At 33.4% G+C, this 57,671-nt stretch carries 53 protein-coding genes and 1 other RNA gene (2 of these 54 cut by a window edge); 26 read left to right on the top strand and 28 right to left on the bottom strand.

What is annotated here, in order from left to right:
* Window positions 1-261: the beginning of an MJ1255/VC2487 family glycosyltransferase gene (locus J3U18_RS03730; RefSeq protein ID WP_220225676.1), read on the bottom strand. Its footprint begins 804 nt before the window's first position; only the first 261 of its 1,065 coding nucleotides appear in the window; the start codon lies at window positions 259-261; the stop codon falls past the left edge of the window.
* A gap of 238 nt (window positions 262-499) precedes the next feature.
* Here J3U18_RS03730 and J3U18_RS03725 point away from each other — a divergent pair, with 238 nt between their 5' ends.
* The 6 genes from J3U18_RS03725 (at window position 500) to J3U18_RS03700 (ending at window position 6,608) form a co-directional block, all read left to right on the top strand.
* On the top strand, window positions 500-868 hold the full coding sequence (locus tag J3U18_RS03725; protein WP_220225675.1) for a hypothetical protein: 369 nt from the start codon (window positions 500-502) through the stop codon (window positions 866-868).
* 119 nt (window positions 869-987) lie between these two features.
* Window positions 988-2,538 carry a multicopper oxidase family protein gene (locus J3U18_RS03720; RefSeq protein WP_267352965.1) on the top strand — a complete coding sequence of 517 codons (1,551 nt, stop codon included), beginning with the start codon at window positions 988-990 and terminating at the stop codon, window positions 2,536-2,538.
* Between the two features lie 132 nt (window positions 2,539-2,670).
* Window positions 2,671-3,015, top strand: coding sequence for a hypothetical protein (locus tag J3U18_RS03715; RefSeq protein WP_267352964.1), 345 nt, complete (start codon window positions 2,671-2,673; stop codon window positions 3,013-3,015).
* Window positions 3,016-3,100: 85 nt separating this feature from the next.
* A complete protein-coding gene (secA, locus tag J3U18_RS03710; RefSeq protein ID WP_267352963.1) occupies window positions 3,101-5,824 on the top strand; it encodes a preprotein translocase subunit SecA in 2,724 nt (907 codons plus the stop codon).
* 113 nt (window positions 5,825-5,937) lie between these two features.
* Window positions 5,938-6,342, top strand: a complete 405-nt coding sequence (mutT, locus tag J3U18_RS03705) for an 8-oxo-dGTP diphosphatase MutT (RefSeq protein WP_065563652.1) — start codon at window positions 5,938-5,940, stop codon at window positions 6,340-6,342.
* 41 nt (window positions 6,343-6,383) lie between these two features.
* Window positions 6,384-6,608 carry a DUF4177 domain-containing protein gene (locus J3U18_RS03700; protein ID WP_065563653.1) on the top strand — a complete coding sequence of 75 codons (225 nt, stop codon included), beginning with the start codon at window positions 6,384-6,386 and terminating at the stop codon, window positions 6,606-6,608.
* 50 nt (window positions 6,609-6,658) lie between these two features.
* On the opposite strand, the gene J3U18_RS03695 is transcribed toward J3U18_RS03700, so the two are convergent.
* Genes J3U18_RS03695 through J3U18_RS03675 form a run of 5 tightly spaced genes read right to left on the bottom strand, consistent with a single transcriptional unit; the run spans window position 6,659 to window position 8,556 of the window.
* Window positions 6,659-7,048, bottom strand: coding sequence for a DMT family transporter (locus tag J3U18_RS03695; protein WP_065563654.1), 390 nt, complete (start codon window positions 7,046-7,048; stop codon window positions 6,659-6,661).
* Window positions 7,048-7,404, bottom strand: coding sequence for an EamA family transporter (locus tag J3U18_RS03690; protein ID WP_065563655.1), 357 nt, complete (start codon window positions 7,402-7,404; stop codon window positions 7,048-7,050). Before J3U18_RS03690 ends, J3U18_RS03695 begins: the two co-directional genes overlap by 1 nt.
* The gene (gene zur / locus J3U18_RS03685) at window positions 7,392-7,826 is read right to left on the bottom strand and encodes a zinc uptake transcriptional repressor Zur (RefSeq protein WP_065734711.1); all 435 of its coding nucleotides are present in this window, start codon (window positions 7,824-7,826) and stop codon (window positions 7,392-7,394) included. The genes J3U18_RS03690 and zur overlap by 13 nt, the downstream gene beginning before the upstream one ends.
* A gap of 27 nt (window positions 7,827-7,853) precedes the next feature.
* Window positions 7,854-8,126 carry an RnfH family protein gene (locus tag J3U18_RS03680; protein WP_065563657.1) on the bottom strand — a complete coding sequence of 91 codons (273 nt, stop codon included), beginning with the start codon at window positions 8,124-8,126 and terminating at the stop codon, window positions 7,854-7,856.
* Between the two features lies 1 nt (window position 8,127).
* A complete protein-coding gene (locus J3U18_RS03675) occupies window positions 8,128-8,556 on the bottom strand; it encodes a type II toxin-antitoxin system RatA family toxin (RefSeq protein ID WP_065563658.1) in 429 nt (142 codons plus the stop codon).
* 68 nt (window positions 8,557-8,624) lie between these two features.
* On the opposite strand from J3U18_RS03675, the gene smpB reads away from it, so the two are divergent.
* Window positions 8,625-9,107 carry an SsrA-binding protein SmpB gene (gene smpB / locus J3U18_RS03670; protein WP_267352962.1) on the top strand — a complete coding sequence of 161 codons (483 nt, stop codon included), beginning with the start codon at window positions 8,625-8,627 and terminating at the stop codon, window positions 9,105-9,107.
* Between the two features lie 14 nt (window positions 9,108-9,121).
* Here smpB and J3U18_RS03665 read toward each other — a convergent pair whose 3' ends face one another.
* The 9 genes from J3U18_RS03665 to J3U18_RS03625 form a co-directional block, all read right to left on the bottom strand.
* Complete coding sequence (locus tag J3U18_RS03665) at window positions 9,122-10,120, bottom strand: LacI family DNA-binding transcriptional regulator (protein WP_267352961.1); 999 nt, start codon at window positions 10,118-10,120, stop codon at window positions 9,122-9,124.
* 14 nt (window positions 10,121-10,134) lie between these two features.
* A complete protein-coding gene (locus J3U18_RS03660; RefSeq protein ID WP_065563661.1) occupies window positions 10,135-11,253 on the bottom strand; it encodes a glycoside hydrolase family 172 protein in 1,119 nt (372 codons plus the stop codon).
* A gap of 58 nt (window positions 11,254-11,311) precedes the next feature.
* Window positions 11,312-12,556 carry an oligosaccharide MFS transporter gene (locus J3U18_RS03655; protein ID WP_065563662.1) on the bottom strand — a complete coding sequence of 415 codons (1,245 nt, stop codon included), beginning with the start codon at window positions 12,554-12,556 and terminating at the stop codon, window positions 11,312-11,314.
* A 323-nt stretch (window positions 12,557-12,879) separates the two neighbouring features.
* Complete coding sequence (locus J3U18_RS03650) at window positions 12,880-14,202, bottom strand: glycoside hydrolase family 28 protein (protein ID WP_267331829.1); 1,323 nt, start codon at window positions 14,200-14,202, stop codon at window positions 12,880-12,882.
* Between the two features lie 99 nt (window positions 14,203-14,301).
* The gene (locus J3U18_RS03645; RefSeq protein ID WP_220225666.1) at window positions 14,302-15,816 is read right to left on the bottom strand and encodes an MFS transporter; all 1,515 of its coding nucleotides are present in this window, start codon (window positions 15,814-15,816) and stop codon (window positions 14,302-14,304) included.
* A gap of 90 nt (window positions 15,817-15,906) precedes the next feature.
* Entirely contained in the window at window positions 15,907-17,406 is a 1,500-nt protein-coding gene (locus tag J3U18_RS03640; RefSeq protein ID WP_267352960.1) for a UxaA family hydrolase, read from the bottom strand.
* A gap of 13 nt (window positions 17,407-17,419) precedes the next feature.
* The gene (locus J3U18_RS03635; RefSeq protein WP_267352959.1) at window positions 17,420-18,883 is read right to left on the bottom strand and encodes a tagaturonate reductase; all 1,464 of its coding nucleotides are present in this window, start codon (window positions 18,881-18,883) and stop codon (window positions 17,420-17,422) included.
* 48 nt (window positions 18,884-18,931) lie between these two features.
* A complete protein-coding gene (uxaC, locus tag J3U18_RS03630; protein WP_065563666.1) occupies window positions 18,932-20,344 on the bottom strand; it encodes a glucuronate isomerase in 1,413 nt (470 codons plus the stop codon).
* A gap of 76 nt (window positions 20,345-20,420) precedes the next feature.
* Window positions 20,421-21,686, bottom strand: coding sequence for an MFS transporter (locus J3U18_RS03625; RefSeq protein WP_065734723.1), 1,266 nt, complete (start codon window positions 21,684-21,686; stop codon window positions 20,421-20,423).
* A gap of 243 nt (window positions 21,687-21,929) precedes the next feature.
* Here J3U18_RS03625 and exuR point away from each other — a divergent pair, with 243 nt between their 5' ends.
* Window positions 21,930-22,700: a transcriptional regulator ExuR gene (gene exuR / locus J3U18_RS03620; protein ID WP_267352958.1), complete on the top strand. Its 771-nt coding sequence runs from the start codon at window positions 21,930-21,932 to the stop codon at window positions 22,698-22,700.
* Window positions 22,701-22,788: 88 nt separating this feature from the next.
* On the opposite strand, the gene lolA is transcribed toward exuR, so the two are convergent.
* On the bottom strand, window positions 22,789-23,382 hold the full coding sequence (gene lolA, locus J3U18_RS03615) for an outer membrane lipoprotein chaperone LolA (RefSeq protein ID WP_220225662.1): 594 nt from the start codon (window positions 23,380-23,382) through the stop codon (window positions 22,789-22,791).
* Between the two features lie 168 nt (window positions 23,383-23,550).
* Here lolA and J3U18_RS03610 point away from each other — a divergent pair, with 168 nt between their 5' ends.
* The 5 genes from J3U18_RS03610 to J3U18_RS03590 all read left to right on the top strand — a co-directional run bounded on the left by J3U18_RS03610 (window position 23,551) and on the right by J3U18_RS03590 (window position 33,213).
* Window positions 23,551-24,885, top strand: a complete 1,335-nt coding sequence (locus tag J3U18_RS03610) for a replication-associated recombination protein A (protein ID WP_267352957.1) — start codon at window positions 23,551-23,553, stop codon at window positions 24,883-24,885.
* 579 nt (window positions 24,886-25,464) lie between these two features.
* Complete coding sequence (gene nrdA / locus J3U18_RS03605) at window positions 25,465-27,750, top strand: class 1a ribonucleoside-diphosphate reductase subunit alpha (protein ID WP_267352956.1); 2,286 nt, start codon at window positions 25,465-25,467, stop codon at window positions 27,748-27,750.
* Between the two features lie 117 nt (window positions 27,751-27,867).
* Window positions 27,868-28,998, top strand: coding sequence for a class Ia ribonucleoside-diphosphate reductase subunit beta (gene nrdB, locus J3U18_RS03600; protein WP_065734744.1), 1,131 nt, complete (start codon window positions 27,868-27,870; stop codon window positions 28,996-28,998).
* A gap of 587 nt (window positions 28,999-29,585) precedes the next feature.
* A complete protein-coding gene (glnD, locus tag J3U18_RS03595; RefSeq protein ID WP_267352955.1) occupies window positions 29,586-32,270 on the top strand; it encodes a bifunctional uridylyltransferase/uridylyl-removing protein GlnD in 2,685 nt (894 codons plus the stop codon).
* Between the two features lie 19 nt (window positions 32,271-32,289).
* A complete protein-coding gene (locus J3U18_RS03590) occupies window positions 32,290-33,213 on the top strand; it encodes an AEC family transporter (protein WP_267352954.1) in 924 nt (307 codons plus the stop codon).
* A gap of 23 nt (window positions 33,214-33,236) precedes the next feature.
* Here the strand turns inward: J3U18_RS03590 and J3U18_RS03585 are convergent, their stop codons facing one another.
* A complete protein-coding gene (locus tag J3U18_RS03585; RefSeq protein ID WP_267352953.1) occupies window positions 33,237-33,893 on the bottom strand; it encodes an HD domain-containing protein in 657 nt (218 codons plus the stop codon).
* Between the two features lie 337 nt (window positions 33,894-34,230).
* Between J3U18_RS03585 and mprF the strand changes: the two genes are divergently transcribed.
* The gene (mprF, locus tag J3U18_RS03580) at window positions 34,231-36,831 is read left to right on the top strand and encodes a bifunctional lysylphosphatidylglycerol flippase/synthetase MprF (protein WP_267352952.1); all 2,601 of its coding nucleotides are present in this window, start codon (window positions 34,231-34,233) and stop codon (window positions 36,829-36,831) included.
* Between the two features lie 4 nt (window positions 36,832-36,835).
* A complete protein-coding gene (locus J3U18_RS03575; RefSeq protein ID WP_267352951.1) occupies window positions 36,836-38,116 on the top strand; it encodes a virulence factor family protein in 1,281 nt (426 codons plus the stop codon).
* 54 nt (window positions 38,117-38,170) lie between these two features.
* Here J3U18_RS03575 and J3U18_RS03570 read toward each other — a convergent pair whose 3' ends face one another.
* Window positions 38,171-39,067 carry a DMT family transporter gene (locus tag J3U18_RS03570; RefSeq protein ID WP_065734731.1) on the bottom strand — a complete coding sequence of 299 codons (897 nt, stop codon included), beginning with the start codon at window positions 39,065-39,067 and terminating at the stop codon, window positions 38,171-38,173.
* Window positions 39,068-39,920: 853 nt separating this feature from the next.
* Here J3U18_RS03570 and ssrA point away from each other — a divergent pair.
* The 4 genes from ssrA (at window position 39,921) to J3U18_RS03550 (ending at window position 46,754) form a co-directional block, all read left to right on the top strand.
* Window positions 39,921-40,285, top strand: a transfer-messenger RNA (tmRNA) gene (ssrA, locus tag J3U18_RS03565).
* A 508-nt stretch (window positions 40,286-40,793) separates the two neighbouring features.
* Complete coding sequence (locus tag J3U18_RS03560; RefSeq protein WP_267352950.1) at window positions 40,794-43,898, top strand: type I restriction endonuclease subunit R; 3,105 nt, start codon at window positions 40,794-40,796, stop codon at window positions 43,896-43,898.
* Window positions 43,892-45,544, top strand: coding sequence for an HsdM family class I SAM-dependent methyltransferase (locus J3U18_RS03555; RefSeq protein ID WP_267352949.1), 1,653 nt, complete (start codon window positions 43,892-43,894; stop codon window positions 45,542-45,544). The genes J3U18_RS03560 and J3U18_RS03555 overlap by 7 nt, the downstream gene beginning before the upstream one ends.
* A complete protein-coding gene (locus J3U18_RS03550) occupies window positions 45,537-46,754 on the top strand; it encodes a restriction endonuclease subunit S (RefSeq protein WP_267352948.1) in 1,218 nt (405 codons plus the stop codon). The genes J3U18_RS03555 and J3U18_RS03550 overlap by 8 nt, the downstream gene beginning before the upstream one ends.
* 543 nt (window positions 46,755-47,297) lie before the next feature.
* Here J3U18_RS03550 and J3U18_RS03545 read toward each other — a convergent pair.
* Complete coding sequence (locus J3U18_RS03545) at window positions 47,298-48,035, bottom strand: carbonic anhydrase (protein ID WP_267352947.1); 738 nt, start codon at window positions 48,033-48,035, stop codon at window positions 47,298-47,300.
* Between the two features lie 234 nt (window positions 48,036-48,269).
* Between J3U18_RS03545 and J3U18_RS03540 the strand changes: the two genes are divergently transcribed.
* From J3U18_RS03540 to J3U18_RS03530, 3 genes are read left to right on the top strand one after another with little or no spacing between them, the layout of a single operon-like run.
* Complete coding sequence (locus tag J3U18_RS03540) at window positions 48,270-48,548, top strand: hypothetical protein (protein ID WP_267352946.1); 279 nt, start codon at window positions 48,270-48,272, stop codon at window positions 48,546-48,548.
* A gap of 6 nt (window positions 48,549-48,554) precedes the next feature.
* Window positions 48,555-49,091: a hypothetical protein gene (locus J3U18_RS03535; protein WP_267352945.1), complete on the top strand. Its 537-nt coding sequence runs from the start codon at window positions 48,555-48,557 to the stop codon at window positions 49,089-49,091.
* 23 nt (window positions 49,092-49,114) lie between these two features.
* Window positions 49,115-49,741 (top strand): hypothetical protein, encoded by a 627-nt coding sequence (locus J3U18_RS03530; protein ID WP_267352944.1) that lies wholly within the window; start codon window positions 49,115-49,117, stop codon window positions 49,739-49,741.
* Window positions 49,742-49,865: 124 nt separating this feature from the next.
* On the opposite strand, the gene J3U18_RS03525 is transcribed toward J3U18_RS03530, so the two are convergent.
* The 9 genes from J3U18_RS03525 to J3U18_RS03485 all read right to left on the bottom strand — a co-directional run bounded on the left by J3U18_RS03525 (window position 49,866) and on the right by J3U18_RS03485 (window position 54,750).
* Window positions 49,866-50,054, bottom strand: coding sequence for a hypothetical protein (locus tag J3U18_RS03525; RefSeq protein ID WP_267352943.1), 189 nt, complete (start codon window positions 50,052-50,054; stop codon window positions 49,866-49,868).
* Window positions 50,055-50,097: 43 nt separating this feature from the next.
* Window positions 50,098-50,952, bottom strand: a complete 855-nt coding sequence (locus tag J3U18_RS03520) for a hypothetical protein (RefSeq protein WP_267352942.1) — start codon at window positions 50,950-50,952, stop codon at window positions 50,098-50,100.
* A gap of 41 nt (window positions 50,953-50,993) precedes the next feature.
* On the bottom strand, window positions 50,994-51,329 hold the full coding sequence (locus J3U18_RS03515; protein WP_267352941.1) for a hypothetical protein: 336 nt from the start codon (window positions 51,327-51,329) through the stop codon (window positions 50,994-50,996).
* A gap of 62 nt (window positions 51,330-51,391) precedes the next feature.
* Entirely contained in the window at window positions 51,392-51,700 is a 309-nt protein-coding gene (locus J3U18_RS03510; RefSeq protein ID WP_267352940.1) for a hypothetical protein, read from the bottom strand.
* A 166-nt stretch (window positions 51,701-51,866) separates the two neighbouring features.
* Window positions 51,867-52,580, bottom strand: a complete 714-nt coding sequence (locus J3U18_RS03505) for a HEAT repeat domain-containing protein (RefSeq protein WP_267352939.1) — start codon at window positions 52,578-52,580, stop codon at window positions 51,867-51,869.
* A gap of 144 nt (window positions 52,581-52,724) precedes the next feature.
* Window positions 52,725-53,096 carry a DUF6334 family protein gene (locus J3U18_RS03500; RefSeq protein ID WP_267352938.1) on the bottom strand — a complete coding sequence of 124 codons (372 nt, stop codon included), beginning with the start codon at window positions 53,094-53,096 and terminating at the stop codon, window positions 52,725-52,727.
* 142 nt (window positions 53,097-53,238) lie between these two features.
* On the bottom strand, window positions 53,239-53,733 hold the full coding sequence (locus J3U18_RS03495; protein WP_267352937.1) for a hypothetical protein: 495 nt from the start codon (window positions 53,731-53,733) through the stop codon (window positions 53,239-53,241).
* A 4-nt stretch (window positions 53,734-53,737) separates the two neighbouring features.
* Window positions 53,738-54,109 carry a hypothetical protein gene (locus J3U18_RS03490; protein WP_267352936.1) on the bottom strand — a complete coding sequence of 124 codons (372 nt, stop codon included), beginning with the start codon at window positions 54,107-54,109 and terminating at the stop codon, window positions 53,738-53,740.
* A gap of 80 nt (window positions 54,110-54,189) precedes the next feature.
* Window positions 54,190-54,750 (bottom strand): hypothetical protein, encoded by a 561-nt coding sequence (locus J3U18_RS03485; protein ID WP_267352935.1) that lies wholly within the window; start codon window positions 54,748-54,750, stop codon window positions 54,190-54,192.
* 234 nt (window positions 54,751-54,984) lie between these two features.
* Here J3U18_RS03485 and J3U18_RS03480 point away from each other — a divergent pair, with 234 nt between their 5' ends.
* From J3U18_RS03480 to J3U18_RS03465, 4 genes are all read left to right on the top strand, one after another.
* Window positions 54,985-55,368 (top strand): hypothetical protein, encoded by a 384-nt coding sequence (locus tag J3U18_RS03480; RefSeq protein WP_267331843.1) that lies wholly within the window; start codon window positions 54,985-54,987, stop codon window positions 55,366-55,368.
* 209 nt (window positions 55,369-55,577) lie between these two features.
* Window positions 55,578-56,201, top strand: coding sequence for a hypothetical protein (locus J3U18_RS03475; RefSeq protein ID WP_267352934.1), 624 nt, complete (start codon window positions 55,578-55,580; stop codon window positions 56,199-56,201).
* A gap of 109 nt (window positions 56,202-56,310) precedes the next feature.
* Window positions 56,311-57,279 carry a hypothetical protein gene (locus tag J3U18_RS03470; RefSeq protein ID WP_267352933.1) on the top strand — a complete coding sequence of 323 codons (969 nt, stop codon included), beginning with the start codon at window positions 56,311-56,313 and terminating at the stop codon, window positions 57,277-57,279.
* Window positions 57,280-57,568: 289 nt separating this feature from the next.
* Window positions 57,569-57,671 carry the 5' end (the start) of a hypothetical protein gene (locus J3U18_RS03465; RefSeq protein ID WP_267352932.1) on the top strand. The gene runs 899 nt beyond the window's last position, so the window shows 103 of its 1,002 coding nt (coding positions 1-103); it begins with the start codon at window positions 57,569-57,571; its stop codon lies off the right edge, out of view.

Below are 57,671 nucleotides of genomic sequence, written 5' to 3'. Positions count from 1 at the left end.
ACGAACATCTTTAATTAACCTAAAGGCGCGAATTTTTTGGATAGTTTTTCGATAATTAATTTTTCCATTATGTGTTGCAAAAGATAGACCGCTAAATGTTCGATAATTGCCAAAGGCCTGCATATCAAAATAATCTTTAGGATCACGACCACTGAAAATGTAATCAACATCAGCACCAGCCTTTTTTAGAGCTTTCGCTAAAGTTCTACTACGACTGATGTGGCCATTTCCTGTTCCTTGAACTCCGTAAAGAATTTTCATATCGTTTTTAATCAGAATATTATTTTTATGCAAATATGATACCAGAACCATTTATATTTGGCTTATTTATTTTATGATTATAACAAATAAATGAGTAAGTGATATTTATCATTAAACGTTTGAACAGCTTTAATTCCTTGGTATTAAAATCAAATTTTTATATCAAGAGTTAAAACTGTATAAATTTGCTGCTATTTTTAGTAAAATGGATTCGAGGAGATTAATTGTGTGATGAATAATGTCGCAAATCGTTAACAAGAAGCAATTTTATATTTTAATTATATTGGCAATATTTTTGCTTTTTTCTTCTATTGGGCATTTTTCTCTAATTATATCTAAACCTTGTTCAGATCATCATTCACCAAATTTAATATCATCTCAGGTGAACGCAAATCTTAATTATGCAAATACAGATTTGCCGACTTCTAAATCAACAAAATCTTTTATTGGTAAATCGGTTAATCATTGTGCCACTTGCAGTACAATTATAACTAATTATATTGTTAATTTTGATTATCCGATTCATAGTGAACAATATCTACTTACTAAATTTATTCCTGAATATAAAGAATTTATTCCTGAGTTAAAGCCACCAAAATTTATCTAATTTACGCAGTTAAATATTAGTAATAAGTACTGGAAATCAATAACACAATCTCACTTTTTATAGTCTTGACGGTTGTATGCAGGTTATTGTTTAACGTAATAAATAATTATAGGAATACTATGAAACGCCGAAATTTTATAATGAATATTACCGCTGCTGTCGGTGGTTTAATTGCAACTAAAGCCATAGCCAAATTGGATAATTCACCAATGTCTGACATGGTTTGTGATGTTAAATCTGATAATTGTGATAAGGGGGACAACATGCACGATCATATGAATATGAATATGAAAATGAATAACAACATGCCACAAAAACTGTTATCGACTACAGCGCTACCACACGGTAAAAACTTACCCGAGTTAACTAATTTAAAAAATACCAGCACCCAAGCTGGCGTATTTGAAGCAACGCTACATTTAAAACCGGTTAAAATAGCCTTAACACCGGAAATTACCACCGAATTTTGGGCATATAATGGCATGATTCCTGGTCCGAAAATCGAAGTATTTGAAGGCGATCATGTTAAAATAACCGTTAAAAATGATCTCTCACAGCCAACAACCGTTCATTGGCATGGTTTGCTGATTCCTTCAGATCAAGACGGCAACCCGCAAGATGCTATTCCGGCAGGTGGCAGCAGAGTTTATGAATTTACCATTCCAGAAGGCACAGCCGGAACCTATTGGTATCACCCACATGGACATAATACCGTTGCAGAACAAGTCTTTCGTGGTTTAGCCGGTACCTTTATTGTGCGCACTAAAAATGATCCGCTTGCTTCGCTACCGGAGCAACATTGGTTCTTTTCTGACTTAAAATTAACTGAAAACGGCGAAATCGCCGAAAATTCCATGACCGACTGGATGAATGGTCGGGAAGGACAATTTGTGTTGATCAATGGCGCTTACCAACCCAATATAAAAGTAGAAGGTGCAACACGAGTCAGAATCTGGAATGCGTGTTCAGGCCGATATTTAAATCTATCAATACCGGATTGTGATGTCTTTTTAGTTGCTACCGACGGCGGTTTCATTACCGAGCCGCATCAACTCAATAAACCGTTATTACTTACTCCGGCAGAACGGGCTGAAGTGGTTATCGTTCCGAAAAAAACCGCCAGTCTTTATCTGCAAAACATCGGCTACGATCGTGGCAAAATGGGAAATGTACCGCCGGAACCAAACATCATTCTTTCACAGCTCCAGTTAACTCAAACGGCCAGTACAGTTCTACCAACGCATCTAAAACAAGTACCCATTTTAGGCAAAGCCGTCGCCAAAAAATCACTTGAATATACTGAAGTAATGGATAAAAGTGAGCCTCGAGGTGGTATGCTATTTTTAATTAATGGCAAACGGCATGATATGTCACGAATCGACTTGGAAAGTAAACTTCACGATGTTGAAGAGTGGACAATTGTTAATAACTCACATATGGATCACAATTTCCATATACATGGAGCGCAATTTATTGTGCAATCTCGTGAATTAAATGGCACTAAAACTACACCCGAGTTTGTTGCTTTGAAAGATACCACTAACTTACGCCCGCACGAAACGCTTGTTATTAAAATTCAACAAAATATGCCGGGACTACGTATGTATCACTGTCATATTGTAGAGCATGAAACGCTGGGTATGATGGGGCAATTAATGGTTAAAGAATAATGAAATAAATTACCCACTTTCAAAAAAAGATCGTGGGTATTTTTTAATAAATAACATAATAAAATTTAATACATTTACTAATAAATAATAATAGTTTTTCATTTTGGCAAAAAATGCTAAGATATTATAGTTATGACCTTGATTAACTACTGGCAACAAATTAGTAAACGCCTCATCATTAAAACAGCCCTATCGCACTTATTATTAGGTGTAATTGCTGCTGGGTTCGGTTTATATGAAGAAAATGCATTACCAGTTCAATCATCTTCCACACAGGTTGGTATTATTGCTATAACAGCAATAGTACAAGATCACCAAGCACCAATAAGAACAAAATCTCAAACTTCATCTTTGTTAAATGAAGAGCATTACGATAAGCAAATTATCTCACTCAATTATGATGAAGTTACTCCAAATACCGTTATTCGATTATCACCATATAATGGAATAAGAGCGGGTCCTCAAGCTACTGCTTAACGTGTTTTTATATCATTAAATTAATTTATTAAATAAGGTTTATTCCTTATTAGTCCCATTATAAAAAAAGAATAAGAGAACAGTTATGTTATTAAAATTATTAACAAAAGTATTCGGTAGCCGTAATGAACGCGTTTTAAGATCTATGCGTAAACGTGTTGAAAATATTAATGCTCTTGAACCATCTATGGAAGCGCTAACCGATGATGAACTTAAAGCAAAAACCAATGAATTTAAGCAGAAGATTGCAAATGGTACTAAGTTAGATGACATATTAGAAGAAGCTTTTGCAGTAGTTCGTGAAGCAAGTAAGCGTGTATTTGGTATGCGCCATTTTGATGTCCAACTCATTGGGGGCATGGTGCTTAATGAGCGCTGTATTGCCGAGATGCGTACTGGTGAAGGTAAAACATTAACAGCTACATTACCTGCCTATTTAAATGCATTAACCGGTAAAGGTGTACATGTTGTAACTGTAAATGATTATTTAGCTCAGCGTGATGCAGAAAATAACCGCCCTCTATTTGAATTTTTGGGCTTAACAGTCGGTATCAATTTACCTAACATGCCTCCAGAAATAAAACGTGATGCTTATAATGCTGATATCACTTATGGTACGAATAATGAATATGGATTTGATTATCTACGCGATAATATGGTGTTTAACAAAGAATCACGTGTTCAACGACCGTTACACTATGCTTTAGTCGATGAGGTTGACTCAATTTTAATAGATGAAGCAAGGACCCCATTAATCATCTCAGGTCAAGCTGAAGATAGTTCAGATAAATATATCAGTATTGATAAAATCATCCCTCATCTTATTAAACAAGAAAAAGAAGATTCAGAGCAATTTCAAGGAGACGGAGACTTCTCAATTGATGAAAAATCACGCCAAGTAAATCTTACTGAACGAGGTTTAATTAAAGTTGAAGAACTATTAATAAAACAAGGAATTATGAAAGGTGATGAATCACTTTATGCACCAAGTAATATTGTGTTGATGCACCATGTCAACGCAGCTCTTCGAGCTCATCATTTATTCCACCGTGACGTAGATTATATTGTTAGAGATAATGAAATCATTATCGTCGATGAACATACAGGCCGTACAATGGATGGTCGCCGTTGGTCGGATGGTTTACATCAAGCAGTAGAAGCTAAAGAACACGTAAAAATTCAAAATGAAAATCAAACGTTAGCTTCTATTACCTTCCAAAATTATTTCCGTTTATACGAAAAATTAGCTGGTATGACTGGTACTGCTGATACAGAAGCTTTCGAATTTAACCAAATTTATGGTTTAGATACCATTGTTATTCCAACTAACCGTCCAATGGTCAGAAAAGATTTACCAGACCTTGTCTATATGACAGAAAAAGAGAAAATTAATGCAATCGTTGCCGATGTGCAAGAGTGTATCAAACGTGGACAACCAGTCTTAGTAGGTACTGCTTCAATCGAAAAATCAGAACTTGTCTCTCATGCATTTAAAAAAGCAGGTATCAAACATAATGTACTTAATGCCAAATTCCATGCTCAAGAAGCTGAAATTATTGCTGATGCAGGTAGTAAAGGCGCTGTAACTATTGCAACAAATATGGCAGGTCGTGGTACCGATATTATGCTTGGTGGTAATTGGCAAAGTGAAGTTGCGAAATTAGAAAATCCAACTGATGACGATATCCAGAAAGCTAAACAAGCATGGCAAGTTAAACATGAAGAAGTCATTCAACTTGGTGGGCTTTATATTTTAGGTACTGAACGTCATGAATCTCGTCGTATTGATAACCAATTACGTGGACGTGCTGGCCGTCAAGGTGATCCAGGTGTTTCACGTTTTTACTTATCACTAGAAGATCCACTTATGCGTATTTTTGCATCAGAGCGTGTTGGTAACATGATGCGTAAATTGGGTATGAAAGAAGGTGAAGCAATCGAACATCCATGGATCACTAAAGCTATTGCTAATGCTCAGAAAAAAGTTGAAAGCCGCAATTTCGATATTCGTAAACAATTACTTGAATATGATGATGTTGCAAATGATCAACGTAAAGCTATATATAGCCAACGTAATGATTTATTAGATAACGTAGATATAAAAGAAACTATTGATTCTATACATGGGGATGTATTTACCACTGTTATTGATCAATATATCCCACCACAATCTATTGAAGAAATGTGGGATATTCCTGGACTTGAAGCAGCATTAAAAAGTGACTTTGATTTAGATTTACCTATTGCAAAATGGCTTGATGAAGAACAAAATCTTCATGAAGAAACCTTACGTGAACGTATTATACAACTTGCACAAAATAAATATCTTGAAAAAGAAAATATTGCGGGTTCTGAAGCCTTCAGACAGTTTGAAAAAAGTGTTATGTTGCAAACACTTGATACATTGTGGAAAGAACATTTAGCAGCAATGGATTACTTACGCCAAGGTATTCACTTACGAGGCTATGCACAGAAAGATCCTAAGCAAGAATATAAACGTGAATCTTTCAACATGTTTGCAAATATGCTAGATGCATTAAAATATGATGTAATTGGTATATTAAGCCGAGTACAAATTCGTTCACAAGAGGAAGTTGAAGAAGCTGAACGCCAACGCCAAGCTGAAGTCGAAAAATTAATGGCTAAGCAGCAAGCTAATCATGAATCAATCGGTGGCATGGGCAATGATGAACAATCAGCAAACTCACAACAACCTGTTGTACGTACTCAAGCAAAAGTTGGCCGTAACGATCCTTGTCCTTGTGGATCAGGTAAAAAATATAAACATTGTCATGGTGCTGTTAATTAAATCAAAAATTTAGTATGATCAATTATCATTGATGTTTAAATAACCAATTAAGGTAAAAAAACAAATGGGAAAGCAGTTGCTTTCCCAAACTTTAATCACATATAAATTGGATCATGAGAAAACATACTGAAATTGCTGTAGGTATCATTCGTTCGCAAGATTGCCAAATCTTTATCACCCAACGCGGTGAAGACTCTCATCTTGCTGGTTTTTGGGAATTTCCTGGGGGAAAAATCGAAGCCGGCGAAACACCTTATCAAACTTTAGAGCGTGAAATAGCAGAAGAAGTTGATATTCATATTCATCAATCACAATTTTTAAAAACTTTTGAACATAGTTATGATGATCGTGATATCACTATTCATGCTTATCTAGTAGAAGAGTGGGATGGTGTTCCTTTTGCAAAAGAAGGACAACCAAGCCGTTGGATCGATCAGGAAGATCTAAATGCAGATGAATTTCCAGATGCTAACAGACCGATTATCGAAATGCTTAAGAACCTAGACAAACAGATCTAAGTTATTTCGTTATTTAATTTTAATTAGACTCTATAAAAACAATGAAAGAATATAAAGTTGTTATTTATCAAGAAGGGGCTTTGTCTTCATTAGTTTTCGGTACAGCTAATTCAAATGCTGACAAATTTTCCGCTTTTTTAAATAATATTGCCCAAGAAGGCTGGCGCGTAATTACAATGCAAAAAGATATCCGTCGTTTATTTTTATTTTGGCAACGTGAAGCCTATCTAATAGTGATGGAGCGAGATAGAGGACAGGTGAAATAAAAAGCCACGTTTTCAATTTTAGAATTAATAATCACTTCGTAAATAGCTATTTAACTCGAAGATTTATTGTGTATTCTTTGTTCAGCCAACGCAAGAAAGATAATCCCAACAATAATAGACAAAGCACCTAATAATCGTGAAATGGTAATTTGTTCGTTAAAAGCAATGACCGACACTATCATTACTGTTACCACTTGTAGGTGAGAAGCAGCAAAAGCTGGACCAACTGGTGCTTTTTGCAATAATACCATCCATGTTATAAATGCACCTGCATACCCAATCATAACTAAATATGCCCAACCATGACTAAAAACTCTTAACAACCAAGCAATATCTGGTTCAAATGGCAACGCTGAAATAGCAGTAAGTTTAAAGCTGGTTTGCCCAAAAGTATCAAAAAAAAGTAGTAAAATAAAACCAATAATATAGAACTTTTTCATTAAGTTAATCCTACTAGTACTACGCCAAGAGTTATAAAAAAAATACCAATTAAACGAAATGGCGTTAAATGTTCTTTAAATAAAACACGCCCAGCAATCATTACTGTAATAATATTAAAAGAGCCTAATAGTATGCTTTTAGACAAAGAAACTTCACTCAAAAAAGCCAACCAAAATACAAAACCGATGAAGTAAGCTCCAAAACCTAACCATAACCACATGTTACCAAATAATTTCTGCCAATAATTTAACCCCTTCTCATCATTAGAAGTAATAGCAGCATATTTGAATGCAATCTGCCCTACCGTGTCACAAGCAATATTAATTAACCATAAAAAAAAGATTAAGGTTGACATGAGTGACAAATTCCATGAATTTCAAGCACACTATGCTTTATTAAGAATTGACTTTGGCTAGCAAGTTGTTTAAGTTGCGACTCGATATTCTCAGAATGTTTTTCGATAATTTGCTGACAATTATCACAAATAAATAAGATTGATATATGCTGAGGATCCTGAAAATGAGGGCAAATGATATAGCAATTGGTTGACTCAACTTTATGAATAAAACCTTGCTCAAGTAGAAACTCAAGAGCTCGATAAATCGTTGGCGGTTTTGCTTGTGGCTCACTGACTTTTAAGAGATCTAAAAGATCATATGCGCTCATAGCTTTATTCGCTTTAAGCATGATATCTAAAACGGTTTTACGCTGAGTTGTCAGCTTAATGCCACGTTTTTTGCATAAAGTTTCAATTTTCTCAATCAGCATATTATGCATTCAGTTAAGTTCCCTTCACTTTATTTGTTACTTTTTCAATGCCGCTTTTTTTCTTCTAATTTCTTTTGGGTCATTGATTAAAGCTCGATATATTTCTATACGATCGCCGTCTTTTACTTGTTCATTCAGTTCACAACGTTTTCCATAAATTCCAACAAGATGTTCATCTAATCGAATTTTACATATTGATAAGATATTGGATTTTGTAATGGCTTGCAAGACATTAGTTTGCTCATCAACTGCACAATCAATAATCGTAGGTTGATTAGGTAGCGCATAGACAACTTGAATATTTATCATATTAATATATCTGCCTTGCTCTTTGAGAAAATGCATTAACCATGTTGGTCATCACCTCCTTAAATATTGGCGTAAAAACAGCACTCATTAATTTATTATTAAACTCAAAGTTTAAATTTAAGCTGATTTTACTTTTTTGCTCATCAATTTCAGTAAATTCCCATCGCCCCTTTAAATGCTTAAATGGACCATCTATCAATGCCATATCAATTGAATTAGGCTCGTTAATCTGATTTATGGTGGTAAAAGATTTTTTAAATCCCAATTTTTCAACCTCAATAAATGCAGTTAAAAGATTATCTTGTTTGCTAATAATCCCAGTTGCGATACAATCAGGAACAAACTCAGGGTATCTAGCTATATCATTCACTAACGCAAACATTTGTTGGATTGAATAAGGCTCGATCACTTCGTGAAAAACATGTGCCATAATAATAAAAAATTAAAAGTTAAAATTAGTGGCATATAGTATCATGTAACTCTATAATAACGCACATTATGACTAAGAAAAAATCACACAAGCCTGGTTCGGCTACCATTGCATTAAATAAACGTGCGCGTCATGAGTACTTTATTGAAGAGGAAATTGAAGCAGGTTTATCCCTACAAGGTTGGGAAGTTAAATCACTGCGAGCTGGCAAAGCTAATATCAGTGACAGTTATGTGTTGCTTCAAAATGGCGAAGCATGGCTATTTGGTGCAACTATAACTCCATTGAGTGTTGCTTCTACACACGTAGTGTGTGACCCTATACGCACACGAAAATTACTGCTAAATGAACGAGAATTAAACTCGCTTTTTGGGCAAATAAATCGTCAAGGCTATACTGTTGTTGCACTTTCATTGTATTGGAAAAATGCATGGGCAAAAGTAAAAATTGGTGTTGCGAAAGGTAAAAAAGAGTACGACAAACGTACTGACATTAAAGAACGTCAATGGCAAGTTGATAAAGCACGCATAATGAAAAATGCGAATCGCTAATCATAACGTTTAAATTAACGATGGCGTATAATTTGTGGCTCAATAAAAAATTCTTGATGTTTTAATTCTTTAAAATTTAGCAAATCATCAACCACATCGACACAGGTTAGCGCCATACTTTCAATATCTTGTACAATCGCATCTATCGGATAATACGCATAACCAAGATAGTTATTGTAATCATAAGAACACAAATACACCTGCTCCGGATCAATTCTAGCTGTAACCAAATAACCTAAGACCTCTTCCAATAAATTACCTGATGGTGTAAAAATAGCTTTCGGCATTCGGCCTAATCTTTCATGAACACCTTTAAGTAATTCAAAACCTTTATTAGGAGAATAATCATCACTCACAATCCATTCTGGTTTTACAGTTAATCCCACACTTTCTAAACCGCGTCTAAAACCTTCAAGTCTTGCACATATCGAAGTTAACTGAATATCACAACCAATAAAATAAAATTCGTCCAAGTTCTTTGCATAAGGCTTTATTAAATCACTTACAGACTGTAATGATTCACTTGTAATAAAGGGTAACACGGTATCTTTGAGATAACGGTCAAAAAGTAGTACCGGTGTATTTTGATTAATATCTACATACAATTTATCACTGTCTAATGAGGTTACAACAATCATCGCATCAACTTTTCGCTCTACTAAGTTTTGAGCTACTTTGATTTCAACCTCTTTATTATAGTGACTACAAGTAATTAATAATTGGATATTTTTTTGCCGAAAAGATGATTCAAGATGATGCAAAAACATAGAAAAAAATGAATTTGACATATCGGGGACAATAACACCAATCGTATTGGTGCTGTTAGCCTTCACCAAATATTGACGAATATGGGGTTGATCGCTATATTTCTCCGCGATCGATAAGACTCTTTGCCGAGTTTGTGGAGAAATACGATATTTTTTATCTCGTTTGTTAAATATATGACTGACGGTCGTTGCCGACACGCCAGCCAAACGAGCAATATCATTAATTTTTAGTTTATTACTCGCCATAGATCACCTTAATACTAACGTGGAGTACGTTGTTGTTTATTCGGGAACACTGGATTGTGGTTCACCGATGGACTTTGATACCAATAAGCAACACTCGCAATATCATCACAACGTTCATATAGTCTTATATCATCATTACCGATTTGTTGAAACGCTAATTTGATATTTTTGTGAAATGCAATTGGATCTGGAAGATGCCAACGATATAAACCATGTGAAGGCAAACCATCATCACCAAAACCATGTACTGGATTAGAATCTCCAGTTTGGAAAAAGTCACGAGTTGCATCACGGTTTGTTTGATATGGATATCCCATAAACATTGTTTGGAAACATTTCGCTTTTGGACGACCTTGGCTATCACGGTTATGGAATGCCCAAGCGCCACCAAAGTAATCTTCTGAACCAGTTGAATGTTGTGTTGGATAATCGCTATCATCATCAAGATAGAATTTAAACTCCCCTTCTCCCCACCAATAACGCTCTAAAGCTGTAAGAGCTAAGTAAGTACCTACATAATAACCATAACCTTGAACATTATCTAATATGACATAATCTTGTGCATGATTAGTCACACGTTGACGACGCCATTGAGCATGAAAGTAAAGTGGATTTTCAAATGGTTTTGGCATCAACGCATAATTAATAGCAAAGAAGAAATGTTGCAAATCAGCTTCATGTTCATTGTGAATTTCAACTCTAGCTTTTTTATTAAATGGCATTCTAAAATAACTATTAAAACCACCTGTTGGATTAACCACTATTGGCATAGAATTAATATCACATCTCGCACCAAAACCATTACAGAAAAAGTCACCAATAGGACTTTCCACTGAAGGAACAGTTTCATCATCCCAATAAATTCGAATCACAACATCACGTAATACAAAGCTTCCACGATGTGTTTTATCAGTTAAAGTAAACCACATATGACGAATTTCCCCTGGGCCAGTAATTTCAGCAATAGTCACTTTTTCACCAGCAGGAATGGATATAAAACCTTGTCCTTTCCTACATGGACCTAAAGCACTAGCTTTCATACACGATTTACCCTTTTCACCAGTCAAATTTTCAGGTGAAATAGTTCTTGTTTGTTCGAAGTGAAACTGTGTTACTGAATCAAATATATTCATTTTGCGTCCTTAATAAGTTTTAACAAATATTATTAATTAAAATATAAATTTCGTTTGCTTAATTACTTTCATTTTCAATTTTGTCTGACTTTCTATCACGACTTAAGAAGGCCATAGCAAATATCATGAAGCCTAAAACAACTAAGCCTAAATAATTAAACGTAGTAGCAGCACCTTCAGTGTCATAAAAATTACCGACAAAGGTAGAAAATAATATTACGCCTACTGAACCGGCTACTTGATAACCGATCAAAAACACTGTAGCTGACAAGCGTGCATTGAAATTGTTATCAATATATTTAAACACTGAGACTAAAATAGTTGAGATCTCTAAACAGTGCATAAGTTTGATTACGGAAATAATTGCAATACTTTCAACATGACCTGTTAAAAATATTCGAGTTGCAGAGATAAATGCAGCAAAGATTAATGCATTTTTTGCACCAACTTTGTTAACCACAAATGGCACACAAAACATAACAGCTGCTTCTAAAAAGACTTGAAATGAATTCAAAATACCATATAAGCGATAACCATCATTTACATCGGTAAACTGCTGAGTAAAAAAGACAGGGAATAATTGTTGGTCATAAATGTTGTACAAGCTATAAGTACCAAGTACATAAACAACAAATATCCAAAACTTTTTCAGTCCAAAGACTGAAACAATTTCATTAAAACTTAGTTTATCTTTCTTCTGAAATACTGCTGCCGATGATTTACTTAAATCTGGTTTGAAATTCAAATTGAGTATCATAAAACAGATACCGACCACTGAAGCAGCCCAAAAGTTAAGATGAGGATTGATACTAATTAAAATACCAGCGATAAAGGTACCCACTGCATAAGCAATACAACCCCAAGTACGGCATTGTCCAAATTCAAAATCGAAAGCACGGCTGATTTTTTCACAGTAAGAATCGATCAAGCCCATACCGGCAACCCAACCAAAACCTAAGAAGAAACTGCCAAAGATAACACCAACATAAAAATTATGTCTTAAAAGTGGCTCGTAAACATAGATTAATGCAGGTGCAGCACATGTTATGATGACACTTTGAAACCAAATTAGATGTTTTTTTAAGACTAATTTATCTTGATAAACACCATAAATAATCATGATAATTAACGAAATAAAATAGTTAAAAGAATAGATAATACCAGTCTGTTTTGCTGTTAAACCAATCTCTTTACTAAGCCATATTGCATAAAAAGAAAAAACAAAACTACCCGCCGCGTAATACATAATGCTATAAAACGAAGCAAACCAATAAGTTGGTTTTTTATAAAATGCACTTGTCATAATTTATCCTATAAAGAGTTAAGCACTGTTTTGAGTATGAATAGCTAAAAATTTAGCTTTAACGGCTTTATTAGATAAATGTGATCTACATCAAAATTATTTTGTTTTCGAGAAAGAGAAAAGAAAATTGTCAGAAATGCAAATAATAAGAATAAACAGTATTAAAAGATTGAAGATAAAAAATTGAATGAAGAAATCATACTTAATTAAAACAAAAAATTTTTACATTCAAGAATATTAATAGCAAGATATAATGGTAAAGCTAATAAAAATTTAAAAAATAACCGTTACCAATACGGCAACGGTTATTTTAAATATCATATTTAACTTTTCAAGCTTATTAACTTACCGTCTTGCTTAACAAAAGACTGATTAATATGTACGTCTTCACTATTTTTTACACATAGTGGATCAGTCACAATATTATCAATAATGACATTATTAAATAAAACACTTTGTGCATTCTCAATAAAGAACCCTTTACCAGCCTCCGGTTTTACATCTTTAAACATATCAACTTCGCCTGCTTGAGCATTTTGTTGCATTGAAACTCGGATATTATCAAAAGAGATATTAGAAATAGGAGATTCTGGAATACCATATAAAAAGCCGGCATAAGCACGAACATTTTTAGCAATAATGTTTGAAAAGCTAATATTGTGGCATGCTGGTGTAAACTCATTAACTGGTAGAGCATCTTTATTCCAAACAATTGGATCATTTCCTTTTGGACCACAATAATAATAGTAATTCATAACAAATGCCGATAAAACTTCATCCATTACAATATTACTAAATGTGATATCAGAAATAGTTCCTCCTCGACCTCGACGAGTTTTAAATCTTACACCTCGATCGGTTTTTTGGAATACACAATTTGTAATAGTTACATTACGAATGCAACCACTCATCTCACTACCAAGAACCACCGCACCATGACCATGAATCATATTACAATTAGTAATTAAAATATTCTCACATGGACTTTTTTCAGCTGTTTCTTCAGTGCCTGCTTTTATTGCAATACAATCATCGCCAACATCAATATAACAATTTGAAATTCTCACATTACGACAAGATTCAGGGTTAATACCATCGGTATTCGGTGAATCAGCTGGATTAAGAATTGAAATATTATCGACAACGACATTATTTGATTCCATTGGATGAACAGTCCAGCTAGGTGATTGAGTTAGAAAAACTTTTTCAATTGTAACTCGTTCACAAAAATCAAAACCAATTAAATAAGGTCTTGGATATTTAAGATTGCTTCGATCATGACGGAATGTATGCCACCATTTTTGACCATTACCATCAATTTTACCATTTCCAGTTATAACCACATTTTCAATATGTTGGCCATATATACAAGGCATATACACATCCTGTTTAACACCTTCCCAACGAGAATTAACAACAGGATAATCTTTAGCATCATCAGAAAATAATAAAGTCGCTCCTTGCTCAATAACAAACGTTATGTTGCTACAAAGTTTAATTGCCCCAGTAAAATAGGTACCAACAGGAACAATTAGCGTTCCACCACCTAATTGATCAATATGTTGAATTGCTTTTTCAAAAGCTTGAGTATTTATTGATTTTCCGTCACCAATAGCGCCAAAATCTTTTACAGATATAGTCGTCATGAGTTTATCCTTTATATTTTTACAAACATTTTAATTTACTCTAATGTCTGCAGCTTTAGGTTATAGGATCAGCATACTGATCCTGATAAATATTTTGCTTTAATTAGTTGTGGTCTCTTTTTGCTTAAATCCAATGTTATTATTACCGAAACATTTTTCGTAAGCGATGCCAGATAATTCTTCAACCACTTTTCGTGTTTCAGGCGTAACATCTTCCATTTTGCCACCTTGTCGAATACGAGCAACTTCATTGATAATGATGGAATGAGTAGAATGATCGAGCTTCATTCTCCAAGCAAAGAATGCCCCAATTAATGCCATTCCTACTACGCCGTATAAAATAATACCATTAATAGCATCAATCGCACTTTGTGGCTGTACATGTGATTTCGATTCAAAGCCATAAGCACTTAATATCATACCAAGCACAAAGACAATTGAAGCACGAACTAGTTTACCTGCCATGGTCATTGCTCCTGCATATACCCCTTCACGACGTCGATTAGTTACAACCTCATCTACATCAGCTAAGAATACATATACACTCCAAGGAATATAGTAAACACCACCAGTACCTAAACCAAACCAAATTGTAATACCCACTACAATCCAAGTGATATGAGGCAGATTAAAGTAATAAATACCGACATAACCTATCATCGATGAAATAACAATGAGTAATGCGATAATAAATGGTTTTTTGAAGCCTTTCTTAGCACAATACATCATAAAAAATGCGGTTGAAACCAGCTGACAAATACTACTTAATGAATTCATTGAAGCAACAAAAGAACGAGGTTCACCTAAACTAAATACGATGAAATAGGTAAATACCGCAGTAAATAACCACTCAGCACCAAATCCGAATAAATACATTCCTAAATGCGTTCTAAACGTTTTAACACGGAATGTTGATAAGATATCGATAAAAAGCTTTTTAATTGCTTCAAAAAAGCTATGAACAGATTCATCTTTTACTTCTTCTTTAGGTTTTTCCCAACTATTACAATAAAGCAAAATCAAAGCTAACATCATGATAGTGGCATAAGTGATCCCAGTTAACAAAAATGGTGTTGCGGATTCCTTACTATAGAAATAAAAGAATACACCTGGTATTGCTGCACCTAAGAAATTAGCTACTTTACCAAACATTGCTTTTGAACCAGTTAAATAAGTACGTTCTGAAAAGTTAGATGTCATTTCCACAGGTAACGTATTAAATGGAATCATGATGCTGGTATAAATAATCTCAAATAAAATATATGTTACTAAGTAATACCAAAACCCCATACCATCAATCCATAGCATAGGATAAATGACCATTAATGGAATACCAATCAAAATAAAAAATCGACGTCGTCCAAAACGTTGCCCAATTTTAGTTTGATAGAAATTATCTGTAATAAAGCCCATCAATGGATTCAGTATGACATCCAAATAAGTAGCGATCGAAAAAATTAATGCAGCTTGCACCACACTTAATCCACAAAAAGTGGTATAAAAATAGAGTAGCCAAGCGCCACTAATTGCTAATGCCCCACTACCAATTAAATTACCACTGCCGTATGAAAATCTTACTAACCATGTAATTTTATTCTTTTTTTCCTTACTCATAAAAGATACCTATAATATTTAAAAAAAACGGTCCCTCGCATCAAGTCCCGAAGGACTTAATGACGTGGATATTTATTCTTGGATTTTTATCTATAGAGTTACACCACTTTTCAATATGGCTAAATTTCTAAAGTTGTTAATTTCGTTTCGTGTTTGTTTCCCGTTAGCAATAAGAACAATATAGTCAATAAACTCTATCAACAAAGATTGCATGGAGACTCCTTGTATCAGTTTACCGGCATTAAAATCGATCCAATTGGCTTTCTTCTTAGCTAATTGTGTATTAGTTGCAATTTTGACTGTTGGCACAATGCCGCCGTATGGAGTGCCTCTTCCTGTAGTGAAAAGCACCATATGACATCCAGCTGCTGATAAAGCACCAGTAGCTACTGCATCATTACCAGGTGCGCTTAGTAAATTTAATCCATGTCTAGTTAACATTTCACCGTATTTAAGAACATCAATAACTTCACTACCACCCGCTTTTTGCGTACAACCTAAAGATTTCTCCTCTAAAGTTGTAATGCCACCAGCCTTATTCCCAGGAGAAGGGTTTTCATAGATTGGTTGATTATTTGAAATAAAATATTGTTTAAAATCATTGATCATGTGTACAGTCTTATCGAAAGTTGACTCATCAATACAATGTGACATCAAAATGTTCTCAGCACCAAACATTTCTGGTACTTCAGTAAGAACACTCGTTCCACCATGAGCAATAACATAATCAGAAAACAGACCAAGCATTGGATTAGCTGTAATACCTGAAAAACCATCAGAACCACCACACTCCAATCCAAATTTCAATTCACTTAAATGCCCTACTTCACGTTTATCCTGCTTCATAATGGCATAAAGTTCTCTTAAATGAGCCAATGCTGATTCAACTTCATCGGTTTCTTGCTGAGCGATTAAAAATCTAACTCGAGATTCATCATATTCACCTAAACTAGCCTTAAATTCTGAAACCTGATTATTTTCACAACCAAGTCCAATTACCAATACAGCACCAGCATTAGGATGTTTGACTAAGTTTTGTAAAATAGTTTTAGTATTTTGATGATCTTGTCCAAGCTGAGAACAACCATAAGGATGTTCAAGTACAGTTATACCATCAATTTCTAATTGATTATTTAACTCATCACAAAATTGTTTAACAATTTGTTCTGCTATCCCGTTTATACAAGTTACAGTTGGAATAATCCAGAGTTCATTACGAATACCAACTTCACCATTTTTACGTCGATAAATTTGTACTTCCTTATCGGTAATCTCATGCAACAGATCATTTTTCGATAAAGTAGGTTGATATTTGTAATCATTAATATCACTTAAATTGGTTTTTAAATTATGAGAATGAATATGCTCTCCAGCTTTAATTAAGCGAGTAGCATGACCAATTGGTAAGCCATATTTAATAATATTTTCATCTTGGTCGATATCGATAAGTGCAAATTTATGCCCTTGTTTAATAGGCTCTTTTAGATCAATTACCTGTCCATCAACAACGATATTTTCTTCATGTGCTTCTAAATCAGATAATGCCACACCGACATTATCTTTATTGTTTATTTTTATATATTTAACCATTGAATCACTCATGTTATTTGCTACCATTAACACATTTTTCAATTGCTTGACGCATTCCCTCTTCGGTTATGACGGTTAAATATTGTGTTAAAGTTTGTGCTAATTGAGGAATAGTTAATAGATCATGCTCCCAATGAGCCGTGTCACCTAAAACAACTTTGATTAAATCCTCTAATGAACTTTTTCCTTCTGCAATGGCTGTCCAACTATTACTGAAGCGTTCTAACCAGATTGCATCATCTTGTAACGGATAACTTTGTCCATTACGCACACCTCGATAAAATGCGATCAATGCAGCAAAAGAGAACACCAAATGTTTAGGCAATGTTCCTTTTTCTTTCTGATAATTAATTAATTGAGGAAGAATACGTGTTTTAAACTTAGTCATACTGTTTAAAGCAATTGACATCAATTGATGTTCAATAAATGGATTTTTAAAACGACTAATAACTGATTGAGCAAAATCAACCAATTCTTGATGAGGTAAATCTAAAACAGGGATAATTTCGTCAAAAATGGTTTCTTTTATATAAGATAAAATCTGAGCGTCATTCATTGATTCGCCAACAGTATCAATACCTGATAAATAAGCAACAGGAACTAATGCAGTATGAGCACCATTTAAAATAGCTACTTTACGCTCTTTATACGGTTTAATATCATCAACAATTTTGATGTTCATATTGCATTTATCAAGGCATAATTTTTCAGCTAACCATTGCGGTCCTTGAATAACAAATAGATAAAAATATTCTGCTGAATCAATAAAGTTATCTTTATAACCTAATTCAGTCTCAAGCTCAGCGATTTGCGCTTTTGGGTATCCTGGAACAATTCTATCTACTAAAGTTGAGCAGAATAAATTATTATTTTCAAGCCAATTGATAAATTGGTCTGACAAGTTCCACTGATTCGCATATTTAAGTACTAATTTTTTAAGTGCATCGCCGTTATAATCAATTAATTCACATGGAATAATAATCAAACCACTTTCTTTACTGCCGGCAAAGTGAACAAATCTTTCATATAAAAATGCAGTCAATTTTGCTGGATAACTAGTTGCAGGTTTATCTGTTAATTTGTCACTTTCAACATAACTAATGCCAGCTTCGGTAGTATTTGAAAAAATAAACTGAATATTCGGATCTTTAGCTAACTCAAGATATTCATCATATTGAGTATATACATTGATTTCGTTATTAACTGAACGAATCAATCTAAACTCTTTCACTGCTTCATTTTGTTCATTCAAACCACGAACAAGCGTTGTATACAACCCATCTTGAATACTTAATGATGGTGGGAAGTCCGTATTTAACGGGCGAACCACAACAATACCAGCATCAAGATCAGTTTTTTCATTAAGAATATCTAACTGCCAATCTAAAAATGCACGTAAAAAATTACCTTCGCCAAACTGAACAACACGTGTCGTATATTTTGCACCCGGAAAATCATTTCTGTTTAATGTTTTCATTACTCTAACTCTTCTTTAATTAATCTAATCACAACGACTTAATGCTTTTTAGCTTAGTTCAATACCAAAATAGTTTTTAGCATTATCAAAACTAATATTTTTAACCATTTGACCTAATAATTGGATATCACGTGGTGCTTCGCCATCTTCAACCCAACGCCCAATCATTCGACATAAAATACGTCTAAAATATTCATGACGAGTGTAAGATAAGAAACTACGACTATCGGTTAACATACCAACAAAACGGCTTAATAATCCAAGTTGAGCAAGCTGTGTCATTTGACGAATCATGCCGTCTTTTTGATCATTAAACCACCAGCCTGAACCAAATTGCATTTTTCCTTGAATACCTGCTCCTTGGAAGTTACCAATCATCGTACCAAGAATTTCATTATCAGAAGGGTTTAAACAATACAAAATCGTTTTTGGCAATGCATCTTGTTTTGCTTGAGCATCTAATAGACGAGAAAGTGGTTGAGCAATAGGTGAATCATTAATAGAATCGAACCCAACATCAGGCCCCATTAAATTAAACATTCTTGAATTATTATTACGCAATGCACCTATATGATATTGTTGAACCCATTCACGTTTGTTGTATTCAACACCTAAGAAAATAAGTACAGCAGTTTTAAATTGAGCAACTTCTTTAGCTGTTAAAACTTCGCCAGATAAACGTTTAGTTAAAATGGTATCTAACTCTTTTTCAGTAGCTTCTTCATAAACAACTGTATCTAATGCATGGTCAGAAATCTTACAACCATGAGCAGCAAAATGATCCATACGTTTTGATAAAGCCTGACAAAGCGCTTGGAATGTTGAAATTTCAACATCGGCTACTGCAGAAAGTTTTTCCATATATGCCGCAAAGAATTCTGAATCAATATTGAATGCTTTATCTGGACGCCAGCTTGGTAAAACTTTAACATCAAATGAACTATCTTCTGCAATAGTTTTATGATGAGCTAAATCATCAATAGGATCATCTGTTGTACCTGCCATCTTAACATTCATTTTTTTCATGATGCTACGAGCTGTAAACTCTGGAGTCGCTAACATCTCATTACAAGTATTCCAAATTTGCTCTGCTGTAGAAGGAGATAATAGAACGTTATCAATACCGAAAGGACGACGAAGCTCTAAATGAGTCCAATGATATAAAGGATTACCAATAGTATGAGGAACAGTTTCTGCCCAAGCCTTGAATTTGTCTAAATCACTAATATCAGTACCAGTACAGAATTTTTCTGCAACACCATTGGTACGCATTGCACGCCATTTATAATGATCACCTTTTAACCAAATATCATATAAATTCTTGAATTGATAATCTTTAGCAATTTGTTCCGGTGGTAAATGGCAGTGATAATCAAAAATTGGCTGATCAGCAGCAAAATCATGATAAAGCTGACGAGAAAATTCGGTATCTAGTAAAAAGTTTTCAGTTAAAAAACTCATTTTATTCTCCATAAATAGTAGTTAACTATTAAAAGATTACAGGAAAATACATCCTGTAATCTTATTAATTTATTGATTAATTTTGATCTGATGATGGTTCTTTCAAAATAGTCCAAACCGCTAAGGCAGCTAAAAGATCTAAACAAGATAAAATTACAAATAAAGGACTAAAGCCAACAGTATCAGCAAGTGCACCAACAATAAGTGCAAAAATAGTACTAGCTAGCCATGCAGCCATGCCGGTAAATCCATTCGCTGTTGCCACTTCATTACGACCAAATACATCAGACGATAAAGTAATTAATGCTCCTGATAATGCTTGGTGAGCAAAACCACCAATACAGAATAAAAAGATAGCAACATAAGGACTTGAAAATAGACCTATCAGACCAGGTGCAATCATAAGCACACCACCAACCGTCACTACCATTTTTCTTGAATTAATTAAGCTTACTTTAAAATGTTTTTGGAAAAATGGTGACATATAACCACCAAGAACACATCCAACATCAGCAAAAAGCATTGGCATCCAAGCAAAAATAGCGATTTGTTTTAAATCAAAACCATAAGCTGTGAACATGAATAATGGAATCCACGCATTAAAGGTACCCCATGCAGGCTCTGCTAAAAATCTTGGTAAAGCAATTCCCCAAAAACGGCGGCTGGTTAAAATTTTACTAGCTGGTAATTTTTCATTATTTGATGTTTGATGACTCGCTTCTTGACCAGATAAAATATATTTTTTCTCTTCTTCAGAAAGACGTTTCTGTTTTGTAGGGTGACGATAAAGAATTAACCAAAAAATTCCCCAAATAAAACTTAATAAACCACACAATATAAATGCCCATTGCCAGCTATGGAACCAAATTGCCCATGCAACTAATGGTGGTGCGATCATGGCGCCCACTGATGAACCTAAATTAAACCAACCAACCGCGATCGACCTTTCTTTTGCCGGAAACCATTCACTAGTCGCTTTAAGTCCCGCAGGGATCATTGCTGCTTCTGTTGCACCAACAGCACCTCGAGCAAAAGCCAGTCCGATCCAACTACCTGAAAATGCGGTACTAACACAAAATACTGACCACAAAATAGCAAAAACCGCATATCCCGCTCTCGTGCCTAACAAGTCCAAAATATATCCGGCAACTGGTTGCATGATGGTATAACAAGCTGAGTACGAAGCTACCACATATGAATATTGCTGCGTTGTTAATCCCATTACTTCATTAAGAACCGGGGCGGCTACCGCAATCGAATTTCGCGTAAGATAACCAAGAATTGTCCCTACGGTGACTAATGCTATCATATACCATCGTAGGTTTTTTATCGTTTTGTACATCTTTAATTGCTCCTAAATATATAGATATTTTGGCGCATAATAACATGCCTGACAACTAAAAAAGTTGACATACATCACAAAAATGAACTATATCCCTAATAATTAAAGGGATATTTTTTAAACTAAAAAGTTTGTAACTAAAAAATTTAATTAAAAAAATTGGAACAACATTATTTAATTTGAAGCAATTAGATGTTATTTTAAAAGTCTAAAAAAACTTAAAGGATTTATGCAAAATTCATCATGACCCAAGAACAGCACGAGTATCAAAGACTTTATCAAGTTATCGCAACTGAACTTAAAAACCGAATTATTGACGGCATTTATCCAGTAGGAAGCAAATTACCATCTGAAAGATTGATATGTGAAGAACTAAAAGTAAGTCGTTCAGTTGTCCGTGAAGCTATTATTATGCTTGAAGTTGAAGGTTATGTTGATGCAAGAAAAGGCTCTGGAATTCATGTTATAGCTAATAGTTTACAGACCAATATTCTAACCTCCCAGAAAGGATTAAATTTTTCTACGACAGGGCCTTTTGAATTATTGCAAGCCCGCCAACTTATTGAAAGTAACATTGCCGAATTTGCAGCAACACAAATTACTAAAGACGACATCGTCAAATTATTAGAAATTCAACATAATGCTAAAAAAGAAGATCATTATCGTGATTCTGATTGGGATCTAAAATTCCATACACAGATTGCCATGATCACACGGAATACCGCTTTAATTACTATCGTTCAAGAAGCTTGGCAGCAAAGAACATTAAACCCATTATGGGTAAAACTTCATGAACATGTACAACAACAAGACATTGAAAGCTGGTGGGATGAACATGACAAAATATTAGATGCGCTAATTAATCGTGATCCAAAAGCGGCTAAGTTAGCCATGTGGCAACATCTAGAGAACACCAAAAAAATGTTATTTGATGCTGCTAGCGAAGATTTTGAAACAAAACGAGATCACTATCTATTTTCAGATAACCCCGTTATTAGTATTAATGAAAATTAGTAGATTCTATTAAAGGCAATACACTTTGCGCCATTGCGCAAAGTGTATTAATTCGCAAAAGTTAAATAATTAACTATTGTTTAAACCATTAACGCTGATCATCAACCGTTACTCCAGCTGGTGGAGTAAACTTAAACTTATCAAGTGCTACCTTACCTAGGGTTTGACGAGATAAATCATAAAAACTACGCTGACCATCTTCCTCGATAATCGTAAAATTTGAAATCATCCCAGTAGGCAAAACAGAAATAACAAAATCTTGGTTAGAACCATCAGTTGGTTTCAATGTAAAAGAGTCTTGTTTACGTGTAACAGTATATGCATTCCAAATAGGATTATGACTATCCGTAATCAAAAGCATTAAACGATTATCCACCGATTTTTTTAAGCTCATTACACTAACTTGTTCAACGGCAGGAGTATAGACCCACATGTTACGCCCATCTGAAATGATTGACGTCTCGTCTGGTTCAGTCATTGTCCAATTAAAGTAATAAGGCCTTGTTACCCACAAATCACCTTTACCTTGTTGAACTGGTTGTTTATCAGCTGTTTTCACATCTTGTGAAAATCGAGCATAAAACCCATCAATTTTAGCTAATCGCTCTTGCAACACCTCTTTATCACCAGCCCATGCTGCACAGCTTGTAATTAACCCAATTAAAATTAAAAACTTCTTCATTACCAATCCTTATGCATTTTGTTTAATACAATAAATTAAACAATCATTTTAATTTAGTTCAAAATATTACCGTTTTTCTGTTAGCTGTGAAAGATATTTTCTTTTCTTTTTCACTTATCAATTAAGCAGTATATAATAACTGCATTTTGTAAATTTGGATGATGTAGCATGCCTAGTCTCTCTTTTGAATTTGGGTCAGATGAATTTAAACCTTTAGCGGCAAGGATGCGTCCACGTAATTTATCTGAATATATAGGTCAAAGCCAACTACTTGGTAAAGATAAACCCCTGCCTAAAGCAATTGAAGCAGGTCATTTACATTCTATGATCCTTTGGGGACCACCCGGAACCGGCAAAACCACTTTAGCAGAAATTATTGCGCATCATGCTAATGCCAAAGTAGAACGAATTTCAGCAGTAACTTCAGGGATTAAAGATATTCGCGAAGCGATTGAACGCGCTAAAATTAATCAACAATCCGGAATAAGAACCATTTTATTTGTTGATGAAGTTCATCGTTTTAATAAAAGCCAACAAGATGTTTTTTTACCTTATGTCGAAAATGGTACAGTAACCTTTATTGGTGCTACCACAGAAAACCCCTCTTTTGAGTTAAATTCAGCACTACTATCCCGTGCCAGAGTCTATCTGCTTAAATCATTAACTAATGAAGATATTGAGCAAATTTTACAACAAGCGATGGATGATTCGGAACGTGGTTATGGCAACCAAAAAATTACGCTACTTGAGGAAACCAGAAAACAGATTGCCGAATTTGTTGGTGGTGATGCAAGACGCGCACTCAACACGCTTGAATTGCTGGTTGATATGTCTGATGGAAAACCATTAACGCCTGAATTACTAAAAGAAGTCATCGGCGAACGTAGTGCAAGATTTGATAATCAAGGTGACCGTTATTATGACCTAATCTCGGCAGTTCATAAATCAATTAGAGGATCTGCACCTGATGCAGCACTTTATTGGTATGCAAGAATCATTTCCGCCGGTGGAGATCCGCTATATGTCGCTCGTCGATTATTGGCTATTGCATCAGAAGATATCGGTAATGCCGACCCAAGAGCAATGCAAGTCGCTTTAGCAGCATGGGACTGTTTTACTCGAGTTGGACCAGCAGAAGGCGAACGAGCTATCGCACAAGCAATTGTTTACCTAGCATGTGCACCTAAAAGTAATGCGGTTTATCTTGCATTTAACCAAGCGATGAAAGATGCAACATCCAAACCTGACTATGATGTTCCAGAACACCTACGCAATGCGCCAACCAGTTTAATGAAAAATTTAGGTTATGGCGCACAATATCGTTATGCACATGATGAACCTAATGCCTATGCAGCTGGTGAAAACTACTTTCCTCCAGAAATGGCCGACAGCAAATATTACCATCCAACACAACGGGGTGCTGAGAAAAATTACTCGGAGAAACTGGCTTGGTTGGAAGCACAAAATAAAGCTAGCACAAATCAGCGCTACAAAAAGAATTAGATTGAATACATTAATAGTTACCAAAAGTTCTTGCTTGAGCAAACATGTTGACTGATATTAAATTGATCAAACTAAATCATGCATGTTTAAACAAAGTTTTTGGTAAAGTTGTATATACCTAAAAAATTGATTCACTGATAGGTAAATGAGAGATCCTTAGCAAAGGCTTATCCTAGTTCTTAAGCATATTTAATTAAAATTATATTTGGGAGATAGCATTATAAAAGCAAATCTCAAGATAAAAATGAATAATATATTGCTAAATATATAGCTCAATAAACGAAATAGATTCATATTTATGATATGAATTTCGAGTTGTAATTATAGATAGGTAGATCTTATCATTCCCCAATATCTCATTTGGTAAGTAACTACCTATCATTGCCTTTTTTTGACAAAAAAGTTCATATTTCTAAATATCACCCGTAGTCATTGATTTTCGTCAATAAATTAAAGATCACCGCTTATTAAATACACTATATATAGTAATAAAATGATTAATAGGCACTATATATTGTATATTTTGATAAATATCAATTATTATAATCACCATTAAAAAACCACAAAAATGGATGGAAAATGAATAAATCAATACTAGTCACAAAACGTGATGGAAAAAAAGAACCTATAAACCTAGACAAAATCCATAAAGTCATTACATGGGCCGCTGAAGGATTAGAAAATGTTTCGGTTTCTCAAGTTGAATTACGTTCGCATATTCAGTTTTATGATGGTATTCGCACTTCCGACATTCATGAAACAATCATTCGTGCAGCAGCAGATCTCATCTCTCAAGATGCACCAGATTACCAATACTTAGCTGCTCGATTAGCGATATTCCATTTACGTAAAAAAGCCTATAACCAATTTACCCCACCACCGCTTTATGAACATGTAAAAAAACTTGTTGCCAGCGAACGTTATGACAAACATCTTCTTGAAGATTATAGCCAAGAAGAGTTTGAACAAATGGATAAAATTATCGATCACTGGCGTGACATGAACTTCTCTTATGCAGCGGTTAAACAACTTGAAGGTAAATATTTAGTTCAAAATCGAGTCACTGGGGAAATTTATGAAAGCGCCCAATTCCTATATATCTTAGTGGCAGCATGTCTATTTGCGAATTACCCTAAAAATAGTCGACTAGATTATATCAAACGATTCTATGATGCCGTTTCGACATTTAAAATCTCACTACCCACACCAATCATGGCTGGTGTTCGTACCCCGACTCGTCAATTTAGTTCTTGTGTACTAATTGAATGTGATGACAGTTTAGATTCCATCAATGCTACCGCAAGTGCTATCGTAAAATATGTTTCTCAACGAGCTGGTATCGGTATTAACGCGGGTCGAATTCGGGCATTAGGTAGCTCTATTCGTGGTGGAGAAGCATTCCATACTGGTTGTATCCCATTTTATAAGTATTTCCAAACCGCGGTTAAATCTTGTTCACAAGGTGGTGTTCGTGGTGGTGCGGCTACCGTATTTTATCCAATTTGGCATTTAGAAGTTGAAAGTTTATTAGTATTACGTAACAACCGTGGTGTTGAAGAAAACCGTGTTCGACATCTGGATTATGGTGTACAAATCAATAAATTAATGTATCAACGCCTCATTAAAAATGAAAACATTACACTATTTAGCCCATCAGATGTACCAGGGCTTTACGATGCGTTTTTCGCCGATCAAGAGAAATTTGAAGCGCTTTATCATCAATATGAACAAGATGTTAATATCAGAAAACGCGTAGTAAAAGCAGTAGAACTCTTCTCATTATTAATGCAAGAACGCGCATCGACTGGTCGAATTTATATACAAAACGTTGATCACTGTAACACGCATAGTCCGTTTAATGCACAACTTGCGCCGGTACATCAATCTAATTTATGTATGGAAATTGCGTTACCAACCAAACCACTTAATAATGTCAATGACGATAAAGGCGAAATCGCACTTTGCACCCTATCTGCCTTCAATTTAGGTAAAATCGAATCGCTTGACGACTTTGAAGAACTTGCCGAATTAACAGTTCGTGCTCTTGATGCATTACTTGATTATCAAGATTATCCTGTTCCTGCAGCTAAAAACGCATCGCTTAATCGCCGTACGCTTGGTATTGGTGTGATTAATTATGCTTATTATTTAGCTAAACATGGAGTTAAATATTCTGACGGTAGTGCTAATAATCTAACGCATCGTACTTTTGAAGCGATGCAATATTATCTATTAAAAGCATCGAATAACTTAGCCAAAGAAAAAGGCGCCTGCCCACTATTTAATGAGACGACTTATTCACAAGGGATCTTACCTATTGATACCTATAAACAAGATCTCGATACAATCACTAAAGAACCATTACATTATGATTGGGAATCTTTACGTGAATCAATAAAAACTCATGGTTTACGTAATTCAACTTTATCAGCATTAATGCCTTCTGAAACATCATCCCAAATCTCCAATGCCACTAACGGTATTGAACCTCCACGTGGTTATATCAGCATTAAAGCATCGAAAGATGGCATCTTAAAACAAGTTGTGCCTGAATATAATAAATTAAAAGATTTATATGAATTACTTTGGCAAATTCCAAATAATACAGGTTATCTGCATTTAGTAGGCATTATGCAGAAGTTCATTGACCAATCAATTTCGGCAAATACTAATTACGATCCAACCAAATTTCCGAATGACAAAGTACCAATGAAACAACTTTTAGCTGATTTACTAACAGCTTATAAATACGGTGTAAAAACCCTTTATTATCATAATACACGTGATGGTGCTGAAGATATTCAAGGTGATATTGAACTCACATCAAGTGATGATGGTTGTGAAGGCGGAGCATGTAAAATTTAATTGCCCTGTTTAGCACTATAACAAAAGTATAGGGTAACGATAAGTTATCCTTACTATTCCTACTTTTTCCAAATATTTAGTGAAAAAGTAAACAAAATTAGGAGTTCGACTATGAGTATGAATTACAGCACCTTCTCACACGTCCATAATGATCAACTTAAAGAACCAATGTTTCTTGGTCAACCGGTGAATGTTGCTCGTTATGATCAGCAAAAATATGAAATGTTCGAAAAATTAATAGAAAAACAACTTTCTTTCTTTTGGCGCCCAGAAGAAGTCGACGTTTCACAAGATCGTATCGACTATGCAGCTTTACCTGAACATGAAAAACATATCTTTATTAGCAATTTAAAATATCAAACATTGCTTGATTCAATACAAGGACGAAGCCCCAATGTTGCCTTACTTCCCTTAATATCTATCCCTGAACTAGAAACATGGGTAGAGACTTGGTCGTTCTCAGAAACTATCCATTCTCGTTCTTATACGCATATCATCCGCAACATCGTCAATGATCCTTCTGTAGTGTTTGATGATATTGTTACCAATAAAGAAATCCAAAAAAGAGCTGGTGATATTGCGGGTTACTACGATGACCTAATTAGCTACGCAAGTTATTACAACTTATTGGGTGAAGGTAAACACACTATCAATAATCGAACCGTCACTATCGACTTGCGTGAACTTAAAAGGCGACTTTACCTCTGCCTAATGAGCGTTAATGCCCTTGAAGCTATTCGTTTTTATGTGAGTTTTGCTTGCTCATTTGCCTTTGCAGAACGAGAATTAATGGAAGGTAATGCAAAAATAATCAAATTGATAGCTCGTGATGAAGCGCTTCATTTAACTGGTACTCAATTTATGATCAACACCCTAAGAAGTGGTGAAGACGATCCTGAAATGGCCGAAATCGCCAAAGAGTGCGAACAAGATTGTTATGATCTGTTCTTACAAGCAGCCAATCAAGAAAAAGAGTGGGCAGAATACCTATTTGAAGGTGGTTCAATGATTGGATTAAATAAAGATATCCTTTGCCAATATGTTGAATACATCACCAATATTCGTATGCAAGCTGTTGGGCTTAAATTACCATTTGAAGTAAAATCCAACCCAATTCCTTGGATCAACAATTGGCTTGTTTCCGATAACGTACAAGTCGCACCACAAGAAGCAGAAATGAGCTCATATCTTGTTGGTCAGATTGACTCAGAAATCAGCGAAGATGATTTAAGTGATTTCAAATTATAATTGATAGTAGCTTGCATGGATTGAAAAAATAAAACTGTGCAAGCTATGTTTAATTATTCGCAATCAGTGCCAAACTAAACATTTATCATTTTGATAAATTTAAGTAATTTAGTTCTTCCAAATTTATCTACCCTATTCTTAAGATTAAATAAAATATCAGCAAATGGTATAGACTCCTCAATTATTTTTACACAAAGTATCAAATTACCTTATTCATAAAGTATGAAATGAACCAAGTCATGATTTATTAATACTTATTCTAAGTAACAAAGGATTTGTATTAGGTGAATGTATCCTCAATAAATATTATAAAACGGTATACACTCCTCAATTATTTTTACACAAAGTATTAACTTACCTTATTCATAAAGTATGAAATGAACCAAGTCATGATTTATTAATACTTATTCTGAGTAACAAAGGATTTGTTTTTAGGTGAATGTGTCTTTAATAAATATTATCAAACGGTATACACTCCTCAATTATTTTAACAAAAAAATCAAAAATCAATTTTAAAAGGTGCAAATGCTCTTTAATTAAAAGTAAAGGTATTCTAACTTGACACTCTTTTAAAATCGGGAGACGATATGACAATTGAATTATCTCAATTTGATATGATGACTATGGCTAATGCGCATTTGTTTTATTCTGTCTCTCCGCTTAATTTTAGTGATAACCAAATCACAGTTCCTTATATAAAACAGCAACTCAATGCGTTTCAACAATGGTCTATTACTCAATTCGAAAACAATGCGGATATTGATGATTTAGTACATCTGCGTAGTCAATTTATCGATCAGCTACTTGAACGTTTATGGCATTACTATCAAATTCCAGAACAAATTTCATCGCTATTTAAAAAAAATCGGATTGCACTTATTGCTGTTGGTGGTTATGGCCGTTGTGAACTGCATCCTTTGTCTGATATCGATATTTTGATACTAAGTGATAACTCACTCACCAAAGAGCTTGAAAAACAGATAGGTGATCTAGTTCGTTTACTTTGGGATCTTCATCTGGATATTGGTCACAGCGTCAGGACATTAAAGACCTGTCTGCAAGAAGCTAAAAATGATATCACAATTATGACAAACTTAATTGAATCAAGATTGATTGCAGGAAGTGAGTCATTACTTAAGGAACTCCAAACACAGATTTTTAGCGATAAAATTTGGCCTTCGCCAGCGTTTTATCGCGCAAAAATCAAGGAACAACAAGAAAGACATCAGCAATATCATAGCACTACCTATAATTTAGAGCCCGATTTAAAAAATAGTCCTGGTGGCTTGCGTGATATGCAAATTATCCAATGGTTAGCTATTCGCCATTTTGGGGGAGAGTTTTTGCAAAAAATTGGACATTTTGATTATCTCACACCCGAGGAAGTCGAAGAATTCAAAGCCTGTCGCAAATTTTTATGGCGGATGCGTTTTGCCCTGCATTGTGTTATTAACCGCTATGACAACCGCCTACTATTCGATCGCCAGTTAAGCATCGCTAAAATGTTAGGTTATAGTGGAGAAGGAAATGCCCCGGTTGAAAACATGATGCATGATTATTATCGGGTAGCACATAATATTACTGAACTCAATCAAATGCTTTTACAGTTATTTGATGAATCAATATTGAAAAGTTACTCACAATATAAAACTTATGATATCGATGAGCATTTCCAAAGTAGAGATAACCTTATTGATGTTAAACATAATAGTGTTTTTACTGATGATCCGGTAACGATTCTTAAGCTGTTCTATACGCTTTTACTCAATCCTCAAATTACCGGACTTTACTCTAATACCATTAGACAACTCCGTTCTGCAAGGCGAAAACTCACGTATTTATTATGTGAAAAGCCAGAGGCAAGAACGTTGTTCATGAAGATCATCAAACATCCTGATGCGATCAAAAAAGCCATTTTACCCATGCATCAATATGGCATTCTGGCGGTTTATATTCCCGGTTGGCAACAGATTTCAGGAATGATGCAGTTTGATTTATTTCATGCTTATACCGTAGATGAACATACTATCCGTTTATTGTTAGAACTGGATCTTTTACGTTCAGAAGATGGCAAACAAAAACATCCAAATAGTTCAATGGCATTGGCTAAATTATCAAAACCGGAATTGCTTATTATTACCGGATTATTTCATGATATTGGCAAAGGACGGCATGGCGATCATTCGGAAATTGGCGCAAAATTAGTGGAATCTTTCTGTCAATTACATGAATTAGATGCGAAAGATACTGATTTGATTGTCTGGTTAGTTCGTTATCATTTATTGATGTCAGTAACAGCCCAAAACCGTGATCTGCAAGATCCGGAAGTTATTCGTGAATTTGTTCAACTGGTTAAAAGCAAACGACGATTACAGTATTTGCTTTGTTTAACGGTTGCCGATGTTTGTGCAACCAATGAAACCTTGTGGAATAGCTGGAAACAGAGCTTAATGCGTGAGCTTTATCTAACAGCTAAGCGCTCGCTTGATTCTGGCATTCATCAAATACCAGAACAACGCAGTATTGCACGTCAACATAAACAGCAAGCATTAGCTCAATTGCTTGCACAAAATTACGATGAACAATCCATTAAACATTTTTGGCAAAGCTATCGTGTTGACTACTTTTTGCGATATACCGCTGAACAGATTGCTTGGCATGTACAGCTTCTTTTGAACCATGAATTGAATCAAACACTCGTTTCAATTAATCCAAATCCTTATCATGGTGGTACGGAAATAATTATCTACTCATCAGATAGACCTTTCCTATTTGCAGCGGCATGTAATGCTTTAAGTATGCTAAATTTAAGTATTCATGATGCTTTAATTATTACCAATAAAAATGGATTTGCGCTTGATACTTTTATTGTACTTGAACCTAATGGGCAAGTGGTGCCTGAAAATCGTCACCAGGATATCATTCAAACTTTAAATAAAGTTCTTCATCAATCAGTTTATAAAGGTGTGACGATTAAGCCGACTAAACAAAGATTACGATCATTTTCTGTTCCGACTCAAGTTAACTTTGTCTCTTCAATTAACGATACTTATATGGAATTAATCGCACTTGATAAACCGGGATTACTTGCTTGTGTTGGTGAAGTCTTTGCAAAGTTAGACTTATCGTTGAGTAGTGCTAAAATAGCGACAATTGGTGAGCATATTGAAGATCTGTTTATTCTAACAGATAAACACAATAAAGCCCTTGATGATAACACCTGTCAAAAACTACGCGAATCGATAGTATTGGCTATAGATTCAATAAACTAATTATCGAAAAGTTAACACAATGCAATTTTTTATTATTTTATTTCCTATTTTTTCTATTTTTATTGTAGGATTTATTGCTCAAAAAGTTCTGAAGTTTGATGTCGCCAATCTTTCCAAAATGTCGCTGTATGTGCTTTCACCTTTTTTGGCTTTTAAAACGTTTTACACACATACCTTAACCAGTGACTATTTTATCTATATTGCCTATATCTTTGGACTCTGCTTTTCTTTGGTATTTATTGTCAGCATGTGGTCAATTGCTATGCGCTATTCGGTAAAAGAGCGTTGTGCGTTGATTTTAAGTTCATGCTTTATGAACAATGGTAATTATGGCACCCCAGTATTACTGGTGTTTTTTGGATCGCTTGGATTCGATTTAGGTGTCATTATGATGGTGTTACAACAATTTGTTATGAGCACCGTTGGTATTTATTATGCGGCTAAAGGCAGTGCACATAGTGATATTGTGAGTCAAAAAGATGTAATAAAAAAAGTGATTAGAATGCCAGTTGCCTATGGTGCTTTTGCCGGAATTATTTTCCAGCTTTGTCACATTCCACTTTCAAAATCTATTATGACTTCAATTGGAATGATCGGTGACTCATCTATTGTCATCATTATGATTATTCTCGGAATGCAGCTGGCTAAAATAAAAATTACCCAACTTGATTACCCAAAGCTCTCATTTGCTTTAACTGCAAGAATGGTTATATCACCAATAGTGGCTTTTGCGATGGTTTATTTTATGCCTCTGTCACCCATGTATAAACAAATTCTTATCGTTTTAGCCGCAATGCCAAGTGCAGCCAATACGACCTTAATGTCAGTACAATTTGATACTCATCCTGAACTGGTATCTAGTGCAACCTTGGTGAGTACTTTGTTAAGTTTAATTACATTACCTATTGTTCTTTCAATAATTGGTGCGCCAATACCTATCTAAATAAAAATAATAGATGGATAAAATCAATCGATGCCAAGCCATTCTTGTTCAAATTGATTGACAAATTTAACCAATATTTCATGGCGCTGTTCGGCCATTTGTTTAGCGGTGTCAGTATTCATCATATCTTTAAGTAAAAATAATTTTTCATAGAAGTGATTAATTACTGTATTGGTCTGTTTATAATTGTTTTCATCAAGTTTAATTCGAGGTGGGACATTGGGATCATGCATGATATTGTGTTTATTACCACCATAATAAAAAGTGCGCCCAATGCCAATAGCTCCAATTGCATCAAGGCGATCCGCGTCTTGAACAATTTGCCCTTCGAGCGATAATGTGGCTTTTTGTGAAAGATTTTTTCGATAGGACATATTTTCAATAATATCGAAAATAGCGCTAATTTCGGCTGATGTTAATTTCAAACTGCGTAAATACTCTTTTAATTCAATTATGGCACTATCAACATCTTCCGTAACTTTTTCATCAATAACATCATGTAAATAAGCACTCATCAACACAATAAAAGCATTTGCTTGTGGCTGGTGGTTAAGAATTTTTTGGGCTAATCTAACCACTCGCTCAATATGCGCCATATCATGACCAGAAAAATCATGGGAGAGCTTTTGCTTTACATACATTTTAACGTTATTAAGAGTGGTTTGGGGTGATATAGTCATTTTATTATGCTTATTAAAATTTAGTGTAAGATTTTATTAAAACCTGAATATTGTTTATATTACCGCAGTTAAAACTCAACCGCTATTTATCCTTTTAATTAATAATTTTGACAAAGAAATTAATTATAAAAAACAAATAAAATCAATTAAAAAAAATCATTAATCCTAAATTGGTATCATAATTAATGACTGTTTGGCTTCATTTACTAAAAAATGCCTAGTATTTAATGTTTTTTTTATATTTTTTTTAATTTCTTTCGATTGTTTTCACTAATTCCGAGAGGTAGAATGCGCTAATCAAAATTCATAATCAGTGCAACTAACTGGAGTTGATTAAGTGAAAATATCAACACGTAAAGTTTTGCCATGGCAACTTATAGAATGCTTCACTCGATATCGTCAATTCATCGCTCTATTATTTGGACTATCTATTTTTTGTATTGCACTGGTAGTGTGTTGGCATTTATTAAAAACCATCAATATTAATGATTTAAGGTCAGCTCTACATCAACTCCCTTACCATGCAATTTTACTTTCGTTTTTATCAGCAATAGCTAGTTATATTATGCTTATCTGCTATGAATGGTCAGCTGCACGTTATGCAGGCGTTGAGCTAAAATTATCAACAATTGCGGTCGGCGGTATTTGTGCTTCGGCGATTGGTAATGCTGTCGGATTATCAGCATTATCAGGTGGCGCCATTCGTTGTCGGCTCTATTTCAAATATGGATTAACCACTATAGATGTAGCAAGGATGTCAATTTTTGTTACTCTTTCATTAGGCTTTACCTTACCTTTACTAGCATCAATCGCGGCACTAATTCATATTGAAAAGACCACGATAGCACTACATACTTCAGTAATCAGTATCGAGTTAATATGTAGTGCAGTATTTATCATTTATGCCGGTGTATTATTATTTTTACATGCTCATCGATTGTCTGAAAAACCTAATAAAGATACGCGTTTATACCAATTTTTTCATTGGAAAATCCGTTTACCTAACTGGCGTTTAGCTAGTAGTCAATTTTTAATTACCTTACTAGATGCTATTTTAGCTGGTGCGATCCTCTATTTCTTATTACCAAATAAGCCAAATTTTATTGTTTTTATCATGATTTATATTCTTGCTTTAGTAGCAGGGGTGCTTAGTCATGTTCCGGGTGGTGTTGGTATATTTGAAGCAATTATATTAGCCGCTTTTTCATCTCAAATTGGTGCCGCATCATTAACTATTGCTTTAGTTATTTATCGATTAATTTATATTATATTACCACTCATTCCCGCAGGAATTTTGCTGTTAATTAATGAAGGTAAAAACTTTCTTTCTGTTCCACAAGTAAAAGAAACCGATACTGGCATTGCTGCAACAATTATGGCCACCTCGGTATTCTTTGCTGGCGTAGTGATGATGTTTTCAAGTGTCATCCCTGGATTCAATCACCATTTTGTCAGTACCTTCATTCCTAGCAAAATCGTCAATTTTGCCCATTTAACTGCCAGCTTAATTGGTGTTTTATGTTTATTACTAGCGATGGGATTACGTCGCCGACTTTATTCTGCTTGGGGATTGTCCGTTATCTTGTTGATATTAGGTAGTATCTGCTCATTATTAAGAGGTTTACATTGGATTGAAGCCTTTACTTTATTATCGATAGCAATATCATTGTTCTATTTTAGACACGCCTTTTATCGTAAAAGCCGACTAAGTATTTTGCCCTTTTCGTTAAAATCCTTTGTGATCACATTTGGCTTACTTATCCTATTTGTTTGGCTAATTTTATTTATTTATCAAGATATTCTTTATAGTCACAATTTATGGTGGCAATTTGAATTAGATAGCCGTGTTCCTCGAGCCTTGCGTGCAGCATTAGGGAGTTTTATATTATTAAGTGGTGTGATGTTATTTTGGTCTTTCAAACCGGCATTACCCATCTTAACCATTCCCACTAAAGAAGAATTGAGCGAAGCCCATCAAATCATCCTCAACTCGAAGCAACCTGAAGGCGGATTAGTGATGAGTGGTGATAAATCATTACTTTTCAATCAATCAAAAACCGCTTTTATCATGTATGCAAGGCGAGGAAGAAGTATGGTTGCGCTTTATGATCCGATTGGTAATGATAGTGCGCGCGCAGATTTAATATGGGAATTTAGGGATCTTTGTGATCAACACCATTTACGCCCAGTTTTTTACCAAGTTAGAGCAAACAATTTACCATTCTATATGGATATAGGGCTTAGAGTGGTCAAACTTGGTGAAGAAGCGTTAGTTAATTTAAATGAATTTGATTTAACATCAAAAGGTTATAAAGATCTTCGATATACTTGGAATCGCGGGCAACGTGATGGACTTAGTTTAAAATTTTATCCACCAGGTACTGCACCGCTTGATGAGCTAAAAATAGTCTCGGATGCATGGTTAAAAAACAAACACTCAAAAGAAAAGAAATTTTCGTTAGGCGCTTTTTCGAAATCTTATTTAGATAATTTCACCATTGCAGTTATTGAATACCAAGGCAAAATTATTGCTTTTGTGAATTTACTTGAAACCAATCAAAACTACAGTGCAACCATTGATTTAATGCGAGTTTTACAAGATATTCCTAAATCCACTATGGAATTTTTGATGGTAGGATTGATTCTACATTATCAGGAAAAAGGCTATCAGTACTTTAGTTTAGGGATGGTCCCGCTTGCGGGTATGCAAAGGCGACGTGGTGCGCCAATGATCCAACGCTTAGGGGCGTTAGTTTTTCGACGTGGTGGACGTTTTTATAACTTCCAAGGTTTACGTCGCTTTAAAGAAAAATTTGCTACTCATTGGGAACCACGTTATATGGCGGTTCCCAATGGACTTGATCCTTTGGTCGCCTTGATTGACACCACTATGTTAATTTCTGGCGGTAAAACGAAATTAACTCACAATAAGAACTAATGAGATGAAAAATATCATACGTTATATTTTATTCTTTATGATTTTAGTATTCATTGCTGTTTGCATAGTCGTAGGTTGGTATTTTTATAAAAACCAACGAACCGCTTCTGTAAATACCATAGCCATTAATCAAAACTTTTCTATTTTATCGGCTACCCCAAAACAATCAGCTGAGGCTGCTGCTATAATTGTTGCCACTAAAGATAATCATTTTACGGCTGATCAATTATTAAGTTTATCTGAATCAACAGGCGCTAAATTAGTACAGTTTGAATTAGAACCGCAAGGAAGTTGTGAAAAACAGCAAACTCGTTTTGAGCAAGCACAAAAAGTCTTAAATGAAGATAAGTTTGTTGTTGCTGGTATGCAAGAAGGTGCCGCCTTTGCTTATCGGTGGTTAACCCAACAAAATGATGATGCCAAAGCTTTATCGATTGAATTTACATTAGATCATAAAGATTGTGATGCACCTTTACCCGCTCAGGCTAACCATGGAGAATGGCAAGTAATTTGGAATAATCCACCAGATGAACAAGTTGCCATTTTTCCTCGACAACAAAAGCAGATTAAAGTAACCACCAAAATTGGCGAATATCAAGCATCACCAATTGAACTGTTAAGTTTACATTTACCATCTATTTTATTTAGTGAGCATGAACCATTACCAGTAATAGAATTACCCGCTAAAGGTAAACAATCGCATCCCAATAGTGTTACTTTTTATTATTCAGGTGATGGCGGTTGGCGAGATTTAGACAAGGTTTCGGCAGAGTATATGGCTTCTCATGGTTATTCTGTCGTTGGTGTCGATGCACTAAAACTATTTTGGCAACATCGTTCCGTTGAACGTAGTGCTAAAGATCTTACTCATTTAATGCAAGAATATCGGGATAAATGGGGCGTTAATAAATTTATTTTAGCTGGTTATTCATTTGGTGGTGATATCTTACCTGCACTATACAATCGATTATCCAAAGACGATCAAGAAAGTGTACAAGCATTAATTATGATTGCCTTTTCAAAAGACGCTAATTTCGAAATAGAAGTAAGTGGCTGGCTTGGTCAATCTGGCGATGAAATGAAAACCGCGCCGGAAGTTATGCAGATTCCAGCAAATAAATTATTTTGCATCTATGGCGAAGAAGAAAAAGAAGATACCGGTTGTCTACAGCCAGAGATGAAAGGAGAGGCTTATAAATTACCTGGTGGTCACCATTTTGATGAAAACTATACGCATCTCGGTCAAATCATTATGGAAGCGATCGATAAACGCATAACACCTTAAAATAAGCAAAAAAGGGGCAATAGCCCCTTTTAGTGATTCAATTGATTTATAAGATCAATGCTTGCTGATTCTGATTTTTCCTTCTGATAACAATACCCCAATGAGGGTTGATAACGTACCGATAGCCGCGATCCAAGTAAAAGGCTCATTTAAAATAACGACTGCAGCAATAATGGTTAAAATTGGAACTAAATACAGATAGATACTAATTTTTACTGCACCAACTAATTTCACCGCATAATTCCAGGAAGCAAAACAGATAGCCGAAGCCCCAACGCCTAAGAATAGAATATTAAAAAGATTAGCCGTGTGCGTGAAGCGCTCCAGTCCCCATTTGAAATCAAACAGATACAACGCTGGTAACATCATCACTAAACCATAAAAAAAGAAGCGTCGTGTTAATAAAATCGTATTGTATCCATAATGACTGCATTTTTTAGTCAAAATTGAATAACATGCCCAAAACAAGCAGGCACCTACCGCAAGCAGATCACCCAATGGATTAAGTGACAGTACAAATTTACCATTCAAACTTATTAATCCAACGCCGAAGATTGCAAACAAACACCCGATATAAAATCGCTTAGCTGGCCGTTCAGTTTTTAAAAAGAAGATTGATAAAAGTGCGGTAAACACGGGTGCTAATGTGGTAATCACACCTACGTTTGAGGCGGTGGTATAAGTTAAGGCAATATTCTCACATAAAAAATAACAGGTTACACCACAAAACCCAGCACACAAAAACATCAACTCTTGCTTTAAACCTTGCCAAGCAAAGATCCGGGGCGCTAAAATCCAAAGCGTTAAATAACCCAACCCAAACCGGTAAAATAAGATTTCAATAGGTTTAAAATCGATTAACAATACTTTAGTGGCAATGAAAGTGGTTCCCCAAAGAAACACTGTCATCAAAGCAATCAGATGCCCTCTTGTCCTCAATGAAAATAACATTTAAGTTCTTACTCTCCATCTACTATTTATATGTTAATCATTTCCCTATCATTTGGTTGTCAGATTGGACATACAAAAAATAAAAATATAGGAAAAAGGCTTGGTCATGATAAAAATATCACTATTTTAATTGAAATTTAAGATCGGCTAGATTAACTTGCTGCTAATCTTTTTTCAATATGTTTCCATACATCAATTATTTATGCAGATTATTTGAATATTAGAAAAGCGTGCAATTGAATTAGTAAAAGCAGTAGATAAAAAAAATCCACTCAAAAATTGAGTGGAAGGCAAAAAATGAATTAACGTAATCTGAATATATAGACAGACTAAATCATAAAAAGTTCCAAATAATTTCAAAAAATTTCTTATTTTTATTAAAATTAATTATAACCAATTAATTTATATGATTTTTATTTTTTAAATTATTTAAAAAAATATAGATTTTTCGCCATTAAACAAAAATGATAATTAATTTGTCATAATAAAAATAATCAAATCTCAACGTTATCAAATGTAACAGGCTGTTTCTAAGAGCTTCTAACAACATTAGACGATGGTTTTATTCAAAAGAATAATAATTATCCTGATAAGATATAGCTAAAATTGAAATTTTTCATAAAATTAGCTAAACAAATTTAACGTGTACTGGGTTAGTATCGCCTAAACTTAACGCTGTGCAGACTATAATTTTAATATAATCAAAAAATGTGTGGTAGAAAACATTATTTCCGCAATTAAAAGACGTAAAACCAATTGAAAACTGGATTTGTCCAAATTTTGGCTAACTTGTATTCCCCCTTGATTTCACCTATAATGCCCCGATATTGTTACTTAATAACAAATCACAATTGGGGCTGATTCTGGATTCGACGGGATTTGCGAAACCCAAGGTGCATGCCGAGGTGCGGTTGGCCTCGTAAATAAACCGCAAAAAAATAGTCGCAAACGACGAAAACTACGCACTAGCAGCTTAATAACCTGCATAGAGCCTTCTCTCCCTAGCCTCCGCTCGTAGGACGGGGATAAAGAGGAGTCAAACCCAAACGAGATCGTGTGGAAGCCTTGCTTGGGGCGGAAGCATTAAACTTAATCAAGCTAGTCTATCGGTAGCGTGTTTGTCCGCAGCAGGTAGGCGAAATTTAAAGACAAACTACGCATGTAGTACCGAGGATGTAGAGATTTCGGACGCGGGTTCAACTCCCGCCAGCTCCACCACTTATTTTTCCATAGCAATCCATTAAACATCTCAATTAATTGAAGAGTTGTTAATTAATATTTTTCCGTTTCCAACTTATCCAAATTAATCCAAGTAAAATTAACCCAAATTGGTACATTTTAGAATAGAATTCTATGTTACATAATTTCGTGTAATAATTTACTTGCAATCTATAGAGGGTGTTCTGATAGGAAGAGTAACTAAGCCCCATAAGCAATACCGAGATCCAGAAGAAACCTACCATTGATAAAGAAATCACCCTGCATGATGGGGAAGGCCTATTTTAAACAATTACTATCACAACCAATACGTTTGACAGTATTTTTCAATCATAAAGTTAGGACTTTTTATTTCAGATGATTTAATTATGACAATCCGTTATGTCTGTTATCAATTTTTTATCAATGATCAACTCTCTTATATTAGATTGAATTTTTCTATTTACCAAATTTTGTTATAATTACTGCTAAAGCTCTCCTTTTATAGCGACCAACATCGGTAAAAATAATGAAATTTAATGAAGATACTCGTGTAAAGATTCCTGTTATTCTGCATTTAGTCCGTTTGGGCTATCAATATCTATCACTTAAAAATCAGCAATGGGATAAGACTACCAATATATTTCCAGTTCAATTTCATGAGGCCATGTCTCGAATTAATCCAGATCTAAGTCAGGATGATATTAATCGTCTGTTGCAAGATATTAGTTTGAGCCTTGATAATGAAGACCTTGGTAAAGCTTTTTATGAAATGCTAATTAATCGTTCTGGTATCAAACTGATTGATTTTGAAAATTTTAATAATAATAGCTTTCATGTTGTGACAGAGTTGACTTATCAAAACGAAGATGAAGAGTTTCGGCCCGATATTACCTTATTGATTAATGGTTTACCGCTTATTTTTATTGAAGTAAAAAAACCGAACAATCGAAAGGGAATGCAAGATGAATATCTTCGCATCAACAGGCGTTTTCAGAATAAAAAATTTAGGCGTTTTGTTAACATCACTCAGTTCATGATTTTTTCTAATAATATGGAATATGATGAAGATGCATTGCAGCCAATTGATGGCGCATTCTATGCTAGTCCATCTTATCATAAACTGAGCTTTAACTACTTCCGAGAAGAAGAGAATTTAAACTTTTCGACGTTACTTAAGCCACTAAAAGAAGAACAAGAGCTGACCATTTTAAAAGACAACAATTTGGAAGTTATTCGTGCCAGTTCGGAATTTGATATTAATAAAGACCCCAATCGACCAACTAATCGAATTTGTACCTCATTAGTAAGTCGCCAGCGTTTAGCTTTCATTCTACGATATGCTTTAGCTTATGTCGCAGAGCGCAATGGATTACAAAAACACATCATGCGTTACCCGCAACTGTTTGCCACAAAAGCAATTGAACAGAGTCTTAATAATAATAATAAAACAGGTATTGTTTGGCATACTCAGGGTAGCGGGAAAACCGCATTAGCTTATTATAATGTCGGCTTTTTGACCGATTATTTTCAATGCAAGCAAGTTATTCCTAAATTCTATTTCATTGTAGATCGAATTGATTTATTGGAACAAGCTCAGCGAGAATTTACTAATCGAGGATTAGTTGTCCATACTATTAACTCTCGAGAGCAATTTAGCCAAGAAATTAAAAACCAAAAAGCGATTCATAATCATAGTGGACGATCTGAAATTACTGTAGTCAACATTCAGAAATTTAAAGATGATGCGGATGTTGTGTCAAATAATGATTACAACCTTGAAATTCAACGTATTTATTTTCTTGATGAAGTGCATCGAAGCTATAAGCCTACAGGTAAATTTATAGTCAATTTACATGAATCTGATCGAAATGCCATTCATATTGGTTTAACTGGAACACCGTTATTAGGTATTAATAATTCGCGTCGTTTATTTGGTAATTATATCCATAAGTACTACTATAACGCTTCTATTTCTGATGGTTATACATTACGTTTAATTCGTGAAGACATTGCAACACGTTATAAACGTTCACTACAAAAAGCGATTGATGAAATTGAAGTTCAGCAAGGTGAAATTAACCGATCTTTAGTGTATGCAAACCCTCATTTTGTTGAGCCCATGCTTGATTATATTATTACTGACTTTGAAACCAGCCGTCATGCATATAATGACTCATCAATTGGTGGTATGGTAATTTGTGATAGCGCTGAGCAAGCAAGACAGATGTTTACACTTTTCAATGAAAAATATGCAGGTAAATTAAGACAAATACTAAGTGTAGCTGCCAACGAAAATGTTTATTCTAGTGTAAAAGCGGCTGAGCCAAACAGTCATTATGCCAATAAAAAATGGCAAAATAGTCAGGTAAAGTCTGCTGCATTAATTTTACATGATGTCGGGACCAAAGAAGAGCGCAAAAAATCAGTAGAAGAGTTTAAAGCAGGGAATATTGATTTTCTATTTGTTTACAATATGTTACTTACTGGTTTTGATGCCAAACGGCTTAAAAAGCTCTATCTTGGACGTATCATTCGCCAACATAGCTTGCTACAGGCTCTCACACGAGTTAACCGACCTTATAAAGATTTTCGTTATGGCTATGTTGTCGATTTTGCAGATATACGTAAAGAGTTCGATGCAACAAATCGTGCTTATTTTAATGAGCTACAAGAGGAATTGGGTGATGAAATTGAGCATTATTCACACTTATTCAAATCGTCTGAAGAAATTGCAGCAGAAATCGAGCATATCAAAGATGTATTATTCCGTTTTGATTGTGAAAATGCAGAAATTTTTAGTGATCAAATCAATCAAATTGATGATAAAAAAACGTTAAATATTTTAAAAAGAGCGTTAGAGGATGCCAGAAGCCTTTATAATATTATTCGTTTACAACAAGATCATGTTTTTTTAACTCACCTTGATTTTGAAAAGCTCAATCATCTTTATCGAATGACGGGCGATAGGTTAACTACTTTAAATTATAAAGAAAGCATTGAACAAGGCCGTGATGATCTCAACTTAATCAATATCGCTCTGGAAGATATTATTTTTGAATTTATCAAAGTCGGGGAAGAAGAACTAATACTTGCCGATGAATTTAAAGAAACACTTCGTAAAACGCGTGAAGCATTAAGTAACAATTTTGACCAAGAAGATACCAAATTTATCACGCTCAAAGAAGAATTAGAAAGGCTGTTCAAAAAGAAAAATTTACGTGAAATCACACAAGAAGAGATGAAACAAAATATACCTGTATTAAATCATATTTATCAGCGTATTAAAGAACTCAACCGCCAAAATGAACTACTTCGGAAAAAGTATCAAGATGATCGAAAGTACACCCGATTACATAAACGCCTATTAGAAAATCATCAAACTCAAGCATCGGAACGCAATATTTATGAAGCACTATTAGGTGTTAAACAAAATACGGATGATCTAGTTTTGTGTAACTTACAAATATTGGATAACGAAAGTTATTTTAAACGAATGGTTATGCCAAATATTATTGAACATTTTGTGGAACGCCAAAATATCAATCTTAGCATTAACGCATCTGACTATCTCAATCAATTGATTGTAAATGAATATTTAAAAGAATTTAATTATGGAGCCTATTCGTGGTAATAGAAACTAAGTTACAAACTAATACCCTAAAACTTATTGATGATTTAAAAAGCGTTTGTGCTAACTATGGGTTAGGCAACGATGGCAATGAATTTAAAATCATTACTCAAGCATTTTTATACAAATTTTTAAATGATCAATTTATTGCTGAGGCTAAAAAGAAAGATAAAAATCTTGCTAAAGTCAAAGATGCTGAAGAGTTTTATAAGTGTATATCAGCAATGAGTGCAGATGAGTTCGCTCGATTAGAGCGAAAAATGGATGGGAATATTGCTAAATTGGAGCCGATTCATTTTATCCGTTTTTTGTTTCAGCGGCAAAATGAAGGTGACTTTGCTAAATTAGTTGATGATACCTTGCTTAATATAGCGACATTGAATAATGATATTTTTGCAATCAAAACGGAAGGGGAAGCCAAGGTCGTTCTTTTTGATCGCATCAGCCAATTTATTGCTGATCCCGCAAAGCGTGATGAATTTTGTCGAGCCATTATTAATAAACTGGTGAACTTTCAATTTAGTTTTGAAGGTAGTTTTGCAAAAGGCTATGATTTTTATGCTACAATCTTTGAATATCTAATCAAAGACTATAATAGCAATAGTGGTGGTAAATATGCCGAATATTATACACCTCACTCAGTGGCACGTATTATGGCATCAATATTAGTACCTAAGGAGCAACAAAATACCTTAACCAATATAAGTTGTTATGATCCAGCGGCAGGATCAGGTACATTATTAATGAATCTTGCTCATGCGATTGGTGAAGATCGCTGTACTATTTATACGCAGGACATTTCGCAAAAATCATCTAACCTTCTACGCCTTAACTTAATTTTGAATAGTTTGGTTCTTTCTATTTCTAATGTGATTCAGGGCAATACATTACTACATCCCTATCATAAAGAAGTCAATCGATTAAAACGATTTGACTATATCGTATCTAATCCACCGTTTAAACTCGATTTTAGTGATTTTAGAGAGCAGTTAGATTGTGATGAAAATCAACAACGTTTTTTTGCTGGCATTCCAAAAATCAAACCTAAAGACAAAAGTAAGATGGAAATTTATCAGCTCTTTTTGCAGCATATTATTTTTTCACTGAAGCCAGAAGGCAAAGCGGCTGTCGTGGTACCCACTGGATTTATTACCGCCCATTCTGGTATTGATAAAGCGATTCGTCAGCATTTAGTCGAAAATAAAATGCTAGCGGGTGTGGTTTCAATGCCTAGTAATATTTTTGCGACAACGGGAACCAACGTTTCAATTTTATTTATCGATGGCGCTAATAAAAGTGATGTTGTTCTAGTTGATGCCTCCAATTTAGGTGAAAAGATTAAAGATGGGAAGAATCAAAAAACCATTTTAACGACAGCTGAAGAACAACAAATTATTGACTCTTTTAACCAAAAACAAGTAAAAGATGATTTTTCGGTAGTAGTGAGCTATGAGGAGATTGCTAATAAGAACTACTCATTAAGTGCTGGACAATATTTTGATGTCAAAATTGATTATGTTGACATTACCCCAGAAGAGTTTGCTGCAAAAATGAAAGGATTTAGTGATAATTTGGAAAGCTTATTTAGTGAATCTCGCCGCTTAGAAGATGAGATTACAAAGCAGTTGGTAAAGGTGCAATATGAGTAAATATCTTCGTATAGATGAAATAGTAGAAAGTATTTCCAAGACACATAAATTTGATATAGATATATTAAAGTTCTTAAACACTTCAGATATCTATTCAGGAAAGATAATAAATATTAATTATTTACCATTATCACAATTAAAAGGGCAAGCCAAAAAAACTATAAAGAAGAACGATATACTATTCAGTGAAATACGTCCTCAAAATAAAAGGTTCGCTTATGTGGATTTTGATGAAACTTACGATTTTGTCGTTTCAACTAAGCTTATGGTATTAAGAAATATCAATCCACTTGTAGATAATAAGTATTTTTATTATTTTTTAACTAATGATCATATGCTTTCAGTATTACAAACCCGAGCTGAAAATAGAATATGTTCTTTCCCTCAAATAACGTTTGATCTGCTAAGTGATTATAAAGTAAGAGTTCCTGATATTAATGAGCAAAAAAGAATTAGTAGCTTATTAAGCAGTTTAGACAAAAAAATCGAGCTCAACAATCAAATCAACGCTGAACTTGAGTCAATGGCTAAAACACTATATGACTATTGGTTTGTACAGTTTGATTTCCCCGATGAAAACGGTAAACCCTACAAGTCATCTGGTGGAAAGATGGTCTATAATTCGGTGCTTAAGCGTGAAATTCCTGAGGGGTGGCAGGATAAAAAATTGTCAGATATTGCTAATATCACTATGGGGCAATCACCAAATGGGGGATCATATAATGAGAATGGTGATGGTGTTATTTTTTTTCAAGGTTCAACTGATTTTGGTTGGCTTTTTCCTAGTATTAGACAATTTACAAATCAACCGATTAGATTGGCTAAAAAAGGAGATATTTTATTAAGTGTAAGAGCTCCTGTAGGCGATATGAATATCGCAAATAACGATTGTTGTATAGGAAGAGGTCTGGCTGCAATGAATAGTAAAGAAAGTTTCGATGTTTTTTTATTCTATGTAATGAAATACTTTAAAACAATATTTGAAAGAAGAAACTCTGAAGGAACCACTTTCGGATCTATTACTAAAAATGATCTACGTTCTTTACAACTTTCCTATCCATCTCCAAGTATTTTAAAAAAATATGAGGCTATTGTCTCAAATTACAACAAAATGATTTTTGAAAAAAGTCTAGAAACCGAAAAATTAACTAAACTTCGAGATTTCCTTATCCCCATGCTGATGAATGGTCAAGTAACCATAAAAGAGTGATTAATCCTATTAGGCCGTTTTTATGACGGCTTGTTCATTATTTTTTACTAAGCTTATTTTATGTTCTTCAAGTTGAAATCAAAATAGTAATATGTTTAGTTATATTTTAATTTTTAAAAATTAAAAAAAATTTATTAATTATAGTGATATTCAATAAATTCAACTCCCGCCAGCTCCACCAATTTAATTTTAATTAATATTAAATCCGTAAAATCATTTTATCACTTCATAAATGCTCTATTATCTGAGTAAAACTTTTAATCATATGACTAAATCTACATATGTTAATGTCAAACTTCACATATGCCTGCATTCAAATAAGTAAAACTAATTTAAATTATATAGATTGCTTACCGTAAGAAATATCTAAAGAAGAAAATAAGAAATGAATTTATATATTATGTGAATAATAGGGAATTAGATGTCGCAAATACTTTATCAATTTCTGATAATACTTAAAGGGCTAAACTAACTTAATTATGGTGTTCAGAATATCAGTAAAGCCCATTGACGTATTATCTATTAGAGCAGAAAAAGTTTTATTTAATCAACAACAACCCGTCCATGTAATGGCTGAATTGGGCGATTATTATCATGGTGCATAATCGAGTGGAATTTTTCGATTTGTTCTGCTGAAGCTTGGGATTGTTGTTGTAACACGATCCATCTTACCCCTTCTGTACATGGAGGTGTTGTCAACGATCCGCTAAAACGGTAATAATTCAATTCTTTTGGGAATAACGCCTTAATATCAACGGCGTTTGCTAAAATGGCGCTTTTTCCTGATTCTGTCGGCATTTGTTGCCATGCTTTTGCTAATTCTGAATTAGCCTCACCTTTATTAAACATTAATGCGATTACGGCCAATTCATTATCTTTGTTTTTATAAACAAAGTGTGCTGCCATTGGGAAATATTTGCCTTTAATGGTGTTTTCACTCGGTGTATGGAAATGAAATTGTTGTAATGTGAATATTTCATCGTCTATTTCTAATTGGTTATTTCCGGAAACATCGATCTCAATAGTATGACCGTTGTTAATGATATTTTGCTGACCGGCTTCAAAAGTAAGTTTAAGCTTGCTATGTTCTGTTTTTAATACATGATCAATATTGATTGGCGATTGATTTTTACCATTTTCACAAGTTGAATATTCCGGTGAAAGTTTTCCCCAGTTTTCTGGTTTTTCCTGCCCTTCATACCCCCAATGTGGGTGATGTTCAGCTGCAGAACAAGATAAGCTTGTTGCCATAAACATTGCGATAATTACGTTACGTTTCATGTTAGCCTTCAATGAGAATTAAATTTAAGTGTATAAATTTTATACCTCATTTATGAAGATGTCTCAATAAAATATACTTTTTTGCCTCTAAACCTAAATAAAAAGCCTTGAACATACTTCTTGTATTATTCCCGTTAATTTTCAATAAGTTAATCGTGATTGATAGTGCAGATATTCTTATTTTAATAGTTTTAGCTTGATACATGTATTTATGAAGTAAAGATTCAATTAAAAATGAAATACCGAGTTAATAATCACCCTAGCTCTCCTATTACGGATGAAACCACCGATCATTTTATTGTAATAGTGAGAATGAGGAATGATTCAGCTAGAAAATATTTATTATTTCATGATAATGCTATTGGAAATAAAAACGTAGGAGCCTTCAATGAAAATAAATTGTTTTTTATATGCAAAAAATATAAAGTTGAAGGTGTGGCTAATAAAAGAAATACTTATTTTTCACCATCCGGATATAAAAAAATATATGGTATCCCAGATAAGAAAATCTAAAAGAAAATGAAAATAATAGCTCTCTGTTTACTTGTTCCCTTTATCGCTAATTGCAGCAAAGGAAATGTGTCTAACGCCATTAAAAAAAATATAGAATCAGAAGAAGTAAACTTCATTCTTAGTAATTCCCTCACCCTAATAAATGGTGAAAAAATCTCATTATCAAATATATATGCTATACCTAACAATATAGATTCTATACAAATGGATAATGTGCAATTTGAAGCAACATTATCTGATTATTGTGGGAAAGGAAACTATATATATGATGAAGAAAAAATGGATGGTTTTTTACCTAAAAAACTCGAATTTATTCTTTATTATCAATATAAAAAGAATAATACAGAACCCACTGCATTTAACTTTAAACAAGATAATGCAAATCTTTACTTAACCGTTACTAACCATGAAATAATTACAAAATATTGTAATAAAACAAATATACGAACACGAAATACCGCATTTTTATTAAAGGTTTATTCAAACGGAGCTAGATATAATTTACTGGCGATTAATGATATAAAAAGTATCGATGAAATATGATACTTAATAAGATGGATAACGTGATGAAAAATAAAATAATTTACTTTTTTATTATTGTATTGCTATGTAGTTGTAGTAATAAACAATCAAATAAAGAAAATTCGGAAGTTGGTTTCTTTAATGAAAAAAAGAATATAAATGAAACGGCTAAAACAATGTCACCCATTATGAAAGATAATTTCGGAAATACTTATATTTTAAATATTTTCGATGTTTTTTCACAGAAATTAATTTTGCAATCCGAAGTTTTTTTTATAGATTATCTAAATACCTATGATCAAGTATTTGAAATCTCTTTGATAAATAAATTGGATTATGTCATTGTCGAAATACAAAACAGAATTGGTGTTAGCGCCTATGAGCTATTCATTCGAGAAAGAAATAATAAGTTGGAAATTTTCAAACAAACTGGTTGGGATCGTATATCTTATAAATTTGAAATAGCAAAAGATGATTATGATAATATAAATGCAAATTTGATCTGCTTAAGTCAAGAGATAAAACCAATAAATGGCATCATAAAAATCCCTGATGATTTAAATTTTACCAATGAAAATACAAAAGACTGCTTTGCCTGCCCACAACAATATACTACTGAAGAGTGTTTACAAAAAAAACAGTCGGGTGAAAAATTTAATTGGAAAGAATAACAGGAAAGAGATATCACATATTTCTAATCCATGTAATGAATTAAATGAGAAACATATCATCAAAACGACCACAAGAATGTTTACTGGATAATGTTGTTCTTATTCATTGCTATACTTTTAAGTCTCAAAATATTTTACTTAAAAGCTGAACTAGCAAAAAAATAATAGTCACGTTTTTCTTTTTAGCATAGTCTAATACTTTTTGGAAAACTCCTTTCATATCTTGAACTTGAAGGAAAATTTCTTCTGAAAGTTCTGCTCCGTTTAGTTTTGCGTTGGAATATTTTGCAGTATTATCAATATAATTTTTCACGGTTTTCTCCATTACTTTCCCTAACGGTGGAATTTTCGGTTTATTACTTCTTTATTGGGTAATAATCTAGTCCTTTTATATTATTATTTTTTAAAAGTTGATATAGCTTTTGCGATACAAAGACTTCTTTATAATTGGCATGACCGGAACCAAAATTTTCTTGAGATACAAAAAAATCAAAATTTCCAGGATGATTTTCAAAAGACGGAAAAAATCCTTTATTGTTTAAATGAAACCTAGTAATTTCCCACTCTGGGATATGTGTTTTCTCATCTATATTATTATCATTTATATTTAATTTAGATGAGGATATTCCTTGTGGTAACAATTGAACTACTGTAACTAGAGGTTTTTGATTACCATACCCAATTACACTTTTGCTTTGTATATTTAGTGGTTTAAATATATTTTCATAAATTGAAGGTGTAGTAAAAAATGTATCTTCAAGCCAATATATTGTTCCTATACCTTTTTTATTCCATTTAGGTTCGCTTAATAATGAGATACTTCCAATTTGCTTTCCTCTAATAATTCCAAAATTTTCACTTCTTTTTGTTATTTCAAATACGTTCTTTAAATAAGGAAAAACATTAAAAGGAAATTTTTCCAACTCATCATTTCCATCTAAGTCTTCTGGTTGAGGATATCCCAATATTTTACTAGACTCAATTGATAAATAATCGGCATTAATTCTTTCGTTTTCTGAAAATTCTGTTTTGACAACAGAAACATAGTTTTTATAGTTGCTTCCGAATATGGATTGAAGTTGCTCGTTCATTTCGTCATTTTCATAGAACGTAAAAGCATCACATCCCACACCGACATAAATATTTATATTTTTTAATTTACGAACTTCTTTTAAGGAAAAATTTTTAAAAAATCGATATTTTATTTTCATATTGATTAAATCCATGTATCAATTTTTTTAAACTTTTTCTATTATCCTTTCATAGGATAATAATTTAAACCTTTAATATTGTTAATTTTTAATATGTTATAAAGTTTTTTTGAAATTATTGTATTTCTTTGAGTTAATCCTCCTGTACCAAAATACTCATGCGTATAAAAAAAATCAAATTCACCGGGTGAAGAATCAAAAGATGGATAATAAGAATCATCGCTTAATACATATTTATCAATATCCCAATTTACAATATGTGTTTTTTCTTTGATTTGAGTTTTATTAATAATTAAATGAGATTTACTAATCCCTTGTTGAATTATTTGTACAACATTTTCTAATTTTGTTTGAGTTTTATAATTGATAACTGGCAAAGATTTAATATTTAAAGGTCTAAATATTTTTTCAAAAACTTCGGGTTTTACAAAAAAGCATCTTAAATGTTATTTGCCGATGCAATTTCATTTCCTCTCCAATTAGGTTCATCTTCTAAAGAATAATAGCCGATTTGATTTCCTCTTAATATTCCAAATTGTTTGTCAGTATTAATTATTTCAAAGACACCTTTGTAATAAGGGTATATATCAAATGGATATTCGTATTCATCTACAACAGATTCGTCATCTGGTTTTGCATACCCCAACATTTTATTTGCATATATATTTAAATACGGGGCTAATGCTCTATCTTTTTCTGAAAAATAACCTTTCTTTTGAGCAACATTATCCCAATCCTTATGCAACATATTTTTTATTGGTTCAAAATTTTGATTATTTTTCTCGATTTCAAATGAATCCCACCCTTCTCCTACATTAATTCCTAATTTTCTAATTTATCTTGTTCTTCTTTATTAAAATTTTTAACAATTCTATATTTTATCTTCATGGTTCTAAACTTTTTAATATTTCTAGTTAATTTTTATCTAATTCTTTAATGCATTTTTCTTTTGCTTTGTTAACATCTCCCGATATATCACCATAATGACTTTCTTTAATTCCTAATTTCTTTCCATATAAATCTTGAATCGTGATAATCATTCCGCTTAAGGCATATGGATTGGTTTCATGTCTGATCGCTCCATTAATATACTGGGTAATTTTTAATTTCGTTGATTTATGTCGAAACCAAATTTGTCTCATTGCCGCAGCGCCACATTGACGTAATGTACCTTCCGGATCATTTAACATTCGTTCATTTAAATAGACTAAGTCTTTTGCAGTGCCAACCCAGCCCAATACCATGATACAGGCAAAGCGTAATTCATATTCAGGCGATTTTATTTCTTGGATGGCGAGTTTTTTGACTTTAGAATATCTTAAATGTCCTAATATTTTAATCAATTCAGCTTGCTTTTGAGGTGTTTTTTCTTGTTCAAATTTTTTTAATAGAAACTCCCCGACTTTAGTTTTATCTCTTTCATTAACGACTTCTGAGTAAAAGAAAGATTTTATTAAGTCTCTTTCACCACTATCCAAATTCTTATTATTCATTAATAAGTAATGATACTCTAAAAAATCATTGGAATCTGATGATAACAAATCTTTTTTTAATTCAAAAATATGATCCATAAACTCATCTGTTCCAATGTATTTTTCATATTTTGCTTTTAATTCTTCTATATTCATACCACTGGTGTCCTAAAAGGATTAAGAAAGTTAAAATTTGTCTTATCATTATTTATTATTATTGAAAGGTGATGATCTTTCTTCTCCAGAATTACTTTAGTTGGCTGATCGGAGAAATAAAATTCAGTTCTTTAATTGCTATCATTAAATTGAACCATAGTTGACTAATCCGACTTTTATTTCAGAAGCTAAAGATGAAAATACGATACTAGGTATTACTTCATCAATACCTAGACAGAGTAAATCAGAATATCCTTTTTCATTTTCAATGCCCCAAAGTTGCATGAGGGATTTATTTGTAAAATTATTTGCCCAATCTGGAATAAAATATTGGTTAGTTTCTATTAGGGAAGGAATATGAACAATAAGTTCATCGGTATCATCATTCACAGTAATTTGTAAAAAATATTTGGATATTTGTACTACTATTTCAATATAACCTGTGGTATTGGAATCAAATTTTTTACAGTAAAACTGAGTTATGGATAATCCTATTAAGTTTTCGATTTTTATCATAATGATTTTCTTAATTCTTTTTAGCACATTTTAAAACTTCTCCAGAATTTTTCCCGCATTATGTTCGGTATTTTAAATAACCGTACCGGAAGCATATTTATTAGTGAGTTCATCAATATATTTTATGTTTTGTATTTTCATTTTATTGAAATGAATTATACCATTCTTTTATTTTAGCTATTTGATTCACTTCTGGGCATATTATTTCTATAATACTTTCCAATTTGTTAACAAAAAATAATATTTGAATATCTAAATTATCTTGTGTTTCAGCGGTTATAAAAGGGGTCCAACCAGTAGTTGAAATGTTTTTAATTTCAACTATTTTTTTATCATGAATTAAAAGTAATTTTCTATTTGTTCCTACTTCGTAAAAATCTAAGATATGTTGTTTTTTAATACCTTTTGTGACTTTTAATATATCATCTAATTGTTCCAGAAAAACAGAGAGATCACCAAATACAGTAACGTTCCATACTTCACCTAGTGAATTGAAATAAAACTTTATTTTATGAGTTTCATAAATAGCATCTTCAATGATAGAAAGTGCCTCTGTTAAGGAATCTTTATCATATAACTCAAACTTAAAGTCAGTTAGTTTCGTTAATGGTTTTTCAATGATTAAATCAAATTTCATTTTTTTAAGGTATTATTTTAGGGTAAGCTGTAGTTAAAATATTAGTTGAGCCATCAGAATTTTTTATAATAATAGCTTTTGTAGCTTCAACAATTGAACCATCAGGTTTAATCACTTGCCCTAAACCTTTAGGTAAATCTATAATATTCTCTCCTACTTTTAATTTATTAAAATTTTGTTCTATTAATTTAGCTGCTTCTTTATCATTTTTCCATATACCTTGTGATATATTTTTTTGCCTTGCAACTTCTTGTAATTTTTTGAAATTATTTTGTCCATGCTTCAAAAATGTATGTCCAAAAGTTTTTACACTTTTAGAAGACCAATTAATAACTCCTTTAATTATACCGCTAACACAAGGCTTAGCATTATGCACTAGCCAAGCGAGTTTGCCGACAAAGTAGGTATGCCAATTTCGAATGGAATAATTAAATATAAAAAAATGAACAATAAATATTATGGTAAATCTAAATATTCGGGCTTTAAAATATTCTGATAATCTAATAAATATTCATAATCTTTGTAATTCTGAGGTTTTCTTATCCAGTTATGGGATAAGTTTACTCTTGTCTCTTTTTCTTCATAATTCATACTAAATTCCGGCCTTTTTGTTTCTGTAATGGTCTCAACATTCATAATGCCATTATCTCTAAAAAGAACTTTGTTGGTTATTCTTTTATCTGCATCTTCATCATATAACTCAAACTGGCGTAAAAATATCCTACCATCAACGCCTTTATTATACGCCCCCTTTTCTTTATTATAAATCATATAAAGATAGACAAATAGTTCTCCATTATTATAAGTTAAAAAAGTTACACTTATCTTTCTAAAATAATTATTTACGCATGCTATAGGTTCACCATCTTTAAAAAAAGTAACATAGTATTCTTTATCATTATCAAAAGCATATTTAGCCCAATCCTCAGCATTATTGAGATGTTTTTTGTCTTCTGCTGTGGGTTTATTCTCAAGACTAAGGGTTAATATATTGTCTAAAGTGCCTTCTTCAGACATAACCTCTTTCATAAGGTCATTGTATTCTAAGAATTTTAATGTATACATATTGTTTAATTTTTTATAAATTTTATAATCCCGGTAATTTAGAAATGTCATCTATTATAGTAACTTTTTTCCATGTAATTCTCTCAAAGCACTATTCATTACCATATTAAAACTTCTCCCTCTAATGATATTTTGAAACCATGTTTGGGATTCCATTATCATTGTAGAAAAACAAGGCTGCGCATTATGCACCAGCCAAGCGAGTTTGCCGACAAAGTAGGTGTGCCAGCCTTCAACTTCAAAATTATAAACTTCTTTCTTAGTATAAAGATAGTTTTACCCTTTTACACGATACCATTTTTTATTTTTGGTTTGTATGTGGTATTATTCGGTGAGGTCGGCGGCATCTTTCCAGCCTTCTTTGGTGTAAAAAGGGTGTTCGGCGGTAGTTTCAATGGTTTCGCCTTCCAGCTCTATTTGTACGGTGGTGTCTGTCTCTTAGCGGATAATGACGTTACTTTTTTAGGCTTATTTTGCCACTGGTTTGGTTTTGAGACAATCACAGATCGCCCTCTCGTATTTGTTCTATTTTTTTTATGCCTTACTGCGTGTGAACAAGCTTTCCGATAGGTTTGACAGAGTTTTCCGGTGTAAACTCTGGTGATTCAAAATCATTATGATCATGAACATTGGGGATTTAATATAGATTTTATACATACTACTATTTAATTAGGAAAATAATGAAGACGATAGCTATACTTTTACTCATTAGCTTTTTGACTTCTTGTGCTTATGTGCATAAATAGGAAAAAACAAGCATAAACTCTAGCAAAGTCATTGTGTTAGACCATGATCCTGTTTTAATTCAGTTAGGCAGTAAAAAATTAGCATTAAAAGGATTAAACCCTGAAGACTTTTCACTGGTACAAAAAGGTAAGACGCTTTTTATCATTAAAAAGCTGTATCTGGGTATAGATGATCTCCAAATAGAATTTATAGATAACAAGGATCAAGATTTCCTATTAACTGGTGAAATAGAATATGCGGTTTCTCAAAACTTAATTGATGATATTGATAGGGGAAATGTATTTTTACCATTTTCTTTTAAAGAAAATATACTGCTACATAACAATAAAGGTAAATTTATTTTATCAACAGCGATTAAAACTACACCACAGCTAGAAGCCATTTGCCATGAAAGATATTTTGATGAGATCCGAAAAGAGTCTTATTTGGTTCAAAAACAGTTCTATCAGAATGAAATAATCGATAACCCAGAAAAATATAAGGATTGTTGCCCTGAGTATATTGAATATGCAAAAAAGTTTTTATCTAAAAAAGAGCGTGATTTTCACTCATTACAAAGCCTGTTTGTTGAATTTACCTATAAAAAAATAAAGTTAAACATGGGTGATGGTTATCATATCGTCTTTAATAATATTAGTGATTTTGTTCCTGAATAAAAATGAGTGATTATGCGGATTGTATTAGTTTAACTAAATAGAAATAAAATACATACCGTATATAATATTCATTTATCTATTTATAACTTTCGAGAAATCCCTAATATCTATGCATAAAATAATTATTTTACTTACATTGACTCTATGGTTGGGTTGTTCGTATGGGCAACCGATAATAACTTATACACCTGCCACTCCCGACACAGCAAAAGATTTGTCAGGTGCACTTATATCACCACCATTAGGGCAGCGGGCAATACTCCATAAAGCAAAAAACGAAGATTCAATTGCAGAGTTGTACAATAATTTTGTTCATAGATATGGAAGTAGGGATAGCTTTTGTTCCTTACTTGGTTGTGAGGAAACCGTAAATTATAATCCTAAACTTTTTAAAATAGAATATTCAGATTATGATGAGGTTTTTAGCAGATATAATTTATATAAAGAAGAAGCGATACCTTTTATTATTTCATTCAAATACCTCAAAAAAGGCGATAAAATCTTAAAATTAGCAATACAAAAATCAGAATCTAACAGTTATCCAAATCTATCTATATATCTGTTATCCTTAAAAAATGGAGTACAGGTTGATTCTAGAAGAATTTATTATAATCGCTCAGGAGAAATGGGTTTTACAGATGGTAAAATTTTTTATATAGATGAAAACCTGATCATCTCCACCCGAGACTATTCCTTTACTGAGGACGGAATAACACAAACACCGTTTTATCAATATCAACTAAATGACGAAGGCAAATTTATTCGTTACTATCCTAAAAATGGTAACTATAAAGATAATCAAGAACAAGGTTTAGTTAAAAACCATACTCGCGAAGGTTTATGGATTGAGAAGAAAGTAAACCATTTAATTGGTACTTCATATTTTGAAGCCGAATATAAAAATGGGTTAATACAGGGTGAAGGCAAGTTTTATAAATTAGAATATAAGTTAAAAGACGGCTCTATTCCCTATTATGTTCCCTATTCTTCTGCTAAAAAAGGCAAACTTCTTTATACGGAAACCTATAAAGACGGTGAACTTGTCGAACGCAAATTTGTGGATAAAGAAATTGATTAATTGAATTAAAGATTGTGTAGTAAACAAACAATTATTATGCTTATCACCCTCATAAATATGAACGGTGGTAAGTAAACCGATATAAATGAGTAAATTAAAAAGAATAATCATTCAAAACTAATCTTTATAATGGCTGTTGGTTTTATTTGAAATTTAATAACAATAGTCCGTTAACAAAGGATATGTAACTAGAGTATTTTTTATGATGATATCCCTAAATAATAAATTCATTATCACTACCCTATTAAGCCTTTTTTTATTCAGCTGTAACCCCAATAAACAAGGAAATATGAAATGGATAGCCAAATACGATTTTAATCAATTATACCAATTAACCGACCAAGCAACTGTCTTAGATCCGATGTCTGCTTTTCGTTTTGAAGATTTTATAG

The organism is Gilliamella sp. B3482, from assembly GCF_026536805.1.
GTDB classification, from domain to species: Bacteria; Pseudomonadota; Gammaproteobacteria; order Enterobacterales; family Orbaceae; genus Gilliamella; species Gilliamella apicola_E.
Note: the sequence above shows the minus strand (reverse complement) of the source record. Positions and strands in the feature narration are given on the sequence as shown.

Coding starts and splice junctions, on each gene's coding strand:
- J3U18_RS03545 (WP_267352947.1), bottom strand. CDS start 48,035: ATGAAACGTAACGTAATTATCGCAATGTTTATGGCAACAAGCTTATCT.
- J3U18_RS03720 (WP_267352965.1), top strand. CDS start 988: ATGAAACGCCGAAATTTTATAATGAATATTACCGCTGCTGTCGGTGGT.
- J3U18_RS03540 (WP_267352946.1), top strand. CDS start 48,270: ATGAAATACCGAGTTAATAATCACCCTAGCTCTCCTATTACGGATGAA.
- J3U18_RS03650 (WP_267331829.1), bottom strand. CDS start 14,202: ATGACGACTATATCTGTAAAAGATTTTGGCGCTATTGGTGACGGAAAA.
- J3U18_RS03510 (WP_267352940.1), bottom strand. CDS start 51,700: ATGTTGCATAAGGATTGGGATAATGTTGCTCAAAAGAAAGGTTATTTT.
- J3U18_RS03665 (WP_267352961.1), bottom strand. CDS start 10,120: ATGGCGAGTAATAAACTAAAAATTAATGATATTGCTCGTTTGGCTGGC.
- J3U18_RS03485 (WP_267352935.1), bottom strand. CDS start 54,750: ATGTCTGAAGAAGGCACTTTAGACAATATATTAACCCTTAGTCTTGAG.
- glnD (WP_267352955.1), top strand. CDS start 29,586: ATGACAATTGAATTATCTCAATTTGATATGATGACTATGGCTAATGCG.
- J3U18_RS03570 (WP_065734731.1), bottom strand. CDS start 39,067: ATGTTATTTTCATTGAGGACAAGAGGGCATCTGATTGCTTTGATGACA.
- J3U18_RS03500 (WP_267352938.1), bottom strand. CDS start 53,096: ATGATAAAAATCGAAAACTTAATAGGATTATCCATAACTCAGTTTTAC.
- J3U18_RS03690 (WP_065563655.1), bottom strand. CDS start 7,404: ATGTCAACCTTAATCTTTTTTTTATGGTTAATTAATATTGCTTGTGAC.
- nrdB (WP_065734744.1), top strand. CDS start 27,868: ATGAATTACAGCACCTTCTCACACGTCCATAATGATCAACTTAAAGAA.
- nrdA (WP_267352956.1), top strand. CDS start 25,465: ATGAATAAATCAATACTAGTCACAAAACGTGATGGAAAAAAAGAACCT.
- J3U18_RS03505 (WP_267352939.1), bottom strand. CDS start 52,580: ATGAATATAGAAGAATTAAAAGCAAAATATGAAAAATACATTGGAACA.
- secA (WP_267352963.1), top strand. CDS start 3,101: ATGTTATTAAAATTATTAACAAAAGTATTCGGTAGCCGTAATGAACGC.
- lolA (WP_220225662.1), bottom strand. CDS start 23,382: ATGAAGAAGTTTTTAATTTTAATTGGGTTAATTACAAGCTGTGCAGCA.
- J3U18_RS03645 (WP_220225666.1), bottom strand. CDS start 15,816: ATGAGTAAGGAAAAAAAGAATAAAATTACATGGTTAGTAAGATTTTCA.
- mutT (WP_065563652.1), top strand. CDS start 5,938: ATGAGAAAACATACTGAAATTGCTGTAGGTATCATTCGTTCGCAAGAT.
- J3U18_RS03575 (WP_267352951.1), top strand. CDS start 36,836: ATGAAAAATATCATACGTTATATTTTATTCTTTATGATTTTAGTATTC.
- J3U18_RS03530 (WP_267352944.1), top strand. CDS start 49,115: ATGAAAAATAAAATAATTTACTTTTTTATTATTGTATTGCTATGTAGT.
- J3U18_RS03610 (WP_267352957.1), top strand. CDS start 23,551: ATGCCTAGTCTCTCTTTTGAATTTGGGTCAGATGAATTTAAACCTTTA.
- J3U18_RS03655 (WP_065563662.1), bottom strand. CDS start 12,556: ATGACAAGTGCATTTTATAAAAAACCAACTTATTGGTTTGCTTCGTTT.
- J3U18_RS03675 (WP_065563658.1), bottom strand. CDS start 8,556: ATGGCACATGTTTTTCACGAAGTGATCGAGCCTTATTCAATCCAACAA.
- J3U18_RS03700 (WP_065563653.1), top strand. CDS start 6,384: ATGAAAGAATATAAAGTTGTTATTTATCAAGAAGGGGCTTTGTCTTCA.
- J3U18_RS03480 (WP_267331843.1), top strand. CDS start 54,985: ATGCACCAGCCAAGCGAGTTTGCCGACAAAGTAGGTGTGCCAGCCTTC.
- J3U18_RS03470 (WP_267352933.1), top strand. CDS start 56,311: ATGCATAAAATAATTATTTTACTTACATTGACTCTATGGTTGGGTTGT.
- J3U18_RS03535 (WP_267352945.1), top strand. CDS start 48,555: ATGAAAATAATAGCTCTCTGTTTACTTGTTCCCTTTATCGCTAATTGC.
- J3U18_RS03660 (WP_065563661.1), bottom strand. CDS start 11,253: ATGAATATATTTGATTCAGTAACACAGTTTCACTTCGAACAAACAAGA.
- J3U18_RS03520 (WP_267352942.1), bottom strand. CDS start 50,952: ATGAAAATAAAATATCGATTTTTTAAAAATTTTTCCTTAAAAGAAGTT.
- J3U18_RS03590 (WP_267352954.1), top strand. CDS start 32,290: ATGCAATTTTTTATTATTTTATTTCCTATTTTTTCTATTTTTATTGTA.
- J3U18_RS03495 (WP_267352937.1), bottom strand. CDS start 53,733: ATGAAATTTGATTTAATCATTGAAAAACCATTAACGAAACTAACTGAC.
- smpB (WP_267352962.1), top strand. CDS start 8,625: ATGACTAAGAAAAAATCACACAAGCCTGGTTCGGCTACCATTGCATTA.
- exuR (WP_267352958.1), top strand. CDS start 21,930: ATGACCCAAGAACAGCACGAGTATCAAAGACTTTATCAAGTTATCGCA.
- J3U18_RS03640 (WP_267352960.1), bottom strand. CDS start 17,406: ATGGTTAAATATATAAAAATAAACAATAAAGATAATGTCGGTGTGGCA.
- J3U18_RS03550 (WP_267352948.1), top strand. CDS start 45,537: ATGAGTAAATATCTTCGTATAGATGAAATAGTAGAAAGTATTTCCAAG.
- J3U18_RS03635 (WP_267352959.1), bottom strand. CDS start 18,883: ATGAAAACATTAAACAGAAATGATTTTCCGGGTGCAAAATATACGACA.
- J3U18_RS03560 (WP_267352950.1), top strand. CDS start 40,794: ATGAAATTTAATGAAGATACTCGTGTAAAGATTCCTGTTATTCTGCAT.
- J3U18_RS03715 (WP_267352964.1), top strand. CDS start 2,671: ATGACCTTGATTAACTACTGGCAACAAATTAGTAAACGCCTCATCATT.
- J3U18_RS03625 (WP_065734723.1), bottom strand. CDS start 21,686: ATGTACAAAACGATAAAAAACCTACGATGGTATATGATAGCATTAGTC.
- zur (WP_065734711.1), bottom strand. CDS start 7,826: ATGCATAATATGCTGATTGAGAAAATTGAAACTTTATGCAAAAAACGT.
- J3U18_RS03585 (WP_267352953.1), bottom strand. CDS start 33,893: ATGACTATATCACCCCAAACCACTCTTAATAACGTTAAAATGTATGTA.
- uxaC (WP_065563666.1), bottom strand. CDS start 20,344: ATGAGTTTTTTAACTGAAAACTTTTTACTAGATACCGAATTTTCTCGT.
- J3U18_RS03695 (WP_065563654.1), bottom strand. CDS start 7,048: ATGAAAAAGTTCTATATTATTGGTTTTATTTTACTACTTTTTTTTGAT.
- J3U18_RS03680 (WP_065563657.1), bottom strand. CDS start 8,126: ATGATAAATATTCAAGTTGTCTATGCGCTACCTAATCAACCTACGATT.
- J3U18_RS03725 (WP_220225675.1), top strand. CDS start 500: ATGTCGCAAATCGTTAACAAGAAGCAATTTTATATTTTAATTATATTG.